A 55864-nucleotide genomic window follows, 5' to 3' on the forward strand; every position below is an offset into this window, starting at 1 on the left:
GTGGGATTCGAACCCACGGTACGGTTTCCCGCACACACGCTTTCCAAGCGTGCGCCTTAAGCCACTCGGCCATCTCTCCGGGAGGCCCTCTCTTGAAGGGCCGGGGCGGATTTTGCAAGGGAGCGCGAGGCTGGGGCGCGAAATTTCCCCAATGGATTGAAAATATTAGATAAATTAGCGGATAGCCCGGCGGCGCAGCATGCTGTTGCGGGCCGTCGCGCGCGATTCTGGCCGTCGGCTGGTCAGAGACCGGCGCAAATCAAGCAATGCAGCCGATTGATGCCTTCGTCATGGGCGCGCAAATCACCGGGGGTACCACAAACCCGCCGTCGTCCCCGCCGAGGACCGGGACGACACATTGGATGGGCGACATGACGCGCCCATCCCGCACGAGCTCTATGCTTGCTCAGTGATATCGCGCGGCAAGGTCCGCCGTGCGGCGCGGCCACAGGGCTGGTGGCTCCGGCAGCGCCGCACTCGCCGTATTGTGCGTGTCTTGCAGCGCCTCGATGAAGTCCGCGAACCATTGCTGGATGGTGCCGCCGTTGAGCCGCTCCATCATGGCTTCCCATCGCATCCGCCGCTCGGTCAGCGGCATCGCCAGCGCCGTTGCCAAAGTGCGCGCCATGCCGTCGATGTCGTGCGGGTTGACCAGCAGCGCGGCGTCGAGCTCGTTTGCCGCACCGGCGAATTTCGACAGCACCAGCACGCCGGGATCGGCCGGATTTTGTGCCGCGACATATTCCTTGGCGACGAGGTTCATGCCGTCCTGCAACGGCGTCACCACGCCGACCTGAGCGGTACGGTAGAGGCCCGCGAGCACGCCCTGGCCGAAGCCCTTGTTGAGATAGCGGATCGGCGTCCAGTCCACCTCGCCATGCTCGCCGTTGACATCGGTGACGAGCTTCGCCACCTCGCTGGCGAGATTGCCATAGGCCTCGATCGCGCCGCGCGACGGCGTTGCGATCTGCAACATCGACACCGAACGCTTCAGGTTCGGATACAGCGCCCACATCCGGTCGAACGCCTTGATGCGATTGACGAGGCCCTTGGAGTAGTCGAGCCGGTCGACGCCGATCGCGAGCTTCTCGCCGTTGAGGCTGCGCCGCAGCCGCGTCACGTCGGGATGCGTCATCGCCTTGGTGGCCTGCTGCGCGAATTTACCGGGATCGATGCCGATCGGGAATACCGCGGCGCGGGTGCGGCCGAACGACGAATTGACCACGCCGTCGCGCACCTCGAGCTCGAGCTCGTTCTGCACATAGCTCAGGAAATTCTCGCAATCCTCATCGGTCTGGAACCCGATCAGGTCATAGGACAGCATCGCCTCGATCAGCTCACGGTGATTGGGCACCCCCGCGATCACCGCGCGCACGGGCCACGGCGTGTGCAGGAAGAAGCCGACAGGCTGCGTCACCCCGAGATCGCGCAACTCGGCGCCGAGCGCGAGGAAGTGGTAATCCTGGATCCAGAACACGGAATCGGGCTTGCGGAAGCGCAACAGCGCACGCGCCATGAACGCATTCACCTCGCGATAACTCGCATAGTCCTCGTGCGAGGCGCGAATCAGATCGGCGCGCGAATGCATCGCGGGCCACAGCGCCGAATTGGCAAAGCCTTCGTAGTAGCCGCCGTAATGCGCGGCCGGCAGGTCGAGCATCGCCAGCGCGCCCGCGCCGAGTGCTTCGACCTCTGCGAAAGGTTCCTTGTGGTTCCCGTCACGGACCCGTCCGCTGGAACCAACCCATATAGCCCCTGTTTTTTCCACCACCGGCAACAATGCCGCAGCCAGCCCCCCCGTCATGGGTTCGTTAGGTTTTCCGCGCGAGACGCGGTTCGATACGACGACGAGGTTCACCAGGTCCCCTCCTGTTGGTCACTCGCGTATTAACAACCATTCATCAAGATGGTTCCTGACCAAGGAATCTCCCAAATGAAACCAAATTCTGGCGAAGGCCCACGGAACTCACGGGAACTCGCGAAAAGAAAATGACGCGTGAGGTGCACGCGACGACGCAAAAGCACCGCATTCGAATCGGCTGCGATGAAACCGACTCGATCAGGTCAGACTGATGTCCCGATCACCATCGAGCAGGTCCGCGAGAAATTGACGCACGTCGCGCGGCGCCTCGAAATGTCCGGCGACGCCGGTCGCGTGACGGCCGACGGAGAATGCGAGACCGTCGTAGTCGGGCATGATCGCGAACACGGTCTCGTCGGTCACATCGTCTCCGATGAAGAATGGACGGCGGCCCTTGAACGGCGCATGCGTCATCAGCTCGCGCACGCCGGTCGCCTTGGTGAAGCCGGAATGCTTGATCTCGCAGACGCTCTTGCCCGGCAGCACCTCGATCGGCGCGGTCGGCAGCTCGGCGCGGATCAACGACACCGCCTCATAGATCGCCTTCTCCGCCTGCGGCGCCAGCCGGTAATGCAGCGCCAGCGAATAGCCCTTGTCCTCGAGCAGAATGCCTGGGCTGAGCTTTGCGATCGCGGCAAGGCGACGCTTCAATTCCTTGTCGAGCGGCGGCGCGTGCGCGGCGACCGCCTCGCTGTCCGGCTGCAACCGCATCTCGGCGCCATGGCCGCCGATCGCGGGAAACACATCCGGGGCGAAGATCAGGTCGATGTCATTGAGCGAGCGGCCGGAGACCAGCGCCAACGCGCCGCCCGTACGCTCATGCAGCTGCTTCAACGTCGTCGCGAGCTCCGGCGGCACCCACACCTCGCGCGGCGTCGGCGCAAAGTCGAGCAGGGTACCATCGATATCGAGCAGCACGGCGGTCCGCGCCAACGGCGGAATCAGCGACGCGGGCGCCGGCACGCTGTCCGTCGCTCGATCAGGGCTGATGTCGTCATCCAGCGGCATTTCGGCCAATTCATGCTTCATCCTAGTCTACTCCACGAATGCCAGTGGTCGCGCGACAGATTCAAGCGATTTTCGCTCGGCCGCGACGGCATAGCGCCATGCGACGGCTGCGGCGACCAACATGAGTGCCGACCCCAGCAGGTAGCCGGCGAAGACGCTGTTGCGCGATCCGGTATCGATCAGCACGCCGAACAGCGCCGGTCCGATCACACCGCCGATGCCGGTGCCGATCGCGTAGAAAGCGGCGATCGCGAGCGCGCGGACCTCCAGCGGGAATGTCTCGCTGACGGTAAGATAGGCGGCGCTCGCGGCGGGCGAGGCGAAGAAGAAGATCACCATCCAGGCGATGATCTGGGTCTGCGCGCTGAACACGCCGATCGAGAACAGGTAGCCGGACAGCGCCAGCAGCACGCCCGACACGCCATAGGTCAGCGTGATCATGGTGCGGCGGCCGAGCGTGTCGAACAGGCGGCCGAGCAGCAGCGGCCCGAGGAAATTGCCGGCGGCGAACGGCAGGATGTACCAGCCGACATTGCTGGCGGCGATGCCGAAGAAATCGGTCAGGATCAGCGCGAAGGTGAAGAAGATCGCGTTGTAGAAGAACGCCTGCGCGGCCATCAGCGTCAGCCCGACCAGCGAGCGCTGCCGGTAGGTCGAGAACAGCGTCACCGCGACCTCGCGCAGCGGCGTATGATCGCGCATCCGGAGCTTGATCTTATCGAACCCCTCGCTCGGCTGTTTGTGGCCGAGCACGGAGGTCTCGATATCGGCGACGATCTTCTGGGCCTGATCGGGATAGCCATGGATCATCAGCCAGCGCGGGCTCTCCGGAATCCACATCCGCATCAGCAACACGACAAGGCCGAGCACCGCGCCGGTGAAGTAAGCGATCCGCCAGCCGTGGTCCGGCGCAAGGAAGGCGGGGTCGAGCAGCACGATGGCACTCAGCGCGCCGATCGCGGCACCGATCCAGAAGCTGCCGTTGATGACGAGATCGGTCCAGCCGCGATAGCGCGCCGGCACCAATTCCTGAATGGTCGAGTTGATCGCGGTGTATTCGCCGCCGATGCCGGCACCGGTGAGGAAACGAAACAGCGCGTAGCTCGCGACATTCCACGACAGCGCGGTGGCGGCCGTGGCCGAGAGATACAACGCGAGCGTGATGAAGAACAGCTTCTTGCGGCCGATCCGGTCGGTGAGCCAACCGAAGCCGAGCGCGCCGAGCACGGCGCCGGCGAGATAGGCGCTGCTGGCGAGCCCGACATCGGCGTTGGAGAAGCGCATCGTGGGGCTGTCCTTGAGCGCACCCGACAGCGCGCCCGCGAGCGTCACTTCGAGCCCGTCGAGAATCCAGGTGATGCCGAGCGCCAGCACGACGCGGGTGTGAAAGCCGCTCCAATGCAGATTGTCGAGACGCAGCGGGATCGACGTCTCGATGATGCGGTCGTCGCCCGGCCCGGCCGGCGACGATGTCGCGTCCGTCGTTGTTGCAGAACCCAATTGTGTCCGCTGCGAATTCATCAGAATGGACCAATGGGAAAAACCCCCGGAACGATACGTTCCAAGGTTCTCCCTTCCAGGATTGCGGCAAACGGAGTGCCCGCCACGGGACGTCAACGCCGCGGGGAAGCAAGGGTTCCGGCAACGCGGCATAGAGCAGGATTTGCGGCGCGCTATATTCTTTGTCGTCGTCCTGGCGAAAGCCAGGACCCATACGCCGCGGCGTATGAAAAGAGCACGCGGCGAGTTATCTCTGCACCAACGAACATCGGTGGTTATCGGTCCCGGCCTTCGCCGGGACGACGATCATTGATAGGCTTGACGTATTCGTTACGCCGCGCGGATGTTCGCCATGAAGCGATCGAGTTCCTCGCGCAGCCTTGCGCTCTCGACCGACAGCGAGCGGGCCGAATTCAGCACCTCTTCCGAGGCAGCACCGGTCTCGGTCGCGCCGCGATTGACCTGGGTGACGCTCGAAGCCGCTTCCTGGGTGCCCTGCGCGACGTTCTGCACGCTGCGGGCGATCTCCTGCGTTGCCGCGCTCTGCTGCTCCACCGAACTCGCGATGTTGGTCGCGATCCCGGAGATCTGCCCGATGGTGCCGCCGATCTCCTTGATCGCGGCGACCGATTCCTGGGTGGCGGCTTGCATGCCCGAGATGTGGGTGGAAATCTCGTCGGTGGCCCTGGCGGTCTGGCTCGCCAGCGACTTCACTTCGGAGGCGACCACCGCGAAGCCGCGGCCGGCGTCGCCGGCGCGCGCGGCCTCGATGGTGGCGTTCAGCGCCAACAGATTGGTCTGCTCGGCGATCGCCGTGATCAGCTTGACCACGTCGCCGATCTCCTGCGCAGCGCGCGAGAGCTTGCCGATCCGGGCATCGGTCTGTTCGGCCTGACGCACGGCGGAATCGGCGATCTGGCTGGATTCCTTGGCGCGGCGGCCGATCTCGTCGACCGACGCCGACAGCTCCTCGGTCGCGGACGCCACCGACTGCATGTTGCTGGACGCCTCCTCGGAGGCGCCGGCGACCTGGCTCGACAGGTTCTGGGTGACCTCCGCGGTCCGCGTCAGCGTGCCGGCTGCGGATTCGAGTTGCACGGCGGACGCCGACACGTTGGAGACGATCGAGCCGACCGCGGATTCGAATTCATCGGCGAAGCGAATCAATTCGTTGCGCCGCGCGGTCGCGCTCGCCTTGTTCTGCGCCTCCTGGGTCGCAGCGTCGCGCTCGGCCTTGGCGACCGCCTGGACCTTGAACTCCTCCACCGCGCCGGCCATCTCGCCCAATTCGTCGCGGCGGCCGAGGCCGGGCAGCACGACGTCGAAATTACCCGCCGCGAGCTCGCGCATCGCCGCGCACATCGCTGCGATCGGCTGCGAAATGCCCTTGCCGAGCAGGAATGCCCAGACCAACCCGAGCACGAAGCTGCCGGCGGCGAGCATCAGGATCAGTTGCTCGGTCTCGCCGATCATCGCGTGCGATTCGTTCTCGAGCCGCTTCTGGTCGGCGAGCAGATCGGATTTCATCGCCGCCGCGCCCTGGCTGATGGCGGCCGCCGATTCCGTCATCTCGACGGTCAATTCGTCGATCGACTTGGCGTTGGCGATCAGCTTGGCGAGCGCCTCGCGGTATTCCTCGAGCAGCGCGGTGATGTCCTTCACGCCCTGGGTGATCCGCTCGTTGTTCGAGGTGATCCCCTTCACCAGATTGTCGGCGAATTTCAGCCGTGCGAGCGCGCTGGAGGCAACCGTCTTGTCACCATTGACGACGAAGGTGTTGACCGCACCGGTGATCGACTGGAGCTGGTCGGACACCTTCTTGGCGCCGAACTGGATCGATTGCAGCTCGGAATCATCGGCATTGCTCGGGAGGTCGTCGAGCTTGTAGCGCATCGAGGTCGCGCTGCGGACAAGTTTGTTCTGCGCGGTCTGCGCGCTCTCGTCCTTGATGCGGACGATCTCGGCAAAGATCTTGGTGAAGGCGCGGAATTCGCGCTCCAGCTTGGTGACCTGCTCGAGCCGGGCTGGATTGGTGGTGCCCTTCATCGACGCCACGATGGCGTCCTTCAGGCTGGCCTCGGCGGCGAGTGCCGCCTTGGCATCGTCCTCCTTGCCGGTGGTGACGTAATAGCGCGCCAGCGAGCGGTAGGAGATCAATTCGCGGTCGATGTTGCGGGCCAGATCGGCTTCCGCGACGCTCTGGCGATAGGAGCCGACCCCGGCGGAGACCCGCTCGAAGCCCATATAGGCAAAGCCCATGGTGGCCGCCGACAGCGCCAGCGTCACGGCAAAGCCGAGCATGATCTTGGCGCGAAATCTGAGGGTCGGGAACCTGATCGACCGCGATCGCTTGAGCCCCGGCATTCCAACCCCCGTCTTCATTCTGAAAACCGCGCGCGGCATCCGGCAGCAGCCCGCCCCAGACCCCGGAGGCCAAAACTAAGGCAGAATCGATAAGGCCCGGTAAATGGGCAGCCGGATCGGGCCGGTACTACCTTGGTCGGGCGAAAAGGGCGGGCTTGGCGATTGACCTCCCGGTCCGGCCCGATAGTTTAGAACCGATCAAACCTGTCCCTGCCCGGGTCAGGACAACACATCGGGAGGTGTCCCATGTCATCGCGTCGAACGGCGCCGTTGGCGTTTGCGACGAGCGTTGCTGCCGGCGGACTGGCCCGGCCAATGACATTTCCCCTCACGACCTAGACGATACCGCCGGGCCCGACTGCAACCAATTTGCGGCATGGCCCGTATGCCCTAACGACCCGCGCGGGTTAGACCGGCCGCGCCAAGAAAAGCAAAAAATTCTGGTCAGGGAGAAAGCCTGTGGCGGAGCAGCACGGCAGCGCCACCGACAGCATTGTCGTGGTGCAGGCAAAGACCAACGGGCCGCGGCAAGCCGCGGACGAGATCGCGCGCCAATTGGCGTCGGCCGATCTCGCGATGCTCGTGGTGTTCGTGTCGCCGTTCTACGACCCCCAGACATTCATTGCCGAACTGTCCTCCCGGATGCCCGACGTGCCGATCTTCGGCTGCACCACGGCCGGTGAGCTGTCGCCCGGCGGCTGGGACGAGGACAGTGTCGTGGCGATGGGCTTCAACGCGGCCGACTTCGTCATCGCGGCACGGCCGCTGTTCGACCTCGCGACCTTCCGGGTCGATCATGGCCGCTCGATGTGCACCGAGTTGCAAAACGAATTCGCCCAACGAACCGAGCATTGCGATCACACCGACGAATCCTTCGGACTGCTCTTCATCGACGGCATGTGCCAGCGGGAAGAGACCATCATGTCGGCGATCTATGCGTCGCTCGGCGACATCCCGGTGGTCGGCGGTTCAGCCGGCGACGGCCTGCGCTTCGAGAAGTCCTGGGTGTTCTACGGCGGCGAGGCCTTTAGCGATGCAGCGGTCTTGATCCTGATCCGCACCCGGCTGCCGTTCCGCCTGTTCAAGTGTGACCATTTCGAACCGACCTCGACCAAGATGGTGGTGACCGAGGCCGACATCGAGCACCGCATCGTCAAGGAGTTGAATGCCGAGCCGGCCGCGCTGGAATATTCCCGCGCCGTCGGCCTCAGCGAAAGCAATCTCGAACTGTTCTCCTTTGCCGCGCACCCGGTGCTGGTCCGGGTCGGCGGCGCCTATTATGCGCGGTCGATCCAGCGCACCAACCCGGACGGATCGCTGCAATTCTTCTGCGCGATCGACGAGGGCATGGTGCTGACGGTGGCGCGCGAGCGCGATCCGATCGACGTCACGAGCCGCCTGCTCAAGGAATTGAGCGACGATCTCGGCGAGGTCTCGATGTTCATCGGCTTCGAATGCGTGCTGCGCCGGCTCGACGTCGAGCAACGCCAGCTGTCGCGGGAAATGTCGGAACTCTATCGCCGCAACAAAGTGATTGGCTTTCAGACCTATGGCGAGCAGTATCGCTCCATGCACGTCAACCAGACGCTGACCGGCATCGCCATCGGCAAGCGGGCTGTCGCGCCGCAATGACCGACAGCAAGACCAGCCGCATCGTGGCGCTCGAACGCGAGGCCGAGAAGCTGCGCAAGATCAACGCAGCGCTGATGTCGCGCGTCGAACGCTCGACCGATCAGCAGCTCAACGCCTTCTCGCTGTTCGAGACCGCGATCGCGCTCGATCAGCAGGTTCGCGACCGCACCAAGCAGCTCAAGCAGGCCCTGCAATCGCTGGAAAAGACCAACGGACGCCTGTTGCAGGCCAAGCAGCAGGCCGAAGCGGCGAGCTCGCTGAAATCGTCGGTGCTGGTGTCGGTGACCCACGATCTGTTGCAGCCGCTGAATGCGGCACGGCTGACGCTGTCCGCGCTGACCGAGATGGCCGCCGAGCCCAAGAGCGGCGCGCTGACCGACCAGATCGATCGATCGCTGGCGACGCTCGAGGACATGCTGCGCACGCTGCTCGACATCTCGAAGCTCGATGCGGGCGTGCTCAGGCCCGAGTTCGGGCCGGTCGCGATCGCCTCGCTGTTCGAGCCGCTGGAGCAGGAATTCGCCGCGACCGCCGCCAAGCGCAATCTCGACTTCCGGATCATGCCGTCGTCCGCGGTGGTTCGCTCGGACCCGCTGATGCTGCGCCGGATCCTGCAAAACCTGCTCGCCAACGCGCTGCGTTATACCCAGCGCGGCACCGTGCTGATGGGATGCCGGGCCAAGGGCGACGATATCTGCATCGAGGTGCATGATACCGGGCCGGGCATTCCGGAAACCCAGCGCGAGGCGATCTTCGTCGAGTTTCAGCGCGGCGATGCCGGCGCCGGCGACAAGGCCGGCATCGGCCTCGGCCTTTCGATCGTGCGCCGGTTCGCCGATCTGCTCGGCCACAACATCAAGCTCGGTTCACGCGCCGGCAAGGGCTCGGTGTTCTCGGTCACGGTGCCGCGGACCCTGGATCCGGTCGCGATCCCGGTACGCGAACAGGCCAGTGTCGACTATCGCTATGGCGGCATGGAAGGCGCCAAGATCCTGCTGATCGAGAACGACCTGTCGAGCGCCGAGGGCCTCGCCCATCTGCTGGAGAAATGGGGCTGCGACGTCGCGGTGACGATCTCCAAGACCGAGGCGCTCGAACGCATCCACGCGCTCGACGGCATTCCCGATGCCATCATCGCCGACCTGCATCTCGACAATGGCGAGACCGGCATCCAGGCCGTCGACGTGATCCGCGGCCAGATCAACGCCAAGGTTCCGGCGATCATCGTCACCGCCGACTACTCGGCCAAGGCGGCCTCCGACGTGTCGGCGTTCGGCCACGAATTGCTGAAGAAGCCGATCAAGCCCGCCGAGATGCGCTCGCTGCTGTCGTTCCTGCTCGCTGCCGAGCAGTCTGGCGTGGGACTATGATTCGATCCCGTGCGCCGATCGCGGCGCCGTCACCGGCGCGTGGTCGTGCTTGCCGAAATCGAGTTTCGACAGCGCGATGATGGCCTCGGTCCGGCTGCGCACGCCGAGTTTTCGCAGGATCTCCGAGACGTGCACCTTCACGGTGGTGACGGAGATCGCGAGTTGATAGGCGATGTGCTTGTTCTGCAATCCGTGGCAGATCATGTCGAGCACGCGAAGCTGTTGCGCGGTGAACTGGCCGAGTTGCTGCACCAGCTCCCGCGTCTCGGCCTGGCTCTTTCGCGCGGCAGCGGTGTCGCGGAAGCGCGTCGGCAGGCACACCGCGCCTTCGAGGATACCGCGCAGCAGCCGCGCCAGCTCGACCTTCGGCGTCGACTTCGGGATGTAGCCCGATATGCCGAGCGAGATCGCGCCGCCGACGATCCGGGGATCGTCATGCGCCGACACGATCACCAGCGCGCTGCGCGGCGCGGCGGCACGCACCCGGTAGGCACCGAGCAGGCCCGTGGTGCCGGGCATCGACAAATCGAGCAGGATCAGATCGAGGCCATCGCGGCTCGCGATCACGTCCAGCGCGCCGTCGATCGAGGTCGCCTGCAACACCTCGGCATCGGGAAACTCGGACCCGATCACGCCGATCAGGGCAGCGCGGAACAGCGGGTGATCCTCGACGATCAGCAGCCGAGGTACACCCACCTTGCCGAGCGGTGGATCGTCCACAAGGGGCACGGTCGTGGTCAATGCTGCGCCGTCCTCCCTCGGATCGCTGATGACAGCCATTGTGCGCACGACGTTATCTCAAAGCCGACCGGCAGCCTATAGGCGTGACATTCGCCTCGCAGTGCAACACGCCTAGGGCGCCTTCTCGGCCTTCGCGCCGGTGCAGGCTTCAGCGACCGGCAGCGGAATCTTGCCGAGCTCGATGATCGCCTTGTTGCGGCTGAACAGCTTGAGCTTGCGCAGAATCTCGGTGACATGCGCTTTCACCGTCGATTCGGCGAGCTTGAGTTCCGAAGCGATCTCGCGGTTCTGCAAGCCGCGAATGATCAGATGAAGCACCCGGATCTGCTGCGGCGTCAGCTTCTGGATCCGTTCGCGCAGCGTCCGCGCCGTCTCCGACTGATCCAGCGCACCGACCGCGACGAAGTCCCGCGGCGCCGAGACCGATCCGCTCAGCACGCGCGCGATCGCCTGCGAGAGCTCGCCGAGCGAGGTCGATTTCGGCAGGTAGCCGGCCGCCCCCATTTGCAGCGCCTCGCGGATCGTGTGCTTGTCTTCCTCGCTGGAGACGATCGCGATCGGCAGCCGCGGATAGCGATCCCGGATCTTCTGGAAGCCGGAGAATCCGACCACGTCGGGCAGCAGCAGGTCGAGCAGCGCCAGGTCGATATTCGGCTCGCTGGCGAGGATGCCGAGCGCGCCCTTGATCGAGGTCGCCTCATAGATCCGGGCATCGGGATGCGAGATGCGGATGGCGTTGCCAAGCGCCTCTCCGAACAGGGGATGATCGTCGATGATCAGGAACCCCATCATGAGGACCCTCGCATTGGTATTCGCCGATGTCCGCGGCTAGTTCGACCCGCCGGTATCCTGCACGCTTTGCAGATAAGCATATACGTTTCTGAGCTCGTCGTCGCTGAAGACGTCCTTCCAGGCCGGCATGCCCTTGGCCGGCCGCCCGTCATGGACCGTCTTCCAGAAGGTCGATTCCATGTCGTCAGCATAGCGCTTCTTCAGCAGCCGGAGGTCGATCTTTCGCTCGGCCTGCACCGCGTCCGGACCGTGGCAATGGGCGCAGGTGCCATTGAAGGTCTCCCGTCCGGCCTTGGCGTCTCCCCCCTTGGCATCCTCGGCAGCCGCGGGCGCCGCCGCGGTCTGAACCGGCTTCTCGGCCGCGGCCGCCTGCCCCACCGTGACGGGTTCGCCAGACCCGGTGGACGACGTCATCGCCCGATCTGCCTCGCCGAACTTGACCGGGGTGCCGTTCGGCACGCCGTATTTGGCGAACAGGGCGGCAATATCCGTCTGCAACGACGGCAGCACGCCGTCGACTTCATCGCGCAGCGCGCCGGATGCCTTGGCGAAGCCGATCGCGGTGGCCCAGAGCAGGCCGTCGCCCTCGGTCGACACGATCTGGTACTTGTCGCCATAGCTGGTCTTGTTGAGCCAGCCCGCCACCGGCGCCCAGATGAAGGCGATGTCGACCTTGCCCTGCTCGAGCGCCGTCATGCCCTCCTCCGGGCTGAGCACGGTGACCTTCTGGATGTCGTCACGCATCGCCAGCAGGTTCTGCGGCGTCGACTGATACTGCACCGCGACCCGCAATCCCTTGAGGTCGTCGATGCCGGCGAGCTTGCGATCCCTGGCGCCGACCAGCGCATAGCCTTCATGGGCGATCGGCTTCGAGAAGATCACCGCAGGGCCCATGAAGTCGTCGATCAGCGGCAGGCCGACCATGGCGTCGCACTGCTTGCTGAGCAGCGTCTCGCGCACGGTGCGTTTGCCGAAATAGGACTTGTACCAATTGGTGCTCAACGTGCGGCCGAGCTTTTGCGCCACCGCCTGGCCGATCTCGAGATAGAGGCCGGGCTTGCCCGGCTCGTCGCTCGAGAACGGCAGGTTGGTCGGGTCGGCGCAGAGCCGCAGCGGCGGCTTCGCCTCCTCCGCGCCGGCCGCGAGGGCCGGCGCCAACAATGCGGCGGAGAGCAGCACGGTCCGGATCGCCTTTCTCAACTGTACGCGACGCGTTGAACTCGGCACTTCATTCGACCTGGTGCAAGTCGCCTTGATGCAAGTCGCTTTGATACAGGACACGGACAATGCTGCCTCCATTGCGACGATCGTTACTGCAAGGCGAACACGAACAGCGCACCGCCTTCGGGCGCCGCGGCAACCATCTTCTTGCCGATGTCGCCGAGGAAGGCCGGCAGCGCCGCGGTGCGTCCGACCACGATCGCGACATACTGCTTGCCGTCGACCGAATAGGTCACCGGACCGGCGCCGATGCCGCTGCCGAGGTTCTTGCTCCACAGCACCTTGCCGTTCTTGGCATCGATGGCGCGGAAGTCGCCGTGCAGATTGCCCGAGAACACGAGGTTGCCGCCGGTGGTCAGCGTGCCGCCGTTGAAGGGCAGGTCTTCCTTGATGCCCCACACCTTCTTGTTGGCGATCGGATCCCAGGCCACCAGCTCGCCGAGGAAGCCGCCGGGACCCGGCTTGGTCGGGAACTCTGCGCCGAGATAGAACACGCCGCGCTTGTAGTTCACGTCAGAGACCGACCAGTCCATGCACACATTGTTGCTCGGGATGTAGACCAGGCCGGTCTGCGGATTGAACGACATCGGCTGCCAGTTCTTGCCGCCGATCAGGTTCGGGCAGATGTCCTTGGCGGGATGGCCGGGGCCCGGACGCTTGTCCGGATCCTCTTCCGCCCGCATCGTGCTGATGTCCCACTTCTTGGCCCAGTTGGCGAACACATACTTCTCGGCCGAGATCACCTTGCCGGTCTCGCGGTTGGCCACGAAGAAGAAGCCGTTGCGATCCGCCTTCATCAGGACCGGGGTCTCGGCGCCCTTGATCTTCAGGTCGGCGAGCAGCAGCTCGTTGACGCCGTCATAGTCCCAGGCGTCGGCCGGGGTGCCCTGGATGTGCCACTTGATCTTGCCGGTGTTGGGATCGATCGCCAGCGTCGAGGCCGTGTACAGGTTGGTCAGCTTGCCGAAATTGCCGTCACCGGTGGAGCGCACGGCGGTATTCCACGGCCCCGGATTGCTGGTGCCCCAGTAGACCGTATCGGTCTTGGCGTCATAGGAGCCGACCAGCCAGGGGGCGCCGCCACCATGCAGGCCCGTGTCACCCTTCCAGGTGTCGCTGCCGGGCTCGCCCGGCGCCGGCACCGTGAAGGTCTGCCACAGCAGCTTGCCGTCCTTGAGGTTGAACGCCTGCAACGAGCCGCGCACGCCATATTCGCCGCCGCCGAAGCCGGTGATCACCTTGTCGCGGACGATGAGCGGCGGCGACGTGATAACCGAACCCTGCTTGTAGTCGACCACCGTCGAGGTCCACAGCTCCTTGCCGGTCTCGGCATCGAGTGCGGTCAGCTTGCCGTCGAGCCGGCCGACGAAGATCTTGCCGTCGGCGTAGGACACGCCGCGGTTATTGACGTCGCAGCAGGCATATTGGAGCACGTCATCCGGAATGTCGGGCTGCCAGGTCCATTTGCGCGCGCCGGTCGCGGCGTCGATCGCATAGACGTATTTCGGGCCCCACGACGTCGACACATACAGCGTCTTGCCGATCACCACCGGCGACGATTCGTTGGAGCGCAGCGAGGCGAGCGACAGCGAGTACACGAGCTGAAGCTTGCCGGCATTCTCGGAATTGATCTGCTTCAGGGGGCTGTAGCGCGTATTGCCGTAGTCGTGGCCGGCGATCGCCCATCCGTTGGGATCGGACACCGCCTTCACGACGGAATCATTTGCTTTCGATGCACCAATGCCTGCCAGCACCATGGCGACCAGCGAAACGCCGGCAAAGAAAATCCCGCTCCTCAGCTTCATTGGCTTCCTCCAATATGGTTTCGTTGCCGCGATGGATGCATCGCGGGCGCGGATATCTACCCAATTCATGAATCAGCGATCTGCTGTCGCTGCATCGGCGATGAAAATGACAGCAACGCATTTGCGTCGTTATAGGCGGAAGGTAGTAGCAATCGCCGCGGCGATGTTCGGCACGCGGCGGGCGCTGTCGGCCGGCCGAAAATCGCTTGCACTGCCGCGCAGTTTCACTGCGCCGGAGCCCCCTCCCGGCGGCTTGCAAATTGCCCATCGAACGGCTGCCTGCTAGGATCGGAAGCACAGCCCGGCGCCTTCAAGACAGGGCCGCAACTACGACTTTGATCGCGGTTACGTCCCAAATGAAGCGTGGTCTACTGGGCCCATAATGAAACTATTGGGAGAAACGCGTGTCTACAGTCAAACTGACGGTAAACGGCAAGGCGGTTTCGGTCGACGTTGAGGACCGAACCCTCCTCGTGCACCTGTTGCGCGAAAACCTGAACCTGACCGGCACCCATGTCGGCTGCGATACCAGCCAGTGCGGCGCCTGCGTCGTCCATGTCGATGGGCGGGCGGTCAAGTCCTGCACCATGCTGGCCGGGCAGGCCGCCGGCTCCAACGTCACCACCATCGAAGGCCTCGCCAAGGGCGACGAACTGCACCCGATGCAGGCGGCGTTCCGCGACAATCACGGCCTGCAGTGCGGCTATTGCACCCCCGGCATGATCATGTCCGCGGTCGATATCGTGCACCGCCATGGTGGCAAGCTCGACGAGGAGACGGTTCGCCACGAGCTCGAAGGCAACATCTGCCGCTGCACCGGCTACCACAACATCGTCAAGGCGGTGCTCGACGCTGCCGGCCGCATGAAGGTTGCGCAGGCCGCCGAATAGCCGGCCACGCACAGAACGATCAAGCTCATCACCGCCGGTCTCGATGGAAACGGCGGCAAATCGAATCTCCGGTCGGGAGGACTAGACAATGGGTGTTGAAGGAATTGGCGCACGCGTCGTGCGCAAGGAAGATCGCCGGTTCATCACCGGACAAGGACGTTACGTCGACGACGTCAAAATGGTCGGCATGAGCTACGCTCACTTCATCCGCAGCCCGCACGCACATGCCAAGGTCAAGGGCATCGACTCCACCGAGGCGATGAAGATGCCCGGCGTGATCGCGGTGCTGACCGGACAGCAGATCGTCGACGACAAGGTCGGCAACCTGATCTGCGGCTGGGCCATCACCTCCAAGGACGGCACGCCGATGAAGATGGGCGCGTGGCCGGCGATGGCGCCGGAGACCGTGCGCTTCGTCGGACAGGCGGTCGCGGTCGTGATCGCCGAGACCAAGAACCAGGCCAAGGACGCTGCCGAAGCCGTCGTGGTCAACTATGAAGAGCTGCCCGCCGTGCCGGACATCAAGGCCGGGATCAAGCCGGGCGCGCCGCAGCTGCATCCGGAGGCTCCCGGCAACATCGTCTATGACTGGCATATCGGCGAGGAAGCCGCGGTCAACGATGCGTTCGGCAAGGCCGCCAACGTCGTGACGCTCGAACTCACCAACAACCGTCTGGTGCCGAATGCGATGGAGCCGCGCGCGGCGATCGCGCATTACGACCAGGCCGAGGAGCATTTCACGCTCTACACGACGTCGCAGAACCCGCACGTCGCCCGCCTCGTGCTGTCGGCATTCTACAACATCGCGCCCGAGCACAAGCTCCGGGTGATCGCGCCCGACGTCGGCGGCGGCTTCGGCTCCAAGATCTTCATCTATCCGGAAGAGATGGTGGCGCTGTGGGCCTCCAAGAAGGTCAACCGCCCGGTGAAGTGGACCGGCGACCGTTCGGAAGCCTTCCTCACCGACGCGCACGGCCGCGACCACATCTCCAAGGCCGAGATGGCGTTCGACAAGGACAACAAGATCCTCGGCCTGCGGGTCAAGACCCACGCCAATTTCGGCGCCTACATGTCGCTGTTCTCGTCGTCGGTCCCGACCTATCTCTATGCGACGCTGCTGTCGGGCCAATACGTGATCCCGGCGATCTATGCCGAGGTGATCGGCGTCTACACCAACACCACGCCGGTCGATGCCTATCGCGGCGCCGGCCGTCCCGAGGCGAGCTATCTGCTCGAACGGATGATGGAGACCGCCGCGCGGCAACTGAAGGTCGACCCGACCGAGCTGCGCAAGAAGAACTTCATCAACCAGTTCCCGTATCAGACGCCCGTCATCATGGCCTATGACATCGGCGACTTCCACGCCTCGCTCGACGCCGCGATGAAGGCGATCGACTATGCCGGCTTCCCCGCCCGCAAGGCCAAGGCGAAGGCCGACGGCAAGCTGCGCGGCATCGGCGTGTCCTGCTACATCGAGGCCTGCGGCATCGCGCCGTCGAAGGCGGTCGGCAGTCTCGGTGCCGGCGTCGGCCTGTGGGAATCGGCGGAGATCCGCGTCAACCCGGTCGGCACCATCGAAGTGCTGACCGGCTCGCACAGCCACGGCCAGGGCCACGAGACGACGTTCTGCCAGATCATCGCCGAGCGGCTCGGCGTGCCGATCAGCCAGGTCTCGATCGTCCATGGCGACACCGACAAGGTGCAGTTCGGCATGGGCACCTACGGCTCGCGCTCGATCGCGGTCGGCGGTGCGGCAATCGTGAAGGCGATGGAGAAGGTCGAGGCCAAGGCCAAGAAGATCGCGGCGCACGCGCTCGAAGCATCCGAGAGCGACATCGTGATCGAGAATGGCGAGTTCAAGGTCACCGGCACCGACAAGTCGATCGCGCTGCCGATGGTCGCGCTCGCGGCCTATACCGCGCACAACCTGCCTGATGGTATGGAGCCCGGCCTGAAGGAGACGGCGTTCTACGATCCGAGCAACTTCACCTTCCCGGCCGGCGCCTATATCTGCGAGCTCGAGGTCGATCCCGGCACCGGCAAGACCTCCTTCGTCGACTTCGTGGCAGCCGACGACTTTGGCCGGCTGATCAACCCGATGATCGTCGAGGGCCAGGTCCATGGCGGCCTTGCCCAGGGCATCGGCCAGGCGCTGCTCGAAGGTGTCGTCTATGACGGCACCGGTCAGCTCGTGACCGCATCCTTCATGGATTACACCATGCCGCGCGCCGACGACCTGCCGTCGTTCCAGCTCTCCCACACCACGACGCTGTGTCCGGGCAACCCGCTCGGCGTCAAGGGCTGCGGCGAGGCCGGCGCGATCGGCTCCTCGGCGGCCGTGATCAATGCGATCACGGATGCCATCGGCAACAACAAGCTGGAAATGCCGGCGACGCCCGATCGCGTCTGGCACGCCATTCAGGGTTGAGGGAGGATACGATGTACGAGACCAATTATCACCGCGCATCCTCGGTCGACGATGCCGTGGCGCAGTTCGCCAAGGGCACGGACTCCAAGTTCCTGGCCGGCGGACAGACCCTGCTGCCCGTGATGAAGCAGCGCCTTGCTGCGCCGTCCGATGTGGTCGACGTGTCCAAGATCAAGGACATGATCGGCATCGAGGTGTCGGGCGACACCGTCACCATCAAGGGCGCGACGACGCATTATGACGTGGCACAGAGCGACGCGGTGCAGAAGGCGATCCCTGCGCTCGCCCATCTCGCCTCGCTGATCGGCGATCCGGCCGTGCGTCATCGCGGCACGATCGGCGGCTCGCTCGCCAACAACGACCCGGCGGCGGATTATCCGGCGGTGGTGCTGGCGCTCGGCGCGACGGTCAAGACCAACAAGCGATCGATCGCGGCGGACGACTTCTTCAAGGGCCTGTTCACGACGGCGCTCGAGGATGGCGAGATGATCACCGCGGTGTCGTTCCCGATCCCGGCGAAAGCCGGCTACGCCAAGATGCGGCATCCGGCCTCGCGCTTCGCCCTGACCGGCGTGTTCGTCGCCAAGACCAAGTCGGGCGACGTCCGCGTCGCCGCGACCGGTGCGTCGCAAAGCGGCGTCATGCGGGTACCGCCGATCGAGCAGGCGCTGAAGGGTAATTGGGCGGCCTCGGCGCTCGACGGCGTCACGATATCGGCGAGCGGTCTGCTCGCCGACATCCATGGCTCGGCGGACTACCGCGCCAACCTGGTGAAGGTGATGGGACAACGGGCGGTGACCGCCGCCGGCTGATCGCTATCCTTCCGGAACCTATGCAGACGGCGCGCAGCGATGCGCGCCGTTCGCGTTTTACTGGCATTCCAGCCGAAAGGGCTTGCCACATCGCCCATTAGGCGAGAGAATTTAGCTAATCAGCTAATTAAAAATACCGTCAGACGGACGGCCGGGAGAGGACTCATGACGTTCGGCAGATCCGACGACCACCACTTGCCCCGGCTCCCCATGGCTAGCTCGTCCCTTTGATGGCATTGCGCGGAACGGAACGGCAGTCCGCCTGGCCGCCGCACGCACAACACCTCGATAACCTCCTCACAGCAACAACGGAACGATAACGTGCTCGACAAGCCCGCCTCCCAAACCGCCGCTCGCACCTCGGGCCCACTCGCCGGCTTCCGCATCGTCGAATTCGCCGGCATCGGCCCCGGCCCGTTCGCCTGCATGCTGCTCGCCGACATGGGCGCCGAGGTCATCACGCTCGACCGGGTCGGCGCGGGCAAGAACCTGAAGGCAGTGGCAACCCGCGGCCGCAAGGTGATCGAGCTCGACCTCAAGAACAAGGCCGCGATCGCGGAAGCGCTCGACCTGCTCAGCCATGCCGACGCGCTGATCGAAGGCTTTCGTCCCGGCGTGATGGAGCGCCTCGGCCTCGGTCCCGATGTCGTGCTCGGGCGCAATCCAAAGCTGGTCTATGGCCGCATGACCGGCTGGGGCCAGGAAGGCCCGCTGGCCAACGCCGCAGGCCACGACATCAACTACATCTCGATCACGGGGGCACTCGCCGCAATCGGCACCAAGGAGAAGCCGGTGCCGCCGCTCAATTTGGTCGGCGATTTCGGCGGTGGCGCGCTCTACCTCGTGGTCGGCGTGCTCGCGGCACTCTTGGAAGCGCAGAAGTCCGGCAAGGGCCAGGTGGTCGACACCGCGATGTGCGACGGCGCCGCCTCGCTGATGTCAATGTTCTACGATATGGCGGCGCAGGGCCGCTGGAGCGGCGGCCGCGACCAGAATTTCCTCGACGGCGGCGCACATTTTTATGGCGTCTACGAATGCTCCTGCGGCAACTTCATCTCGATCGGCTCGATCGAGCCGCAATTCTACGCGCTGCTGCGTAAACATGCCGACCTGACCGACGCCGACTTCGACGCCCAGATGGACCGCAAGGCCTGGCCGGCGCTGAAGGCGAAGCTGGAAAAGGTGTTCAAGAGCAAGTCGCGCGCCGACTGGTGCAAGATCATGGAAGGCACCGACATCTGCTTCGCGCCGATCCTGACCATGGAGGAAGCGCCCAAGCATCCGCACATGGCGGCGCGCCAGGTGTTCGTCGAGCGCCACGGCGTCACCCAGCCCGCCCCCGCGCCACGCTTCTCGCGCACGCCGTCGGCGATCCGCGAGCCGGAGTTGGCGAGCATCGGAGATGTGACGAGCGCGTGGAAGGCGGGGAGATAGATCTCGCTGTCGTCCCGGCGAAGGCCGGGACCCATGATCCCGGAACGTCGTTGTGGCGATCGTTCCGCGGGATTGCCACCCAGTAAACTCGATAGATTCCGCGGTATGGGTCCCGGCCTTCGCCGGGACGACAGCTGTTGGTTTTGCGCCAGCGTGGCTCTACGACGTTCTCACGCCGCGTGGTCGACCTTCAGCACGCCGCGGCGGATCTGGTCTTCCTCGATCGATTCGAACAGCGCCTTGAAGTTGCCTTCGCCGAAGCCATCGTCGCCCTTGCGCTGGATGAATTCGAAGAAGATCGGCCCGATCGCGTTCGCCGAGAAGATTTGCAGCAGCACCTTGGTCTGGCCGCCGTCGACCACGCCCTCGCCGTCGATCAGGATGCCGTTGCTCTGCAACCGCGCGACGTCCTCGCCATGCTTGGGCAGGCGGGCATCGATCCGCTCGAAATAGGTGTCGGGCGGCGACGGCATGAACGGCAGGCCGTCCGCGCGCAGCGTCTCGACGGTGCGGTAGATGTCGCGCGCACCGCAGGCGATGTGCTGGATGCCCTCGCCGTGATAGGTGTTGAGATATTCCTCGATCTGCCCGGAATCGCCGGCATCCTCGTTGATCGGAATCCGGATCTTGCCGTCCGGGCTGGTCAGCGCACGGGAGAACAGGCCGGAGGCGCGGCCCTCGATGTCGAAGAAGCGGATCTGGCGGAAGTTGAACAGCTTGGCATAGAAGCCGGTCCAGACATCCATGCGGCCGCGATGGACGTTGTGTGTGAGGTGATCGACGTAGTAGAGCCCCGAGCCTGCCGGACGCGGGTTGGCGACGCCTAGCCATTCGAACTCGGCATCATAGGCCGAGCCCTTTGCGCCGTAGCGGTCGACGAAATAGAGCAGGCTGCCGCCGATTCCCTTGATCGCAGGCACATCCAGCGTCTTCTGCGCGGACGATACATCCGCCGCCTCCGCGCCGAGCGCGATCGCGCGCTCATAAGCGCCCTTGGCGTCGACCACGCGGAACGCCATCGACGGCGCACAGGGGCCGTGCGCGGCGACGAAATTGAAACCGTGACTACCGGGCTCCTCATTGACGAGATAGTTGATGTCGCCCTGGCGATAGACCGTGATCGCCTTGGTCCGGTGCCGGGCGACCGCGACAAAGCCCATCAGCTTGAACAGCGCGTGCAACTCGGCCGGATGGGGATGGGCGTATTCGACGAACTCGAAGCCGTCGGTGCCCATCGGATTCTCGGCGCTGATTTCAGCGGCCGGCGCATCGTGCGGAAACGGTCCCATGGCGGTAACTCCCTGATTTGTCTGGGGATAGTTTCCGTCACTTGCTGCGCAACGTGCGTGCAAAATGGGACCCCCTTTGCTAGTATCGTGCACGATTCATGCATGAAATGGACATTTGACGCATGCCTGACGTCGACGCGTTCGACCTCAAAATGCTCGCCGCCCTGCAAGACGACGGCCGGCTGACCAACCAGCAACTGGCCGACCTGGTCGGGCTCTCCGCGTCACAATGCTCGCGGCGGCGGATGCGGCTGGAGGAGGAAAAGGTGATCGCGGGCTACCACGCCGACCTCGCCGGCGAGGCGCTCGGCTTCGGCCTGATCGCCTTCATCCACATCACGCTCGCGACCCATTCGCCCGACAACGCCAAGCGGTTTCGCGAACTGGTCAACCGGGTCGACGACATCCAGGAGGCCTATGCGCTGACCGGCGATGCCGATTACGTGCTCAAGGTGATGCTGCGCGACCTCAAGAGCCTCTCCGACATCGTCAACAACGTGCTGATGCCGCACCAGAGCGTGGCCCATGTCCGCTCCTCGATCGTGCTTGATCGCCTGAAGGAGAGCACGAGGTTGCCGTTGAATTCGCTACAGGCGTGATGGCTCAAATCGAGGGAATTCCGTCATTCGCTTCGATGACACGACCTGCGATCATCCGGCCAACATCCAGCAAGAGAGACGACCATGGCGCTGCAACTGCGACCGAACTGCGAATATTGCGACAAGGACCTGCCGCCGAGCGCCGTCGACGCCCGGATCTGCTCCTATGAATGCACGTTCTGCGTGGATTGCGCCGAGACCAAGCTCGGCAATGTCTGCCCGAATTGCGGCGGCGGCTTTGCGCCGCGGCCGATCCGCCCGGCCAAGCCGTGGCGGGCGGGTGTCTGCACCGTGAACCAGCCGCCATCGGACAAGCGGGTGCATCTGAAATACAGTCTCGAGGACTGCGCGGCGCATACGGCGCGGCTGCGGGATATCAGGCCGGAAGAGCGCTGAGGCGTTCCTTCGTCATTGCGAGCGGAGCGAAGCAACCCACGGTTCCGCGCAGGCGGAGCAATGGATTGCTTCGTCGCTTTGCTCCTCGCAATGACGAGACGTCACTCTGCCGCGACGATGGTGCCCTCGACCTCGCCGAAGCCGATGCGATAGCCGTCGCCCTGGCACCAGCCGCGCATGATGAGCGAGTCACCGTTTTCCAGGAACGAGCGCGTCACGCCGCCGGCGAGCTCGACCGGCTCGGTGCCGTTCCAGCTGATCTCCAGGAGACTGCCGCGCTGGTGCTTTTCCGGACCGGAGATCGTACCGCTGCCGAGGAGATCGCCGACATTCATCGCGCAGCCGCTGGACGCATGGTGCACGAGCTGCTGCACCGACGACCAGTACATGTATTTGAAGTTGGTGCTACAGATCGTCTTCGCCTCGTTCATCGCACCGGCACGCAGGCCGACATCGAGCGCGAGATCGTAGTTGTTCGCCCCCGCCTGCTTCAGATAGGCCAGCGGCTCCGGCTGCTGCGCCGGGCCCTGCATCCGGAACGGCTCCAGCGCCTCGCGCGTCACCACCCATGGCGAGATCGAGGTCGCGAACGCCTTGGCCTGGAACGGGCCGAGCGGCACGTATTCCCATTGCTGGATGTCGCGCGCGCTCCAGTCGTTGAGGATGACGAAGCCGAAGATCATCGCCTCGGCCTGCGCCTCGGTCAGCATCTCGCCCATCGCAGACGCCTGTCCGACCACGACGCCCATCTCGAGTTCGAAGTCGAGCCGCTTGCAGGGGCCGAAGCTCGGCACTTCAGCGGTCGGCGGCTTGAGCTGGCCGCGCGGCCGTTTCACCTTGGTGCCCGACACCACCACGGTCGAAGCGCGGCCATTATAGCCGATCGGCATATGCAGCCAGTTCGGCTGCAACGCATTGTCCTTGCCGCGGAACATGACGCCGACATTGGTGGCGTGCTCCTTCGACGAATAGAAATCGGTATAGCCCGAAACCGCGAACGGCATGTGCAGCTTGACGTCAGCCATCGGTACCAGCGCCCGCGCGCGCAATTCCCTGTTGTCGCGCAGCTCCGGATGATCCGAGCGCAACAACTCGCTGATCCGCGCCCGCGTCGCCGACCACACTTTCGGCCCAAGCGCCATGAAGGCATTGAGCGACGGCTGCGAGAACACGCCGAGCGGCCCGACATCGAGCCGCGAATCCTGCTCGAGCTCCCAGAGATCGAGCACATGGTCGCCGATCGCAACACCGACGCGCGGCGCGAGGCCGTCCTTCGACGAGAACACGCCGTAGGGAAGATTCTGGATCGGGAAGTCGGAGGTCGGAGCGACGTCGATGAAGGAGCGGAGTTTGGGGTCGTTGGGGTGGGGCATGGTTTCCTGCCGAATTTGATTGACACACTCTCGTCATTCCGGGATGCGCCGCGAGGCGCAGGCCCGGAATCCATCAGGTCACGTTTACCGCGGAGAAATGGATTCCGGGCTCGCGCTTCGCGCGCCCCGGAATGACAACCGGTTACGGCCTGGTCGGATCGAACTTCTTCTCCAATCCCTTCCAGCAGTCCGAATAATCATCCTGCAACGTCGACGACGTTGCCGCGTGCTTGGTCACGCGCTGCGGGAAACGGGTCTCGAACATGAAGGCCATCGTGCCGGTCAGCTTCACCGGCTTCAGCTCGCCATTGCTGGCATGCTCGAAGGCATCGCGGTCGGGGCCGTGCGGCAGCATGCAATTGTGGAGCGAGACGCCGCCGGGCACGAAGCCCTGCGGCTTGGCGTCGTAGACGCCGTAGATCAGGCCCATGAACTCGGACATGATGTTCATGTGGTACCACGGCGGACGGAAGGTGTTGTCAGCCACCATCCAGCGCTCCGGGAAGATCACGAAGTCGATATTCGCGGTGCCCGCGGTCTCCGACGGCGAGGTCAGCACCGTGAAGATCGATGGGTCGGGATGATCGAAGGCGATCGCGCCGACCGGCGAGAAGGTGCGCAGGTCGTATTTGTAGGGCGCGTAATTGCCGTGCCAAGCGACCACGTCGATCGGCGAATGCGGAAGCGTGGTCTTGAACAGCGCGCCGCCCCATTTCACGTAGAGTTCGGTCGGCGTGTCCTTGTCCTCGTAGGCGGCGACCGGCGTCAGGAAGTCGCGCGAATTGGCCAGGCAGTTGGCGCCGATCGGGCCGCGCTCCGGCAGCGTGAAGGCGCCGCCGTAATTCTCGCAGAGATAGCCGCGCGCCGGTCCATCTGGAATCTCGACGCGGAATTTGACGCCGCGCGGGATCACCACGATCTCGCCCGGCTCGGCATCGATACGACCGAATTCGGTAACCAGCCGCAGATTGCCCTGCTGCAACACGAACATCATCTCGCCGTCGGCATTGTAGAAATGCTGATCGACCATCGATCTGGTGATGAGATAGATGTGCGCCGCCATGCCGGCCTGGGTGTTGGCGTCACCGGCCGTGGTCATGGTCTGCACGCCCTGGAGGAAGGTCATGTCCTCCTTGGGGATCGGCGCCGGGTCCCAGCGCAGCTGTGCGATCGGCATGTCGTATTCGTGGCACGGCGCGGTGCGCCACAGCCCGGCATCGGCCTTGGCGAAGCGACCGGAGTGCCGCACCGACGGGCGGATGCGATAGAGCCAGGAGCGCTCATTGGTGCCACGCGGCGCGGTGAACGGCGAGCCGGACAATTGCTCGGCATAGAGCCCGTAGGCACAACGCTGCGGCGAGTTGCGCCCCATCGGCAGCGCGCCGGGGAGTGCCTCGGTCTCAAAACTGTTGCCGAAGCCGGACATGTAGCCCGGCGTCACCTGCGCGGTGCTGCGTGCGATCCGATCAGGCGAGGTATTGATGTTCATCACTATCCTCCTTGCAGGGCGGCCCACATTTCCTGGTCGCGCTTGTCGGTCCAGATCACGGGATCGTCGATCCCGGACGCTTCGTCATAGGCGCGTGACACGTTGAACGGCAGGCAGTGCTCATAGATCGCGAAGCTCGAAAACTTCGGGTCCATCACCTCGCGCGTCGCCGCCATCGATTCCTTCAAGGAGCGGCCCTTGGCGACCGACGATTCAGCGGCACCATAAAGCGTGGTGACGAAATCGCGGGTCATCGCGATCGCGTCGCGGCCGGTCTCGAGGCCCTTCAGCGCATCGCCGCGGCCCGGCGCGATCGCCTTCGGATTGAAGGCGCGGATCTCGTTCAAGGTCATCGGCCATTCGCGTAAGTGCGCATCGCCGCAATAACAGGCCGAGTGATATTCGATCAGGTCGCCGGAGAACATCACCTCGGCATCCGGCACCCAGGCGACGATATCGCCCGAGGTGTGGCCGGCGCCGAGCTGCATCAGCCGCACCTCGCGCTTGCCGAGATAGATCGACATCTCGCCCTCGAAGGTCAGCGTCGGCCAGGTCAGGCCGGGGATGCTCGCGGCATCCTGGAACAGGCGCGGGAAGCGCCCATATTCCGAATCCCAATCCTGCTGGCCGCGCTCCTCGATCAGGCGATAGGTCTCCTGCGAGGCCACGATGCCCTGCGCTTTGTAGGCGGAAGCACCGAGCACGCGCACCGCGTGGTAGTGCGACAGCACGACATATTTGATCGGCTTGTCGGTGACGGTCTTGACCCGCTCGATCACCTTGTTGGCCATCGCCGGCGTCGCCTGCGCGTCGAACACCAGGCAACCGTCCTCGCCGACGATCACGGCGGTGTTCGGATCGCCCTCGGCGGTGAAGGCGTAGAGATCGGTGCCGATCTCGGAGAAGGTGACCTTCTTCTCCGCGAGGTCGGTGGTGGAGGCAAAGCCCTTGGCCATCGGTTCAATCCTGTCTTTCGCTATTGTTGTTGCTGTTGTTGCTGCTGGCTCGGGTCCAGCATCCGCCGCTTCGCCAGCGCGATCGCCTCGCGCAGCACGTCGAGGTCGCCGATATGGTTGGCGAGCACCAGCACCAGCGCGGCATCGAGATCGGCGCTCTGCGCGTCGGTGAGGCCGCGATGCGCCTCGACGATGGCGCGGAAAGCGTCATCGGGCTTTGCGAAGTTCGAACTGGTCGACAGCGCCATGACGGATCCTCAGTTCGCGCCTGATGCGCGCGCCAGCGCCGCGTCCAGCACCGGCCGCGCCGCATTGCGGAACCGCGCCGCGACATAACCATCCGGCCGCAGCAGATAGGCGCTGCCGGGCTCGGCATCGTAGCGCTTGCCGGCATGACCCTGGGCATCGATCAGGCCATCGGTACCACCGACCCTGATCGTGCCGACGCCTTCGGGGACATCGATCGTGGCACCATTGGAAAACGCCAGAAGCGTGAAACGCGTTCCCTGCCTGATGAAGGCGTCGGTCAGATAGGTCGACGCACCGCCCTGCTCCGTCACCGGCGCATCCAGCATCGAGGTGCCGGGCCGCGGACCGCCACGCCACTCGTCGCGATCGCCACTCGATAGCGGCGTGTCATAGACCGACGGCACCGACAGCCGGCCGCCGTTCACCATGCGCTTGCCGAACTCGGTATCCTCCGCGAGCGACAGCACGGCTTGCCGCAGCCGCGCCTCCTGCTTCGTCACCGGCGCCATGAAATCGGTCGAGCGGGTGGACTCGCGGATGTTCTCGTCCGCCGCCGCGCTGCGCTCGATGTGATAGCTCTCCAGCAGGCTTTCCGGCGAGAGCCGGCGCAGCACGCGATCCAGCTTCCACGCCAGGTTCTCGGCATCCTCGAGCCCGGAATTGGCGCCGCGAGCGCCGAACGGCGAGACCTGATGCGCGGAATCGCCGGCGAAGATCACCCGGCCATGGATGAACCTGGCCATCCGGCGGCACTGGAATTTATAGAGCGAGATCCATTCGAATTCGAACTTATCGTGCCCGAGCATGCGCGCGATCCGCGGCCGGACATTCTCCGGCTGCTTCTCGGCCACCGGATCGGCATCCGGATTGAGTTGCAGATCGATCCGCCAGATATCGTCGGGCTGCTTGTGCAGCAGCGCCGAGCGTCCGGCATGGAACGGCGGATCGAACCAGAACCAGCGCTCGGTCGGGAACGCCGCCGTCATCTTGACGTCAGCGATCAGGAACTGGTCCTCGAACACCTGGCCTGCGAACTCCGCGCCGACCATCTGGCGCAACGAGGAGCGGGCGCCATCGCAGGCGACGACGAAGGCGGCGTGCACCTGGTACGAGCCTTCGGGCGTCGCGATGGTCAGCGCAACGCCGTCATTGCGGCTCTCCAGCGCGATCACCTTGTTGCGCCAGCGCAGGTCGATCTCCGGCAACTGCTCGACGCGATCGACCAGATAGGCCTCAGCATAGAATTGCTGCAGGTTGATGAAAGCAGGCCGCTTGTGGCCTTCCTCGGGAAGCAGGTTGAACTGGTAGAGCTGCGAGGCGCCGTGAAAAATCTTACCGACGCTCCAGACCACGCCCTTCTCGACCATGCGGTCGCCGACGCCGAGCCGATCCCAGAACTCCAGCGAGCGCTTCGAGAAGCAGATTGCGCGCGAGCCTTCGCCGATCCGGTCGGCATCGTCGAGCAGCACCACGCGCTGGCCGCGCTGCGCCAGATCGATCGCGAGCGACAAACCCACCGGCCCGGCGCCGACCACGACGACCGGATATTCTGCGACGTTGGCGCCCGACCGCTCCTGGTCGGGGTGACGGCGATAGCCGAACTGGGTTTTGGCCTGTGCCGTATTGGCTGATGCCATTGCGTGACCCTGGATGTTCCCGTGAGCCGGCTTGTCGCTGCGGCTTGTGTGACCGGCTTACGACCAGCATCTTGCGAGCCGGCCGCGACCTTGCTAAATTAGTCTCACTTGCAACTATCTTAAACCCCCAGTCGGGGCCGCCGTCAACTCAAATTGGAGGGATTTTTGGCCAGGACTTCTGCAAGCCAGCCTCCAGCACGGCCGCGCAGCACCGTGGAAGCGGACGCGCGCGACGATTCCATGACGACCAAGAAGCGTCTCGACCTCTTCCACTTCATGCCGTTCCGCCTCAACCGGCTGGCGGCCGAAGTGTCCTCGGCGCTGTCGAGCGAATATCAGGCGCGCTACGGCCTCGATATTCCGGAATGGCGCGTGCTCGCCACGCTGGGCTTCCGCAGCGATCCTTGCAGCGCGCAATACATCGCCCATTGCACCCGCACGCACAAATCCACCATCAGCCGCGCGGTGTCGGCGCTGATGGAGCGCGAGATCGTCGAGCGCGTCGAGAACGCCGACGATCGCCGCGAATTCCGCCTGCGACTGACCCGGAAGGGCCAGGCGCTGTACGAAGAGCTGATCCCAAGGCTTCTACGCAAGGAGCAGGAGATCCTGTCCTGCCTGTCCGCGCAGGAACGCCGCGATCTCGGACGCCTGCTCGGCAAGGTCGAGACCAGCCTCGAACTGGTGCAGACCAGCGAAGAGGCCGACGCGAAGGACGTGTATTAGACACGAACTCCGCTTGCGCCACGCGCTCCGCTGTCGCCCTGGCGAAAGCCAGGACACATACGCTGCGGCCGGCGTCGTGAACGGGACTCGTCGTTGCAGCAAAGCGCAACAAGCGACATTTGTGATCATGGGTTCTGGCTTTCGCCAGGACGACGCCGGGTTGGCTTGGCGCACCCGCCTTAAGCAACTCCATCTCCTCGTCATTCCGGGGCGTGCGAAGCACGAGCCCGGAATCCATTCATCGGCGGAACATGCGGCTCAATGGATTCCGGGCTCTCGCTGCGCGAGCCCCGGAATGACGACGGTGCGAGACCTACGCCCCCTCGATATGCTTGGCGATCACAGGGAAATAATTGTCCTTCGATCCCTTCTCGATCGCCTCTTGCAGAACCGTGCCGATCAGTTCGGCGCCGCGAATCTTGATGCCGGCGTCAGCCGCGAGCTCCAGTGCGTAGGACAAATCCTTCAGCGCATATTCGGTCGAGAACGCGCGCTCCGGAAACACGCCGGGCACGATCGCCTTCATGCCGTGGTTGCGCAGCGCGAAGCTGTCGGCGGAGCCCTTCGACAGGGTATCCAGCAGCAGCTTCGGATCGACGCCATTGTGCTTCGCCACCGCGACGGCTTCAGCCAGCGCATTCACGGTCTCGAACAGCACCATGTTGTTGAGGATCTTGGTCACCTGCCCGGCGCCGACGTCACCGCAATTGGTGACATCGGTGGCGAAGCAGCGGATCAAGGGCTCGATCGCGGCATACAGCGCAGGCTCCGCGCCGACCATCACGCTGAGCGTACCGTCCTGCGCCGCCTGCCGCGTGCGCGCGATCGGCGCGTCGGCCCAGGCCGCGCCCTTGGCCTTGAGCTGCGCGGCAAAGTCGCGGGTCTGGCTGACCGAGGACGTGCCGAGATCGACCACGACCTGGCCGGCTCTCGCATTCTTCAAGATACCATCGCCTTCGAACACCGCGCGCACATGCCTGGCGCTCGGCAGGCACAGGAACAGCACGTCGCTCTGTTTGATCACATCGGCGACCGATGAGGCCACCTCGGCACCGTCGGCACGCAAGCGCTGCAAGGGTTCAGCCGCGAGGTCGAACACGACGACGCGCTTGCCGCTCTTCTTGACCAAGTTGCGGCAGATCGGCTCACCCATCACGCCGAGGCCGATGAATCCGAGAGTCTTGGTGTCAGTCATATCGCTTCTTCTTTTGACGTTTCTTCACGTGTTGCAGATGCGCCCCGCCCGATCGGCGAGGCTATTTCGCGAATGATCGCGACGGTGCCAGATGCAGCGCGAACGCATCGACCTTGTCGCTGGCGCGCGGGTAGATCTCGCTGACGATCGGATCGTGGCCGGGGATGAAGCGGTCGGGATGACCGGCAAGCCGCTCGACGGTCTCCCAGCCCTGCGCCATGTCGCCGACATTGTAGACGATCGGGAACGGGCTCTTCCTGTGCAGGTTCGCGTAGTAATGCGCGGCGTCCGACGCCAGCACGACCGGGCCGCGCGCGGTCTCGACCCGCACCACCTGCAAGCCATCGGAATGGCCGCCGACCCGATGCACGGTGACGCCCGGCGCGATCTCGCCGTCGCCGGAATGGAAGGTGACGCGTTCGCCGTAGACGTGGCGCACCATCTGCGTGACGTGCTCGATCGAGAACGGATGACGCAGCATGCCGTTGCACATGCAGCGGCCGGTCGCGTAGCTCATCTCGCGTTCCTGCAGATGGAATTTGGCGTTCGGGAAGCGGTCCAGATTGCCGGCATGGTCATAATGCAGATGGGTGACGATGACGTCGCGGATCGCGTCGGCGCTGACGCCAAAATTGGCCAGCGCGTCGACCGGGTTGAGCGTCAGCTTGCGGGCGCGGGCCTTGGCCTCCTCGGCGTTGAAGCCGGTATCGACCAGGATGTCGCGGCCGTGGCCACGCACCAGCCAGACGAAGTAATCCAGATCCTGCGCAGTGGTGTCGTGCGGATCGGGGACCAGGAAATTGAGGTGGGGCGTGCGCGGCGACATCGTCGCATAGCGCAGGGCGTAGATCTCGTAGGCGTTTCCCATCGGTTCGCTCTTGTTTGCGGTCGTCTTTTGAATGGCTTGCCGTCCCGCACACAAAGCCATCGCCTTGCGCAAAGGTCAAACCGCGCGCAGTGCGACGAGCGCATGACAGGGCGGAGCGGCCACTGTGAGAGCAGTCACATTATCGGCTCGCCGGAACCGGCACCATGCCACGATGGCGATAGCCGCCATGACCGCATGCTGTTGCACTGCGGCCTCGCCGCGGTCACCGCGATCGGCGAGGCTGTCGCAGGCCGTTGACGGGGGTTTGGCCGTGGTTTGATAATGGATTTTCGCTAGAGTAGGGTTTCCCGAGGCGCAGGCTCGTAGCGGCGCCATTTCCATTGGAATGCCGCGATCTGGATTTGCCGCGATTATGAAAATCCGCCTTGCCTTGCTCGCCACGCTGATCTTTTCAATCGCGTCGCCGACCTTGTCCTTCGCCGCCGGCGATCGCTTCGCGCTGGTCATCGGCAACGCCAAATATCCCGACGCCGACGCGCCGCTGAAGGAGCCGGTCAACGACGCGCGTGACGTCGCCGACGAGCTGAAGCGCGACGGCTTCACCGTCGAGGTCGGCGAGAACCTGACCGGCGACGGCATGCGCCGCGCCTTCGACCGGCTGTACGGCAAGATCAAGCCCGGCTCGGCCGCGCTGATCTTCTTTTCCGGCTACGGCATCCAGTCGAACCGGCAGAGCTACATGATCCCGGTCGACGCCCAGATCTGGGCCGAGGCCGACGTGCGCCGCGACGGCTTCAGCCTCGAGACCGTGCTCGGCGAGATCAACAGCCGCGGTGCCGGGGTGAAGATCGCGCTGATCGATGCCTCCAGGCGCAACCCATTCGAGCGCCGCTTCCGCAGCTTTTCGGCAGGCCTTGCCCCGGTGATCGCACCCAACGGTACGCTGGTGATGTATTCGGCCGCATTGTCGTCCGTCGTCTCGGACAATGGCAGCGACCGCAGCCTGTTCGTGCGGGAACTCCTGAAGGAGATCCGCACCCCGGACCTGATGGCGGAGGAAACGTTGAACCGCACCCGGGTCGGCGTCACCCGCGCCTCGCGGCAGGAACAGGTGCCGTGGATTTCGTCGTCACTGGCCGAGGACTTCTCGTTCATTCCGGGCGGAGCGCCGGGAACTCCGAGCGGAGCACCGGGAACTCCAAGCGCCGCGCCCGCACCTGCTGCAAGTCCGTCAACCGAGGTCGCAACGGCACCGCCCGCTCCGCCTCCACCCGCGCCGCCCGCGGCAACCCCGGCACCTCCGGCGGCAGCAGCGCCGACGCCACCACCGGCGCCGTCGAAGCCGTCGGTCGCGACAGCCCCCACCACGTCGCCGCCGCCACCAGCGCCGAAGACGCCCGAGGTCGCGCTACCGCCACCCGCGCCCCCGCCGCCGGTAGTAACCCAGCCGACGCCAGGACCGAGCAACCCGCCCTCGCTGGCCGATGATCCGACCATCAAGAGCCTGAGCGACCGGCTGGACAAGAATCCCGATGATGCCGCCGCGCTGTATCGCCGCGGCCAGGTCTATGCCAGCAAGGGCGCCTACGACCTCGCGGTGAAGGACTTCACCAACTCGCTGCGGCTGAACCCGAAGGACGTCGAGGCCTACAACAACCGCTGCTGGGTCCGCACCGTGCTCGGCGACCTGCCGGCGGCGCTCAAGGACTGCAACGAGGCGCTGCGGCTGCGCCCGAATTTCGTCGACGCGCTCGACAGCCGCGGACTGATGAACCTGAAGGGCGGGCAGAACAAGAACGCGATCGCCGATTTCGACGCCGCGCTGAAGATCAACCCGCGGCTGACTTCGTCCTTGTATGGACGCGGCCTTGCCAAGAAGCGCAACGGCGCGATCTCGGAAGGCGATCTCGACATCGCCAACGCCAAGGCGATGGACCCGAACATCGTCAAGGAGTTCGCCGACTACGGCGTGCACTGACAAACCGGCCGGGACTGCCCGCGGCTCGAACCGCCGATGGAATGGTGCGACTAATCAGAGGGTGTGCGCCGGTCGCCATTGCCGGCGATTGATCCGACAAGTCATTGGAACCGCGCGAGGCCGCGCAGGAGGGACCAAAATGCTCAAGCCGTCGGCAAAGGCCGCGATCCTCTCAATCGTGACCATCGGCGCCGCGCTGTCGTTCGGCATGGCCGCCGCCCGCGCCGGTGACGACGTCACCGAGGATCAGATCGTCAGGGCGCTCACGCCCGAGAAGAAGCCGCTCACCCGCGGCCTTTCGGCCGGCCCGCAGACCTCGTCGCCCGGGCTGAACGCCGACCAGGCCAAGTTCGTGCAAAGCATGCGCGGTCGCGCCACCCGCTCGCTGTCCTCGGCCGAGCGCGAGGAAATCGCGACCATCGTGCAGGACAAGCCGAAGATCGATCTCGAGATCAACTTCGACTACAACTCCGCCGATATCAGCACGAAGTCGATGCCCTCGGTGCAGGCCCTCGGGCGTGCCCTGACCAACCCCGATCTGAAGGGCTCGACCTTCGTGGTCGCCGGTCACACCGACGCCGCCGGCGGCGAGGAGTACAATCAGGGCCTTTCCGAGCGTCGCGCCGACGCCATCAAGCGCTATCTGGTCGACAAATATGGCATCAACGGCACCGACCTCGTCACCGTCGGCTACGGCAAGAGCAGGCTGAAGGACCCGAGCCAGCCATTGTCCGAGGTGAACCGCCGCGTGCAGGTGGTGAACATGGAAAACAAGGCCACCGCCGCCAAATGACCCCGAATTGATGGCGTGGCGTGCCGTGTTTTTGCCGTTACAATGCGCCCCGCACCCCGGCGGGGCGCATTTGCTTTTGGCGACGCCCGGACGCCGCGCATATAGTGACCCGCCTCACATGACGTCAGAGCGCGATCGGGAACAATGGTGAGCCTGTGTCCGCATGCTCAAGCAACAAGGTGACGAGCGGGATGAGACTGCGAGTGCCCAAAGCGCGACAAGTTCTGACGCGCCAAGTTCTGGATTGATCCGGCGATGAATTTTTCCCAGTACCTCAAGCCCGCGCTCGGCACCGTGGTCTTCGTCGCCCTCGCTGCTGCCTATTACGCGTTCGACCACCGCTCCCATCCCGAGGAGAAGGAGACCCCGGGGCAGGCGCTGGTGGTGGTGACGAAATCGACCAATGCCTGCTTCTCCGACATGGTCCGCGTCACCGGCTTCATCGTGCCGCGCCGCGAGGCGCAGGTGAATGTCGACCAGGACGGCTCCAGGGTCACCGACGTGCTGGTCCGCGAGGGCGATACCGTGACCGAGAACCAGGAACTGGCGCGGCTGACCCCGCCGCCGCAGCAGGCCGCCCAGGGTAACGCCAAGCCGATCGTGCTGCGCGCGCCGGCGGCCGGGCTCGTCACCGAGGTGCGCACCGCGGCCGGCGCGCCGGCCTCGCCGCAGGCCCCGCCGATGTTCAGGATCTCGATCAACAACGAGATCGAGCTCGACGCCGAGGTGCCGGGTTTCCAGCTCCTGAAGCTCAATCCCGGCGCCAATGTGCGGATCAGCCGCGACGATGCGCCCGACATGGTCGGCAAGGTCCGCCAGATCTCGCCGCAGATCGACCGTACCACCCAGCTCGGCCACGTCCGCATCACCATCAACAACAATCCGACGCTGAAGGTCGGCATGTTCGCCCGCGCCAATATCGACGCCAAGCGCTCCTGCGGCGTCGCCGTGCCGCGCACCGCGATCGACCGTCTCACCTTGCAGGTCGTGAAGGACAACACGGTCGAGACCCGCAGGGTGCGGGTCGGGCTGACCTCCGACACCTCGACCGAAATCCTTGAAGGCCTCGACGTCGGCGAAATCGTCGTGGCCGACGCTGGCACCTCGCTGCATGACGGCGACCAGATCAAGACCATGTTCGCCGACGAACTCGATCGCACGCGATCACGGTAAATCGGGCACGCTAATGGCTTTGAACATCTCGGCTTGGTCGATCCGGAACCCGCTTCCCTCGATCGTCTTCTCGATCATCCTGCTCGTGCTGGGCTGGGTCTCCTTCACCAAGCTCGCCGTGACGCGGCTGCCGAGCGCCGACATTCCGGTGATCTCGGTCGCGGTCTCGCAATTCGGCGCCGCGCCCTCCGAGCTCGAATCGCAGGTCACCAAGACGATCGAGGACGGCGTCTCCGGCGTCGAGGGTGTGCGCCACATCTCGTCCTCGATCACCGACGGCCTGTCGGTGACCACGATCCAGTTCGCGCTCGAGACCAACACCGACCGCGCGCTCAACGACGTCAAGGACGCGGTGACGCGGGTGCGCGCCAACCTGCCGCAGAACGTCACCGAGCCGCTGATCCAGCGCGTCGACGTGATCGGGCTGCCGATCGTGACCTATGCCGCGATCTCGCCCGGCAAGACGCCGGAGCAGCTGTCCTATTTCGTCGACGACGTGGTCAAGCGCGCGCTGCAAGGCGTGCGCGGCGTCGCCCAGGTCGAGCGCATCGGCGGTGTCGAGCGCGAGATCCTGGTTTCGCTCGATCCCGACAAGTTACAGGCGGTGGGGCTCACCGCGGTCAATGTCAGCCAGATACTGCGCGGCACCAATGTCGACGTCGCCGGCGGCCGCGCCGAGATCGGCAAGAACGACCAGGCGATCCGCACGCTGGCCGGCGCCAAGACGCTGAACGAGCTCGCCGGCACCATGATCCCGCTGTTCGGCGGCGGCGAGATCCGGCTCGACGATCTCGGCACCGTCACCGACACCATCGCCGACCGCCGCACCTTCGCCCGCTTCAACGGCGAGCCGGTGGTAGCGCTCGGCATCAAGCGCTCCAAGGGCGCCAGCGACGTGGTGGTCGCGGCGGCGGTGCAGAAGCGGATCGACGCGCTCAAGGCGTCCTATCCCGACGTCGACCTCAAGCTGATCGACACCTCGGTCGAGTTCACCAAGGGCAATTACGAAGCCGCGATCTCGACACTGTTCGAAGGCGCGATCCTCGCCGTCATCATCGTGCTGCTGTTCCTGCGCGACATCAGGGCCACCATCATCGCGGCGGTCTCGCTGCCGCTGTCGATCTTCCCGGCATTCTGGGCGATGGACCTGCTCGGCTTCTCGCTCAATCTGGTGTCCTTCCTCGCCATCACGCTGTCGACCGGCATCCTGGTCGACGACGCCATCGTCGAGATCGAGAACATCGTCCGCCATATGCGGATGGGCAAGACGCCTTACCGTGCGGCACTGGAAGCCGCCGACGAGATTGGCCTCGCGGTGATCGCGATCTCGCTCACCATCATCGCGATCTTCGCGCCGGCGAGCTTCATGTCCGGGATCGCCGGACAGTTCTTCAAGCAGTTCGGCATCACCGTGTCGGTGCAGGTATTCTTCTCGCTGCTCGCGGCGCGCTTCGTGACGCCGATGCTGGCCGCCTATTTCCTCAAGCATCACGACCACGACGACCCGCCGCCCGGCCGCATCCTGCGCAGCTATCACGGCCTCGTCGCCTGGTCGGTGAAGCATCACTACATCACCGTGCTGGTCGGCTTCGGAATCTTCGCGGCGTCGATCTGGAGCATCACGCTGCTGCCGCAGGGCTTCCTGCCGGCGCAGGACACCGCGCGCTCGTTGCTGGCGATGGAGCTGCCGCCCGGCTCGCAGCTCGCCTACACCGAGAAGGTCACCGAGGAGATCGTGGCGCGCCTGCGCAAGCGGCCGGAGGTGAGGAGCGTGTTCGTCGACGGCGGCCGCGTGCCGCCGGGTATCCAGGAGGTGCGCCGCGCCGCCCTGATCATCAACTACACGCCGAAGGCTGACCGCAAGATCACCCAGCGCGAGCTCGAGCTCGCGATCGGCAAGGAGCTCGACAACGTCCCCGACATCAGGTTCTGGTTCCTCGACGAGAACGGCCTGCGCGCCATCTCGCTGGTCGTCACCGGCACCGACAGCAACATCGTCAACAACGTCGCCAGCGAGCTGGCGACGCAGATGAAGCGGATCCCGATCATCGCCAATGTGATCTCGGAGACCGCGCTCGACCGGCCCGAGCTGCGCATCCGCCCGCGCGCCGAGCTCGCGGCGCGGCTCGGCGTCTCGACCGAGAGCCTGTCGCAGACCATCCGCGTCGCCACCATCGGCGATGTCGGTCCGGCGCTGGCGAAGTTCGACGCCGGCGACCGCCAGGTGCCGATCCGGGTCCAGCTCGAGGACAACGCGCGCAGCGATCTGCAAATGCTGGAACAGCTGCGCGTGCCGCTTGGCCAGCGCGGCGAACGCGGCGGCGTGCCGCTCTCGGTCGTCGCCGACATCCAGCTCGACCAGGGCCCGACCAGCATCAACCGCTACGACCGCGAGCGGCAGGCCACCGTCGCGGCCGACCTCGTCGGCAATGCCGCGCTCGGCGACGCCACCAAGCTGATCTACGACCTGCCGGTCATGAAGAGCCTGCCGAAGGGCGTCAAAGTCAGCCCGTCCGGCGACGCGGAGAGCCTGGCCGAACTGTCCGACGGCTTCGCCACCGCGATCACCGCCGGCCTGATGATGGTCTATGCGGTGCTGGTGCTGCTGTTCGGCACCTTCCTGCAACCGATCACCATCCTGTTCTCGCTGCCGCTCTCGATCGGCGGCGCGATCGCGGCGCTGCTGCTCACCGGCAAGCAGCTCACCACGCCGGTCTGGATCGGCATCCTGATGCTGATGGGCATCGTCACCAAGAACGCCATCATGCTGGTGGAGTTCGCGGTCGAGGCGATCCGCGACGGCAAGCCGCGCGAGGAGGCGATGATCGACGCCGGCATGAAGCGCGCCCGGCCGATCGTGATGACCACGATCGCGATGGCCGCCGGCATGATGCCGTCAGCGCTGGCGTTCGGCGCCGGCGGCGAGTTCCGCTCGCCGATGGCGCTTGCGGTGATCGGCGGCCTGATCTTCTCGACCGTGCTGTCGCTGGTGTTCGTGCCGGCGATGTTCATGGTGATGGACGACATCGGCGCCCTGATCTGGCGCTTCGGCAAGCGACTGATCGTCTCGCATGCCGACCACGAGCTGACCCCGGTCGATCATCAGGAAGACCAGAGCAAGCGGCCAGGCGGCCCGCCGAACATGATCTCGCCGGCGGCGGAGTAAGCCGGGGTCGCGCGGCGTCAGCGGCGCGATCCGTAAAGGATGACTTCCTTCAAAATATCGAAAACAACCCCATGCAAAGCAGCTGAGGGCGGCCGGCGTTAGACGAGGCAACTTGACACGCCGGGCAAATCAAGGTTATATTTCTAATATTCCGAAATCATGCGTCGAAAGTTCACCTCTCCCTTGGGAGAGGTCGATTTGCGCAGCAAATCGGGTGAGGGGTTACAGTCTATCGAGAGGGCTAGAGCCCTCACCCGGCGCTTCGCGCCGACCTCTCCCCGACGGGGAGAGGTGGACGGAGACCGCGCCAAGTCGACTCAACCAAAACTCATCCCGCTTTAGGTTCTTATCTTGACGCGTTTTCTTCACGCGAACCGGTATCCACTTCGCTCGAAAACGCTCTAGTACAGCCGCGTCCGATACGCCTCTTCCATCGCCTTCTCGGCGGTCTCGACCTCAACGGCAGCGGTCTGCTCGGCGATGATGCGGCCGAGCGTCGGGAAGCTGTGGCGCTCGACCTGTGCCGCCGGGTTCCAGAGTTTCGAGCGCATCAGCGCCTTGCCGCAATGGAAGTAGGTTTCGTCGACATGCACCTTGAGGCCGATGACCGGGGTCACGTTCTGCACCGTCAGCGGGGTCAGGAGATCCGGCTCCTGCGAGATCTCGGCGCGCCCGTTGATGCGCAGCGTCTCGTTGATGCCGGGCACCAGGAAGATCAACCCGATCCCGGGTGATGCGATGATGTTGCCGAACGTATCGACCCGGTTGTTGCCGCGCCGGTCCGGGATCAACAGCGTCTTGTCGTCGATCACCGAGACGAAGCCCGGCGCATCGCCCCGCGGGCTGGCATCGGCATGGCCGTTGCCGTCGCTGGAAGCGATCACCAGGAACGGCGACAGCGCGATGAAGTCGCGGCAGAACTTGTCGATATGGTTGAGCACCTTCTTCTCGGCAAGCGGGCTCAATTGCCCGAAATGCGCGCGAAGATCCTCCTGCGACTTGACCGGCGGCTTGCCGCCTGCGCCCTGCTGATCCATAGCGAACCTCCCTTTGTTGTTAGTCTATACCGCGTCGGCGCCCGAGGCGATCCTCGATGCACCGCGCGCATCCGCCGCGAAGCCGGGCTGGTCGAAGAAGTCGCGGCCCGGGATCGCCTCGAGCAGGTCGCGGGTATAGGCCTGACGCGGCGCACTGAACACCTCGGCGGTAGCGCCTTCCTCGACGATCTGTCCCTTCTGCAACACGATGACGCGGTCGGCGATCTCGGCGGCGATCCGCAGATCATGGGTGATGAAGATCATCGCCAGCCGCATCTCCCGCCGCAGTTCGGCGAGCAGTGCCAGCACCTGGGCTTGCACCGAGACATCGAGCGCCGACACCGCCTCGTCGGCGATCAGGACCCGCGGCTTGAGCGCCAGCGCCCGCGCGATGCAGATGCGCTGGCGCTGGCCGCCAGAGAATTCGTGCGGGTAGCGATCCGCCGCGGCCTCCGACAGGCCGACCCGCAGCAGCAGTTTCTTGGCCTGCTCCGTCGCCGCGCCGCGCGCGGTGCCATAGGCCATCGGGCCGCGCGCGATCGCATCACCGATCTTCTGCCGCGGGTCGAGACTGGCAAATGGGTCCTGGAACACGATCTGGAGCTGGCGCCGTGCCTGGCGCAGCGCCTCGCCACGCAACTGCCGCAGATCTGCCCCGCCAAAGCGGATCGCGCCGGCATCCGGTTCGGTCAGCCGCATGATCATGCGCCCGAGCGTCGATTTTCCGGAACCGGATTCGCCGACCACCGCCAGCGTCTCGCCCTCATGCAGGGTCAACGAGATGCCGTCCGCGGCGACCACCTCGCGCGGCGGCTGCAACCAGCCGCGCTTGACCCGGAAGGTCTTTTGCAGGCCGACGACTTCCAGCAGCGGCTCGGGACGAGCGATGGTGGCCGCCTGGATATCGGCGAGCCGCGCCTTCGGCACCGCGTCGATCAATTCGCGCGTGTAGGCCGCCTGCGGATTGCGCAGCACCTCATTGACGGTGCCTTGCTCGACCACCTTGCCGTGACGCAGCACCACGACACGGTCGGCGACGTCCGCCACGACGCCGAAATCATGGGTGATCAGCAGCACGCCCATGCCACGCTCGCGCCGGAGATCGTCGATCAGGCGCAGGATCTGGCGCTGGGTCGTGACGTCGAGCGCCGTGGTCGGCTCGTCCGCGATCAACAGCGCAGGCCGGTTGGCCATCGCCATCGCGATCATCACGCGCTGGCGCTGCCCGCCGGAGAGCTCGAAGGGGTAGCTCTTCTCCAGCAGAAGCGGGTTCGGCAGCCCGACCTGGGTCAGCAGCGTCTGTACGCGCTCATGCAACTCGGCCGGCGCTGGCGCGGGCCGCTGGTGAGCCAGGATCATCTCCTCGATCTGCTTGCCGACGCGCTTCAGCGGATTGAGCGAGGACAGCGGCTCCTGGAAGATCATCGCGGCATTGCCGCCGCGCAGGCTGCGCAAAGCACGGTTATCGAGCTTGGACGGGTCCTGCCCCGCGACCGTCACGGCACCGGACGCGACGTCGACGCCGCGCGGCAACAGCTGCAACACCGCGTGCGCAATCATCGACTTGCCGGAGCCGGATTCGCCGACCAGGCAGACGACCTCGTTCGGCTTGATCTCGAACGACACGTTCTCGACCGCGAACGGCCGGTCGCCGCCCTCGGGAAGCGCGATCGAGAGATTTGCGACCGCAAGCACCGGCGCGTTGCTCTGCACGGCTTCGCTCATGAGCGGCGCCTCGAGACGCGCGGGTTGAGGACGTCGGACAGCCCCTCGCCGAACAGATTGATCGCCAGCACGGTGAGGAGGATGGCAAGGCCGGGAAACACGCTCATCCACCACGCATTGCGGATCACGGTGCGGCCCGCGCCGATCATGAAGCCCCATGACATCAGATTGGGATCGCCGAGCCCCATGAAGGACAGCGCGCTCTCCAACAGGATCGCGGTCGCGACCGTCAGCGAGGTCACGACCAGGATCGGCGAGATCGCGTTGGGCAGGATGTGGCCGAGCACGATGCGCCAGGTGCGCTCGCCCTGGCAGATCGCCGCCTCGACGAACTCGCGATGCCGAAGCCGCAGGAATTCGGCACGCGTCAGCCGCGCCAGCGGCGGCCAGCTCACCGCCCCGATGGTCAGGATGATGGTGAGCAGCGACGGATTGAAGGTCGCGACCAACAGGATGGCCAGCACGAAGGCCGGAATGGTCTGGAACAATTCCGTCATCCGCATCAGCGCCAGATCGACCTTGCCGCCGAAATAACCCGAGATCGCGCCGACCACGACGCCGATCGCCATCGCCGCGAGCGCCGACGCGATCCCGATCAGCAGCGATACGCGCGCGCCATAGGCCACGCCTGCCGCGACGTCGCGGCCGAGCGTATCGCCGCCGAGCCACAGCCCGTCCTCACCCGGCGGCGTGAACGGTGCGCCGACCATCTCCCAGGGCGAGACCGGAAACACGATCGGCGCGATGATCGCCACCACGACGACGACCAGCAGCAGGACGAGGCCGATCATGCCGCTGGGATGACGCAGGAAGGCGCGCACGGTCTCCATCACGCCGCCCCCGTGGTCATGCGCGGATCGATCAACCGGTAGACCAGGTCGGTCAGGAGGTTGAGTGCGATCACCACGATCGAAAGGATCAAGAAGATCCCGAGCAGCACCGGATAGTCGCGTTGCAGCAACGCCTCGAAGGTCAGGCGGCCGAGACCGGGCCAGGCGAACACCGTCTCGATCACCACGGCGCCACCGACCAGCGCGCCGGCCTGCATCCCGGCGACGGTGACGACCGGCACCAGCGCGTTGCGCAGCATGTGACCGACCACGATGCGCGTGCCGGACAGGCCCTTGGCGCGCGCCGTCTTGATGAAGTCCTGCTGCGCGACCTCGATGATCGAGGAGCGCATCAGCCGCGCATAGATCGCCAGATAGATCGCCGCCAGCGAGATGACCGGCATGATCATGTGCTTCATGATGTCGAGCGCGTGCTCGATCGGCGAGAGCTGGACGTTGATGGTCTCGTAGCCGAACGGCGGCAGCCAGCCGAGCGTCACCGAGAACACCAGCACCAGCATCAGGCCGAGCCAGAACACCGGCGTCGCATAGAGCACGAGCGAGAGCACCGTGAACACCGTGTCGAGCACGCTGCCCGCCGCGAGCCCCGCCAGTGCGCCGAGCGCGGTGCCGATCAGGAGCGCAAGGCAGAACGCGGTGACCGTCAGCAGCAGCGTCGCCGGCAGCCGCTCGAGGATCAGGTCGACCACCGGACGGCGCTGGCGGTAGGAATAGCCGAGGTCGAGCCTGACGACGCGGCCGAGATGGCTGACGAGCTGCACGAAATACGGCTTGTCGAGCCCGTATTCCTTGCGCAGATCGTCGAGCAGCTTCGGGTCGGAGGCGCCGGATTGCCCGGCCATCACCTGGGCCGGATCGCCGGGGGCGGCCCGCACCAGCACGAAGTTGAACGTCGCGATGACGAGGATCACGGCGACGAGCTGCGCGATACGGCTGATCGCCTGAAGCCCGATCGCCGCTGCGCTCCCGAGCCGGGTCACGACTTGTAGACCGACCCGAAGGTTTCGTGCGAGCCGATGCCCGTCGTCACGATGTTCTTGAACGCCTTGTCGTAGATGATCGGATACTCGATCTCGAGCGTCCAGGCCACCGGCACGTCCTCGACCAGGATCTGCTGCACCTTGGTGTAGAGCTCCTGGCGCTTGGCTTCGTCGAGCGTCACTGCGGCTTCGTCGAACAATTTGTCGACCTCGGGATTCGAATAGCCCTGGGTGTTCGAGAACAGGATGCCCTTCTTGATATTCGACGAGACATAGGTGCGGGCGACGCCGAGCGCGGGGTCGCCGAGCTGGTAGAGCAGGTTCTGGGTCATCTCGTAGTCCCAGTTGCCGACCTTCTCGGCCCAGCCGGCCATGTCGGTGCCGACCAGCACGAGATCGATGCCGACCCGCGCGAAGCTCTGGCGGAAGAACTCGCCGGCGCGCTGATAGGATTCGCCATAGGGCGGCACGATGTACTTGATCTCGGCGCGCTTGCCGTTGGCGCCGGGCTTCAAGCCCATCTCGTCGAGCAGCGCCTTGGCCTTGTCGACCGAGAACTCGTAGCGTTTCACGTTCGGATCGTAGAACCGCGTCTTCGACGAGATCGGGCCGGTCGCGACCTTGGCATTGCCGAAATAGACCCGCTTGCTGAACGCCTCGCGGTCGATCAGGTGCATCACCGCCTGCCGGAACCGCTTGTCGTTCATCGGCGCGATGCGGTTGTTCATCTCCAGCCACTGATGCGGCGCGAAATACTCGTAACCCTTGGTGGTGAATTCGAGGTTCTTCTGCGCCTTGAAGCGCTGCACGTCGTAGAACTCGACGTCCGACCATTGCACCAGTTGCACCGTGCCGTTCTCGAGCGCGAGCGCCCGCGATGCCGCATCCGGGATCACCCGGTAGACGATCTCGTCCAGATAAGGCTCGTCCTTTCGATAATAGCCGTCGTGGCGGACGAGGTGCACATGCGAGCCGCGCACCCATTCCTTCAGCTTGAACGGGCCGGTGCCGATCGCCTTGTCGTTGTCCGGATTCTTGCGATAGTCGGTGCCGTCGTAGATGTGCTTGGGCACGATCGGCGCGGAGGTGCAATCGAAGCAGCCGATGAACGGCGCAAACGGCTGCTTCAGCTTGAACACGACGGTGAGCGGATCGGGGGCTTCGGCCGACGCCACGCGGGAAAAATTCTGCCGGGCGCGCGGGTGCGTTTCCACCAGCAGCTTCATGCAGCTGAAGACGACGTCCTCGGAGGTCATCGGCTTGCCGTCGTGGAAGGTGATGCCCGGAAACAGCTTGAACGTATAGGTCAGGCCGTCGGGCGAAATCTCCCAGGACTGTGCCATGCCGGGCATCGGCTTGAGGTCGGCGCCGTATTTCAGCAGGCCTTCATAGATCTTGCCGCCGAGCGTCAGGGTCGGCTGCTGCTGGTTCAACGCGGTCACCAGGACCGGCGGTTCGGGCTGGATGATGGTATTGAGCGTCCCGCCGCGGGTCTGCCCCGTCGCCCGCGTGATGCCGAACGGGATGGCGGCACCGCAGGCCAGCATCGCCTTGGTGAATTCGCGTCTGTTCATCGGACCTCTCCGTCGCCGCGCCTCTCACATTCGATTTCGGCGAATGTCGCGGGGTGAGGCATTGTTGCCAAACGCGGTCACCCGCGCTACCTGAATGGGGACAACAATCATCGCGATCGGGCCAACTGGCCCGGAAGATGCATGAGCACCCTGCGAAAACGACGATCGATCAGGAGCTCACGACAGTTGAAAGTCGCAGCGCGACGAAATGACACGACCAGCCTGCGCGTTTGCCGCAAGCAGTCCGGCCCGGTAGCTGCCGCGCATTATGCCGGACAGCTGCAACAGGTCGAACGGCCGCTCGCGGCGATGGCGGCTTCCTATCCAAATGAAAGCACCAGCGCGCGACACGCGCATCGACGCGACCAGTTCATCCTACAGACTGCGGGCGTGACCTCGATGATGACCGAGCGCGGTCATTTCGTCGTGCCGCCCGGCCATGGCCTGTGGATTCCAGCCGGCGTTGCACATCAATCGCGGGCATGGGGCGAGGTCGAGATCCAGACCATCTACGTCACGCCCGATCGGGTGCGGAATGCACCGGCAACCTGCCGCCTGATCAGGGTCTCCGCGCTGGTCGAGGCGCTGATGGAAGAAGCCGTTCACATGCCGACCCGTTACGACCCGGACGGGCGCGACGGCCGGCTGGTCGATTTCCTGCTCGACGAGATCGGCAGGATGCCCGAAGTGTCGCTGCATGTGCAGGTGCCGCCCGATCCGCGGCTTGCCGCGATCTGCGAGGCAGTGCTGGTCGATCCGAGCTCCGATCTCACGCTCGACGAGTGGGCCGATCGCTGCCAGCTCAGCCGGCGGACCTTGACGCGGCTGTTCCGCCGCGAGACCGGGCAGAGCTTCGCGGCCTGGCGGCAGCGGGTGCGGTTGCTCGAAGCGCTGGCCCGGCTTGGCGCCGGCGAGGCCGTCACCTGCGTCGCGCTCGACGTCGGCTATGAGAGCCCGAGCGCCTTCGCCGCGATGTTCAAGCGCGAGCTCGGTGCCGCGCCGCGCCAGTATCTGCGCTGGGCCGATCCCGAAGTGGTGTTGAGATAGGCGCGTCCGCATCAGCGCACCGGCACAACGCAAAACCCCTGCGGTCAACGGGAATGGCCGCAGGGGTTTGCAGGTGGATGGCGTGAGGCCAGCAAGGCTGGGTGTCACCCCAAGGACCGGCGCCATGATCAAAGCGATCCCGCGCTGTTCCCGCAAGCAAGTCTTTTAGGCAGCGCGACAACCGTGTCCGCAAGCAAAGCGCGCGAGACGATACGATCCTCGCGCGCGCGTTGCAGGCGGCCTGTTCAGTCGTTGCGCGCAACCGCAGTCAGCTTGGTCATGTTGTGCAACATGATCCGCCCGCGTTGCAGATCGACGATGCCGTCCCTGCGCCAGGTCTGGAGTTGCCGGTTGACGCTTTCGCGCGCCGCGCCGACGAAGATGCCGAGCTGTTCCTGCGAAATATGCACCTCGGAACCGAAATCCTCGGCCAGCGCGCAGAGCCGGCGCGCGAGGCGGACCGGCAAGGGTTGCAGCACGGATTCTTCCATCCGCTCGCTCTGCCAGCGGATGCGCTGGCACAACAATTCGATCAGGCGGACCGCGACCTTGGGCTCGCGCTCCAGGAAGCCGAGGAAGTCGTCCCGTCGCAGCACGAACAATTCGCTGGCTTCGCCGGCGGTCGCATCCGCGGTGCGATCCTGACCGTCGAGGACGGCGACTTCGCCGAACAGATCGCCGGATCCCATGAAGTTCAGCGTGAGCCGGCTGCCGTCGGAGGCACCGGTCTCGATCCGGACCTGGCCGCGGCGGACCCCGAACAGGGCATCGCCGGGATCGCCTTTCTGGAACAGCACCTCGCCGGCCGCGAGCTGCTGGGTGTGGCAGAGGCCCGAAAGCCGCTGCAACTCGTCCGCACCAAGATCGGCGAACATCGGGTTCATCTTCAGAATGACCGCAAATTCGGCCTGTTTGTTCATTGTACTGCCTTCCAAATCGATCCGAGCAGTCCCCGACGCCCGGTTAGCAAAAATCACCCTCATGGGAGTGTGTCTGAGGTCACATAAGTTCATGCTGGTAACGGATTATTTTTCCGATCATTGGAGCGAGGTTCCGTTTGCGGGATAATCTCGTGCGATCGGCCGGGATTTTCCGCGGCCGGAGCGATCTGACGCGGACTGCCCGGCCGGGAACGACGACATGAGAGCACTCAAATTCGCCGGGGCCGCCATCGCTGCCGTGGTCGCGATCCTCGCCCTGGTGGCCGCGATCGGGATCCCGTCCTCCTTCCTCACCTCTGCCATCAGCGATCGGGTCGAGCGCGAGACCGGCTACCAGCTCACCATCGATGGCGGCGCCAAGGTCGCCCTCTGGCCGACGGTCACCCTCACGCTGAACGATGTCGTGTTGCAGGACCCGCGGGAGCGCGAGGCCAACAACCGGTTCGCGGCCGGCCGGGTCGAGGCCGAGATGACGCTGTCGAGCCTGTGGTCGGGCCGGCCCGACATCACCGACCTCGCCATCGTCAGGCCCGTGATCAACCTGCCGTTGCAGCGCGAGCGCACCCGCGACCACAATCCGCCGGCGAAAGCGTCCGGGTCCGACAACAGCGGCATCACGATCCGGCATGTCAGCGTCACCAGCGGCACCGTCGTGTTCTCCAATGTACGCGACCGGGTCGAGAACCGGATCGAGACGCTCAACGCCGATGCAACCATTGGCGACGACCGCAGGATCGTCCTCACCGGCAACGCGCGCACCGGCGACAAGCCGCTGAAATTCGAGATCCGCGCGACCGCGCCGCAAGCGCCGCTGGAGCGCCAGAGCGTACCCGCCGAATTCAACATCGATGCACCCGGCCTGTTGCCCGCGGCGATCAAGGCGAATGCCGAAGTGCGCCTGAACGGCACGGTTGTGATGTTCAACGGCGTTTCCGGCACGCTCGGCGACGGCGGCTTCACCGGCTGGGCCTCGGTCGATTTCGCCAGCAACAAGCCGCTGGTGAAGCTCGATCTCGACTTCCAGCGCATTTCACTGGCGTTGACGCCGGGCCAGTCCGGCGCGACGCAGCCATTGGGCACCAACACCTGGAGCAATGCCTCGATCGATCTCAGCGGGCTCAACTATGTCGACGCGCAGGCGCGCATCTCGACCGCCGAGCTCGTGATCGGCGACGGCCGCTTCGCGCAGGCGGCGATCGACGCCTCGATCGACAGCGGCGTGCTGAACGGCAAGCTCGGCAATCTCGGCGCCTATGAGGGCACCGCCAATGGCGACGTCAGCATCGACGTGCGCAGCGCGACCCCGAGCTACGCACTGCGGCTCGATCTCGCCGGCGTGCGCGCGCTGCCGGTGCTGAAGAGCATCGCCGAGTTCGACAAGCTCGACGGCAGGATGCAGGCCAGGATCGCGCTGACCTCGCAAGGCAACAGCGAGCGCGCCATCGTCGGCAATCTCGCCGGCACCGCCGTCGTCGTATTCCAGGACGGCAAGATCATCGGCCTCAACGTCGCGCAGATGATCCGCAACCTCACCACCGGCACCTTGTCGGGTTGGCAGCAGGGCCAGGAGCTCTCGACCGATCTCAGCCAGCTCGCCGCCTCGTTCAAGGTCGACAAGGGCCAGGCCGTCACCACCGACCTCAATCTGGTCGGCCCGCTGGTGAAGATGACCGGGGTCGGCACCGTCGATCTCAACACCCGCCAGATCGGGTTCCGGGTCGAACCGCAGCTCGTCATGACCACCGAGGGCCAGGGCCGCGCCGGCAACCCGGTCGGCCTCGGCATCCCCGTGATGGTCGAGGGGCCGTGGGTGAGCCCGCGGATCTATCCGGAGATGCAGGGCATCCTCGACAACCCCCAGGCCGCCTATGCCAAGCTCAAGGAGATGGGCAAGGGCCTGTTCGGAGCCAGCGGCCAGGGTCTCAGCCAACAGGGCTTGAGTCAGGGCCTCAACGGGCTGAGCAACCTGCTCAACGGCGCGCAGGGCGGTGGAACCGCGGCGCAGCCCGGTGGCAGCGGCCAGGGCTCTGGCGGCCAGGGCAATCCGCTCGGCGGGCAGCTTGGCGACACCATCGGGAACCTGCTGCAACAGGGCCTCTCCACCCTCAACCAGGGCAATGCCTCCCGTCCGAGCCGCAGCCTGAGCCAGGAGGCGCCACCCGCCGCCGACCAGGCCCCGCCGCCCAATCCCCCGCAAGGCGACACCGACCGTCCCGCGATGAACGACGTGCTGCGTCAGCTGCTCAATCGCTGATAGTCCCGCATACTCGCCGCCGCTTGCGCTGACGGTTCGCCCTAAAACCTCCCATCCCGGGCTAACCATGCGGGCCGCGGGACCAGCCTGCCCTGCCGATCCGTGCTAAACAGCGGCGGAGGATGCGGCGCGCCCGACTGTTGCAACGGGGCGGACGAGGCTGGATGAACGCGGCGACCGACAAGGGCAGGATCTGGTTTTTGCGCGGCGGCCTGTTCGCCAAATACGTGCTCGCGCTGGTCGGTCTCGTCGTGTTCGTGCTGGCGGTCAACGGCGCGCTGGAGACCTGGATCAGCTACCGCGGCATCAAGAGCACGCTGACCGATGCGATGAGCGAGAAGGCGGACGCCACCGCCAAGCACATCGAGCAGTCGATCGCCGATCTCGAGCGCCAGATCTCCTGGGTGACCCGCGCCTCCTCCAACACCATCGAGCTGCGCCGCGCCGATTATGCCCAGTTGCTCGGCCAGGTGCCGGCGGTGAGCCAGCTCACCCTGATCAACGGCCAGGGCCGTGAGCTGCTGCGGCTGTCGCGCCAGACCGTCACCGTGAACTCCAACACCGATCTGTCCCGCGACGTCAGGTTCATCGAGACGGTGAGCCGCGGCACCGCCTACGCGCCGGCGTATTTCCGCGACGAGCGGCCCTTCATGTCGATCGGCGAGCAGCATTCCGGCTTCAACGCCGGCGTCACCGTGGCCGAGATCGACCTGCGCTTCCTCGCCGACTATTTCGGCGATTCCCAGGTCGGCCGCACCGCCACCGCCTATGTGGTCGACGCCAAGGGCCGCGTGCTGGCGAGTTCGTCGAAGGGCCCCGAGGTCGGCAAGGACCTCGCCGCGCTGCCGCAGGTCGCCGCGGTGCTGGGGGGCGGCAAGCCGATCGCCTTCGGCACCGACATCGACGGCAACGCAGTGCTGACGACCACGACATCGGCGCCGAACCTCGGCTGGCATGTGTTCGTCGAGCAGCCGCGGACGCAGGCACTGTCGCCGATCCGCGACCAGCTGGTGCGCATCGCGCTCTTGATCGCGCTCGGCCTCGTGGTCGCGACCATCGCCGGCACCATCCTCGCCCGCCGCATGCTGGTGCCGATCACCGCGCTGCGCACCGGCGCGCGGCGGCTTGGCGCCGGCGATTTCGGCCATCGCATCGAGGTGAAGACATCGGACGAGCTGGAGGAGCTCGCCGGCCAGTTCAACAGCATGGCCTCGCAGCTCGCCGAGACCTACTCGGACCTCGAGGCCAAGGTGAAGGAGCGCACCCGCGACCTCGCGCAATCGATCAACGAGCTGAAGGTGCTGGAGGAGGTCGGCCGCGCGGTGGCGTCCTCGCTCGACCTCAACGCCGTGCTGCCGACGGTCGCCGCGCGCGCGCTCGAGATCACCCATGCCGATGCCGTGCTGATCTATGGCTATGACGCTGCACAGCGCAGCTTCAACCTGACGCAATCGATCGGCATCGATAGCGCAGCCGAGGGCGGCCATCGCGCGATCGATGCCGATCACAGCCCGCTCGGCGAGGCCGCCGCGAACGGCGAGCCGCTGGCATTTCCGGATCTCACCCACCAGGCTGAACATCCGCTGCGCGATGTCGTGGTCGGCGCCGGCTTCCATTCGGTGCTGATCGTGCCGCTGGTCGACCAGCAGGGCGTGCTCGGCGCGCTGGTGGTGCTGCGCAAGGCGGCCGGCGATTTCCCCGCCAACATGATCGGCTTGATGAAGACGTTCGCGCACCAGGCCGTGCTGGCGATGCGCAATGCGCGGCTGTTCACCGAGGTGGACCAGAAGAGCCACGCGCTGGAAGCGGCCAACAGCACGGTGCGCGAGCAGGCCGACAAGCTCCAGCAGCAGACCGATCAGCTCACCGACTGGAACAGATCGTTGGAGGCGCGGGTCGAGACCCAGCTCGGCGAGATCGAGCGCATCCGCAAGCTCGAGCGTTTCCTGGCGCCGCAGGTGGCGCAGCTGATCGCCTCCTCCGACAATCCCGAGGGCCTGCTCGACAGCCACCGGCGCGAGGTCACCGTGGTGTTCTGCGACCTGCGCGGCTTCACCGCCTTCACCGAGGCGACTGAGCCGGAGGAGGCGATGAACGTGCTGCGCGAATATCACGCCGCGCTCGGGCAGCTGATCTTCAAGTATGAGGGCACGCTCGACAAATATGCCGGCGACGGCGTGATGATCCTGTTCAACGCGCCGATCCTGCTCGCCGACCACACCGCGCGCGCCGTGAAGATGGCGGTCGAGATGCGCGACACCATCGGCCCCCTCACCGAGAAGTGGCGCAACCGCGGGCATAGCCTGGGCTTCGGCATGGGGATCGCGGTCGGCTATGCCACGCTCGGCCAGGTCGGCTTCGAGCAGCGGCTGGAATATGCAGCGATCGGCAGCGTCACCAACCTTGCCTCCCGCCTGTGCGGCGAGGCCCGGCCCAACCAGATCGTGGTCAGCCGCCGCGTCTACGGCATCGTCGAACCCTACGTCGAAGGCCGCGCCATCGACGACCTCGTGGTGAAGGGTTTCAACCACCCGATCCTGGCCGCGGAGATCCTGAGCTGGAAGGGCGAGCCGTCGGCGGAAGCGGCGGCTGAGTGAGGCACGTCACGGAACCCGCCGGTTCTTGCCTTGTTTTCGCGCCAAACGAGCATATACTACCGCTATTCGATTAGCCGTTGCGCCTTGTTGAATGGTCCCATCGGCCTTCTTCCAAAGACATCGCCAGTTGAATTGGTGACGCGTCCATCACGCGAAATATCTGCTTTGGAGAAGAGACATGGCAACAGGTACTGTGAAGTGGTTCAACGGCCAGAAGGGCTTTGGTTTCATTCAGCCGGATGACGGCAGCAAGGATGTGTTCGTTCACATCAGCGCCGTCGAGCGCGCCGGTCTGTCCGGCCTGGCCGAAGGCCAGAAGGTGTCGTTCGAGCTGAAGACCGACAAGATGCGCGGCAAGACCAGCGCCGAGAATCTGCAGCTGGCCTGAGTTCGCATTGACGCATGATGGTCGCGGCGGCGCTTCGCGCCGGTCGCGGCATTCATGCCGCAACGTCATTCCACGGATGTACTGGAGTGACGGTGAGGCCCGCTTGATCTGCAACGGTTGAGCGGGCTTTTCTGTATCCGACACAAGGATGACCATGGCCGCCCGAACGCCTGCCGCGCCCACCCCCGACAGCCTCGCGCGCGCCGAACGCCAGCGGCTTGCGGCCGAAGAGGGCGCCCGCGCGATGGCCGACGTCGCACGCGACGCGATCGCCGTGCGCCAGAACATGGAACGGCTGCGCGCGCTACGCCAAGCCCGCGACGCCGATGCCGATGCCGCCCAGGCGGAAGCCGTAGCCAAGCCCAAGACCGCGCGCCGCGTGAAGCGCATCGTGCGCTGATAGGCACCGCGCGCGGCGGCGGCAGAACAAGCGACATTTCCACCCCACGTCGTCCTGGCTTTCGCCAGGACGACTGCGGATATGCAGCCCCTACCTCCGCGCGGGCTGTCGCCCTATGTGACGCAGCGCATGGTCTCGAAGCTCGCATCGCTGATTGATGGCGCCGGGCTGCCGCATCTGGTATTCAGGAGCGGCTTCAATTGACGCGTTTGTTCACGCGAACCGGTGTCCATCTCGCTCGAAACGCGCTGCAATTTGGGAATAGTTCGCCGATGATTTCGTCCCTCATGCGCGCCTCAGCCCTTGCCGCCACCGCGCTGCTCGTGCTCGCGGCTTGTCCCGCATTCGCCGCGAGCGAGACCGACGCGGTGCCGAAGGGCGCGGCGGTGACGGTGCTGAAGGCGTCGAAATTCTGCTTCGGCAACATCGTCGAGGTCTCGGGCATCGTGCTGCCGCGCGACGAGCAGCAGATCCGGCCCGACCGGTTTGGCTTGAAGGTCGCGGAGGTGATGGCCGATCCCGGCGACACCGTCACCGCGGGCCAGGTGCTGGCGAAGCTGACCGACGGCAGCAATGCGATCAACGTCACGGCGCCGGTGGCGGGCACGATCTCGGCGTCGTCGGCGATCGTCGGTGCCCCGGCGTCCGGCAAGGACGCCCTGTTCTCGATCATCGCCCGAAACGAATACGACCTGGTCGGCATGGTGCCGACCCGCGACATCGCCAAGCTGAAGACCGAGCAGACCGCGAAGCTGAAGGTGCTCGGCGCCGGCGACCTCGACGGCAAGGTGCGGCGGATCGCGCCGACCGTCGAGCCGAACAGCCAGCTCGGCCAGGTGTTCGTGGCGATCGGCGCCAACAAGCGGCTGCTGGTGAATTCGAGCGGGCGGGCGCAGATCAAGACCGGGCAGAGCTGCGGCGTCGCGGTGCCGCTAACCGCGATCCTCTATTCCACCGCCGGCACCGTGGTGCAGGTGGTGCGTGGCGGCCGCGTCGAGACGCGGCGGGTGGAGACCGGGTTGATGTCGGCCGGCCAGGTCGAGATCCGCGACGGCATCCAGGAAGGCGACATCGTCGTCGCCCGCGCCGGCGCGCTGCTGCGCGAAGGCGATCCGGTGCGGCCGGTCGGCGCGAGCGCGGATGCGAAGTAGGGCGACGCTGCATCCACACCGTCGTCCTGGCGAAGGCCAGGACCCATAACCATCGGCAGAAATTTTGCGAAGACTAGCAGTGAAGGACTTGCATTGGACGCGCGCCGCGGTACGCGCAGCGCGCTTTCACCGATAGATCACGCGGTATGGGTCCCGGCTTTCGCCGGGACGACGTGGGGATAGAGTCGAGAAGGCCTCAGCCGCCGAGCTTGATGTCTTCCAGCAGCGAGGACGACACGCTCGGCACCTGCTCGCCTTCACTGGCGCGCGAGATCGCGACGCGGGTCTTGTTGAAGGCGGTTTCGGCGCCGACCTGGGCGTTGAGGTTGTTGAGCAGCTCGGAGACCAGCACGCTGTTGGTGCCCTTGCCGTCGTCGGCGACCTTGCCCGGCGTCGCCGAAGACAGCACGATGGTGTTCTCCGGCGGGCTGATCGGGGCGAGGCCGTGCGAGAAGGCGCGGAAGCGGCGCTCATAGGGATTGCGGCGCGAGGCGTCGAGCACGACGAGCTTGGCCTTGGCGCCGCGCTCCTTCATCGCATCGAGCACGGACTCGACGCTGACGCCGGTGCGCTTGACGTCGGCTTCCTTCCAGATCGTGGCGTCGACCGGGATCATGTAGCTCTCGCGGCCGACCTGCACGCCATAGCCGCCGAAGAACAGCATCACCACGGTGTCGGGGCGGATCTTGGCCTTCATGCGCTCGACGGCGCGGAACATGTCGTCCTTGGTGGCGTCCTCGACCACGTCGACGTCGAAGCCCTCGCGGCGCAGCGCCGACGACAGCGTGCGGGCGTCGTTGATCGGCTGCGCCAGCGGCGCCGATGCGTCCGGGTAATGGCCGTTACCGATGATCAGCGCGAGGCGGGAGGTGCCGGTCGGGATGCTGCCGGTGGCGCCCGCAACGACGGTGCCCTTGGGGGTATCGAACATGCGCTTGTTGAGCGCGGCATGGGCGCCGATCGCCAGCGACACCGTGCCGGCCACAGCCACCGCGAAGGCGATGGTGCGGCGGGAAATATGAGGCTGCCTAAGGTCCATAGCGTTCCTGGTCCCAATCCTTATCCCGATGGCGCTCAAGCGAATTCGCGCCAGTTAGTCGCGTCTCAGACGATCAGGTTTAATGGGGTTGTGCCGTGTGTGCCGTTGAATTGAACTCAATTTGCGGCGCCGCAACAAACAGACCCTTAACCCGGCCGGGCGGCCGGGGCAACCCGGTTTGGCGCATGCTGCCGCCGGGCAAAGACTATTGACGCCGTTAAAATCCCGTTACGTGATCTCGGTCACATTTGTGTTTTGTACGGATTCATGTAGCTTTCCAATAGCTTGCGGGAATTGGGGAGGAGCGCGGGAAACACCGCCGGGCGGCGGCGTTAACCGGTTCCAGCAGAAAGAGATTCTCCTTGGGTTTCTTGGGCCTTCACGAGATCGCCGGGGCGGTGTGCCGGTCATTGACCGCGAGCAAGGACGGACCGTCGCTGTACGAGGTCTGCGACCCGGTGCTGCAATCCTATCGCGGCGGCGATGCCCATCTCGGAAAATTCTACCGGACCGCGCTCGGCAATCCGCCGCTGCGTGCCCTGCTCCGCCGCACCGGCCTGCCCGACCTGAAGAACCTTGATCGCCTCGCCAGCCTGCGCGCCGCGCTGACCCAGGCGCGCGACGCCGAGGCGCCGGACTGGACCGCGATCGGCGCGCCCGTCGCCGACCTGATGGACGGCCTCGCCGTGCGCCATCCGGCGCCGCCGGCCGTCATCGTGCCGGCGCGGCCGCCCGCACCGGCCGAGATCGACCGCGTGATCCGCAAGACGGCCGCGCATCTGCTGCGCTCGTTCGGCAAGAATGGCTTCATCCCGACCTACGCCGCGTTCAACCTGATCGGCGATCCCGACATCGGCGGCCGCGAGATGCTGATGGCGCTGACCGGGCTGAATGCGCGCGGCTACAAGAACTCGACACTGCTGTTCAACCTGGCTCGCATCTTCATCGCGCATTCACCGGCGCGCGCGCTGATCAACCCGCCATGGCGCGGCATCGCCGAGCCGATGTGGGAGCCGGTGCAGATCCGGCATCGCTCGGCCTATTACGACGCATTCTTCACCGAGGCGCTGCTCGGCTTCGTCGAGAGCGGGCTGGCGTCAGCGGATGAGACCGCGGCTGCGCGACGCGCGATCGCGGACATGGTGGCGTTCTGCGTCAGGACCAGCGCCGAGGAGGTGCCGTCGCATGACGGCTCCAACGTGAAAGTCATCACCGCGCTGGCACCGGGGCGGCATCCGCGGTTCTCGCGCTTCTTCGCCCAGATCAAGCAGGATCTGGGCTTCGGCATCTATGTGCCCGACTGCGATACCACGGCGTGCGCGTTCTCCGCCGCGACCCAGGCCGGCTCCGACGATCCGATCCTGGCGCAGCCGCTGCTGGATTTCTATCGCGGCTACCAGGTGCGATCAGGCGCCAACGAGCCACGGGTCACCGTGCCGCTCAACGACAACATCGACTATGAGGGCGGCGTCGTCACCTGGATCGACAATCTCCGCGGCGAGCGGCCTTACGGCAACGACCTCGATCCGACCCTGAACCTCGACATCCTCGAGGTCTCGTTCCGCAACCTCGCGCGCTGGCGGATCATCGAGACGCCGCAGCGGCTGGAGACGTTGCATCGCATCATCGCTTTCCAGAAGAACCTGGTCGAAAGCGGCGCGTTCAGCAATCCGCGCTCGCACATCTATTACCTGCCCGAGCTCTATTCGGCCTATTTCGGCCGCTGCTATGCCGCCTTCATCGCGCTGCCGCTGGCGGCGCAGCGCGTCATCGACCCCGGCAACGTGTTCGCGCTGATCCGCTCCCGCGTGCTCGGCTATGTCATCGGCGAGCTGATCGCCCATGAGATGAACCCGTTCGACGCCGCGCTGGCGCTGATGGCGCTGGCGCATCTCGGCGCCGAGGTCTCGACCTTCACGCCGGCGCTGCATTGCATCGTGCAAAACCTCGGCGAGGGCGGACGCAGGGGACCCTACAAGGCCTATGAGTGGAACAAGATGAAGACACCGACCCGGATCCTGGTCGGCGGGCCCGAGGTGACGTCGGCGTTCGTGCTGATGGCGCTGGCGCTGGCGCGGAAGCGGATGGCGGCGGTGTAGGATGGGTGGAGCGCAGCGATACCCATCATCTGTCCCCGAGCGTCGATGGGTATCGCTTCGCTCCACCCATCCTAC

General features: G+C 65.3%; 44 protein-coding genes. 21 read left to right on the top strand and 23 right to left on the bottom strand.

Annotation, left to right across the window (positions count from 1 at the left end; genetic code table 11):
• Positions 1–406: 406 nt before the first annotated feature.
• The 4 genes from B2W55_RS30000 to B2W55_RS30015 form a co-directional block, all read right to left on the bottom strand.
• Positions 407–1858: a trehalose-6-phosphate synthase gene (locus B2W55_RS30000; RefSeq protein ID WP_024583636.1), complete on the bottom strand. Its 1452-nt coding sequence runs from the start codon at positions 1856–1858 to the stop codon at positions 407–409.
• A gap of 201 nt (positions 1859–2059) precedes the next feature.
• Positions 2060–2890 carry a trehalose-phosphatase gene (gene otsB, locus B2W55_RS30005; RefSeq protein WP_024583637.1) on the bottom strand — a complete coding sequence of 277 codons (831 nt, stop codon included), beginning with the start codon at positions 2888–2890 and terminating at the stop codon, positions 2060–2062.
• A gap of 6 nt (positions 2891–2896) precedes the next feature.
• Positions 2897–4369, bottom strand: a complete 1473-nt coding sequence (locus B2W55_RS30010) for an MFS transporter (protein ID WP_024583638.1) — start codon at positions 4367–4369, stop codon at positions 2897–2899.
• Between the two features lie 330 nt (positions 4370–4699).
• Positions 4700–6733: a methyl-accepting chemotaxis protein gene (locus tag B2W55_RS30015; protein WP_024583639.1), complete on the bottom strand. Its 2034-nt coding sequence runs from the start codon at positions 6731–6733 to the stop codon at positions 4700–4702.
• 459 nt (positions 6734–7192) lie between these two features.
• Between B2W55_RS30015 and B2W55_RS30020 the strand changes: the two genes are divergently transcribed.
• On the top strand, positions 7193–8365 hold the full coding sequence (locus B2W55_RS30020) for an FIST N-terminal domain-containing protein (RefSeq protein WP_024583640.1): 1173 nt from the start codon (positions 7193–7195) through the stop codon (positions 8363–8365).
• Positions 8362–9735: a hybrid sensor histidine kinase/response regulator gene (locus B2W55_RS30025; protein WP_024583641.1), complete on the top strand. Its 1374-nt coding sequence runs from the start codon at positions 8362–8364 to the stop codon at positions 9733–9735. The genes B2W55_RS30020 and B2W55_RS30025 overlap by 4 nt, the downstream gene beginning before the upstream one ends.
• Here B2W55_RS30025 and B2W55_RS30030 read toward each other — a convergent pair.
• The 4 genes from B2W55_RS30030 to B2W55_RS30045 form a co-directional block, all read right to left on the bottom strand.
• The gene (locus tag B2W55_RS30030; RefSeq protein ID WP_024583642.1) at positions 9730–10515 is read right to left on the bottom strand and encodes a LuxR C-terminal-related transcriptional regulator; all 786 of its coding nucleotides are present in this window, start codon (positions 10513–10515) and stop codon (positions 9730–9732) included. The genes B2W55_RS30025 and B2W55_RS30030 overlap by 6 nt on opposite strands.
• 72 nt (positions 10516–10587) lie before the next feature.
• Positions 10588–11268, bottom strand: a complete 681-nt coding sequence (locus B2W55_RS30035) for a response regulator (protein WP_024583643.1) — start codon at positions 11266–11268, stop codon at positions 10588–10590.
• Positions 11269–11304: 36 nt separating this feature from the next.
• The gene (locus tag B2W55_RS30040; RefSeq protein WP_024583644.1) at positions 11305–12468 is read right to left on the bottom strand and encodes a c-type cytochrome; all 1164 of its coding nucleotides are present in this window, start codon (positions 12466–12468) and stop codon (positions 11305–11307) included.
• A 110-nt stretch (positions 12469–12578) separates the two neighbouring features.
• Positions 12579–14294: a PQQ-dependent methanol/ethanol family dehydrogenase gene (locus B2W55_RS30045; protein ID WP_024583645.1), complete on the bottom strand. Its 1716-nt coding sequence runs from the start codon at positions 14292–14294 to the stop codon at positions 12579–12581.
• 404 nt (positions 14295–14698) lie between these two features.
• Between B2W55_RS30045 and B2W55_RS30050 the strand changes: the two genes are divergently transcribed.
• The 4 genes from B2W55_RS30050 (at position 14699) to B2W55_RS30065 (ending at position 19858) form a co-directional block, all read left to right on the top strand.
• Positions 14699–15184: a (2Fe-2S)-binding protein gene (locus tag B2W55_RS30050; RefSeq protein WP_024583646.1), complete on the top strand. Its 486-nt coding sequence runs from the start codon at positions 14699–14701 to the stop codon at positions 15182–15184.
• Positions 15185–15272: 88 nt separating this feature from the next.
• Positions 15273–17612 (top strand): xanthine dehydrogenase family protein molybdopterin-binding subunit, encoded by a 2340-nt coding sequence (locus B2W55_RS30055; protein WP_024583647.1) that lies wholly within the window; start codon positions 15273–15275, stop codon positions 17610–17612.
• Between the two features lie 11 nt (positions 17613–17623).
• Positions 17624–18424: an FAD binding domain-containing protein gene (locus B2W55_RS30060; protein ID WP_024583648.1), complete on the top strand. Its 801-nt coding sequence runs from the start codon at positions 17624–17626 to the stop codon at positions 18422–18424.
• A 321-nt stretch (positions 18425–18745) separates the two neighbouring features.
• The gene (locus B2W55_RS30065; RefSeq protein ID WP_024583649.1) at positions 18746–19858 is read left to right on the top strand and encodes a CaiB/BaiF CoA transferase family protein; all 1113 of its coding nucleotides are present in this window, start codon (positions 18746–18748) and stop codon (positions 19856–19858) included.
• A 170-nt stretch (positions 19859–20028) separates the two neighbouring features.
• Here the strand turns inward: B2W55_RS30065 and hppD are convergent, their stop codons facing one another.
• Positions 20029–21147, bottom strand: a complete 1119-nt coding sequence (gene hppD, locus B2W55_RS30070) for a 4-hydroxyphenylpyruvate dioxygenase (RefSeq protein ID WP_024583650.1) — start codon at positions 21145–21147, stop codon at positions 20029–20031.
• Positions 21148–21269: 122 nt separating this feature from the next.
• On the opposite strand from hppD, the gene B2W55_RS30075 reads away from it, so the two are divergent.
• Both B2W55_RS30075 and B2W55_RS30080 read left to right on the top strand, forming a co-directional pair.
• A complete protein-coding gene (locus B2W55_RS30075; RefSeq protein ID WP_024583651.1) occupies positions 21270–21746 on the top strand; it encodes an Lrp/AsnC family transcriptional regulator in 477 nt (158 codons plus the stop codon).
• Positions 21747–21830: 84 nt separating this feature from the next.
• The gene (locus B2W55_RS30080) at positions 21831–22142 is read left to right on the top strand and encodes a DUF1272 domain-containing protein (protein ID WP_024583652.1); all 312 of its coding nucleotides are present in this window, start codon (positions 21831–21833) and stop codon (positions 22140–22142) included.
• A 101-nt stretch (positions 22143–22243) separates the two neighbouring features.
• Here B2W55_RS30080 and fahA read toward each other — a convergent pair whose 3' ends face one another.
• The 5 genes from fahA to B2W55_RS30105 all read right to left on the bottom strand — a co-directional run bounded on the left by fahA (position 22244) and on the right by B2W55_RS30105 (position 27846).
• A complete protein-coding gene (gene fahA, locus B2W55_RS30085) occupies positions 22244–23515 on the bottom strand; it encodes a fumarylacetoacetase (RefSeq protein WP_024583653.1) in 1272 nt (423 codons plus the stop codon).
• Between the two features lie 142 nt (positions 23516–23657).
• Positions 23658–25004 carry a homogentisate 1,2-dioxygenase gene (gene hmgA, locus B2W55_RS30090; protein ID WP_024583654.1) on the bottom strand — a complete coding sequence of 449 codons (1347 nt, stop codon included), beginning with the start codon at positions 25002–25004 and terminating at the stop codon, positions 23658–23660.
• A 2-nt stretch (positions 25005–25006) separates the two neighbouring features.
• Positions 25007–25960 (bottom strand): MBL fold metallo-hydrolase, encoded by a 954-nt coding sequence (locus B2W55_RS30095; protein ID WP_024583655.1) that lies wholly within the window; start codon positions 25958–25960, stop codon positions 25007–25009.
• 20 nt (positions 25961–25980) lie between these two features.
• Positions 25981–26208: a DUF2783 domain-containing protein gene (locus tag B2W55_RS30100; protein WP_024583656.1), complete on the bottom strand. Its 228-nt coding sequence runs from the start codon at positions 26206–26208 to the stop codon at positions 25981–25983.
• Positions 26209–26217: 9 nt separating this feature from the next.
• Positions 26218–27846, bottom strand: a complete 1629-nt coding sequence (locus B2W55_RS30105; RefSeq protein WP_024583657.1) for an FAD-dependent oxidoreductase — start codon at positions 27844–27846, stop codon at positions 26218–26220.
• 240 nt (positions 27847–28086) lie between these two features.
• On the opposite strand from B2W55_RS30105, the gene B2W55_RS30110 reads away from it, so the two are divergent.
• Complete coding sequence (locus B2W55_RS30110; RefSeq protein ID WP_043855134.1) at positions 28087–28572, top strand: MarR family winged helix-turn-helix transcriptional regulator; 486 nt, start codon at positions 28087–28089, stop codon at positions 28570–28572.
• A 313-nt stretch (positions 28573–28885) separates the two neighbouring features.
• On the opposite strand, the gene B2W55_RS30115 is transcribed toward B2W55_RS30110, so the two are convergent.
• Both B2W55_RS30115 and B2W55_RS30120 read right to left on the bottom strand, forming a co-directional pair.
• Positions 28886–29767 (bottom strand): NAD(P)-dependent oxidoreductase, encoded by an 882-nt coding sequence (locus B2W55_RS30115; RefSeq protein WP_024583659.1) that lies wholly within the window; start codon positions 29765–29767, stop codon positions 28886–28888.
• 61 nt (positions 29768–29828) lie between these two features.
• Complete coding sequence (locus tag B2W55_RS30120; protein WP_024583660.1) at positions 29829–30635, bottom strand: N-acyl homoserine lactonase family protein; 807 nt, start codon at positions 30633–30635, stop codon at positions 29829–29831.
• A 373-nt stretch (positions 30636–31008) separates the two neighbouring features.
• On the opposite strand from B2W55_RS30120, the gene B2W55_RS30125 reads away from it, so the two are divergent.
• From B2W55_RS30125 to B2W55_RS30140, 4 genes are all read left to right on the top strand, one after another.
• On the top strand, positions 31009–32574 hold the full coding sequence (locus tag B2W55_RS30125) for a caspase family protein (RefSeq protein WP_024583661.1): 1566 nt from the start codon (positions 31009–31011) through the stop codon (positions 32572–32574).
• Positions 32575–32713: 139 nt separating this feature from the next.
• Positions 32714–33367 carry an OmpA family protein gene (locus tag B2W55_RS30130; RefSeq protein ID WP_024583662.1) on the top strand — a complete coding sequence of 218 codons (654 nt, stop codon included), beginning with the start codon at positions 32714–32716 and terminating at the stop codon, positions 33365–33367.
• Between the two features lie 255 nt (positions 33368–33622).
• The gene (locus B2W55_RS30135; protein ID WP_024583663.1) at positions 33623–34540 is read left to right on the top strand and encodes an efflux RND transporter periplasmic adaptor subunit; all 918 of its coding nucleotides are present in this window, start codon (positions 33623–33625) and stop codon (positions 34538–34540) included.
• 13 nt (positions 34541–34553) lie between these two features.
• Positions 34554–37706: an efflux RND transporter permease subunit gene (locus tag B2W55_RS30140; RefSeq protein WP_024583664.1), complete on the top strand. Its 3153-nt coding sequence runs from the start codon at positions 34554–34556 to the stop codon at positions 37704–37706.
• Positions 37707–38107: 401 nt separating this feature from the next.
• On the opposite strand, the gene B2W55_RS30145 is transcribed toward B2W55_RS30140, so the two are convergent.
• Genes B2W55_RS30145 through B2W55_RS30165 form a run of 5 tightly spaced genes read right to left on the bottom strand, consistent with a single transcriptional unit; the run spans position 38108 to position 43873 of the window.
• Entirely contained in the window at positions 38108–38743 is a 636-nt protein-coding gene (locus tag B2W55_RS30145; protein ID WP_024583665.1) for a pyridoxamine 5'-phosphate oxidase family protein, read from the bottom strand.
• 24 nt (positions 38744–38767) lie between these two features.
• Entirely contained in the window at positions 38768–40468 is a 1701-nt protein-coding gene (locus B2W55_RS30150; protein WP_024583666.1) for a dipeptide ABC transporter ATP-binding protein, read from the bottom strand.
• Positions 40465–41298, bottom strand: coding sequence for an ABC transporter permease (locus B2W55_RS30155; protein ID WP_024583667.1), 834 nt, complete (start codon positions 41296–41298; stop codon positions 40465–40467). The genes B2W55_RS30150 and B2W55_RS30155 overlap by 4 nt, the downstream gene beginning before the upstream one ends.
• Positions 41298–42299: an ABC transporter permease gene (locus B2W55_RS30160; protein WP_024583668.1), complete on the bottom strand. Its 1002-nt coding sequence runs from the start codon at positions 42297–42299 to the stop codon at positions 41298–41300. Before B2W55_RS30160 ends, B2W55_RS30155 begins: the two co-directional genes overlap by 1 nt.
• Entirely contained in the window at positions 42296–43873 is a 1578-nt protein-coding gene (locus tag B2W55_RS30165; RefSeq protein ID WP_024583669.1) for an ABC transporter substrate-binding protein, read from the bottom strand. Before B2W55_RS30165 ends, B2W55_RS30160 begins: the two co-directional genes overlap by 4 nt.
• 186 nt (positions 43874–44059) lie before the next feature.
• Here B2W55_RS30165 and B2W55_RS30170 point away from each other — a divergent pair, with 186 nt between their 5' ends.
• Entirely contained in the window at positions 44060–44920 is an 861-nt protein-coding gene (locus tag B2W55_RS30170; protein ID WP_024583670.1) for an AraC family transcriptional regulator, read from the top strand.
• Between the two features lie 245 nt (positions 44921–45165).
• Here the strand turns inward: B2W55_RS30170 and B2W55_RS30175 are convergent, their stop codons facing one another.
• Complete coding sequence (locus B2W55_RS30175) at positions 45166–45840, bottom strand: Crp/Fnr family transcriptional regulator (RefSeq protein WP_024583671.1); 675 nt, start codon at positions 45838–45840, stop codon at positions 45166–45168.
• A 220-nt stretch (positions 45841–46060) separates the two neighbouring features.
• Here B2W55_RS30175 and B2W55_RS30180 point away from each other — a divergent pair, with 220 nt between their 5' ends.
• From B2W55_RS30180 to B2W55_RS30205, 6 genes are all read left to right on the top strand, one after another.
• The gene (locus B2W55_RS30180) at positions 46061–48115 is read left to right on the top strand and encodes an AsmA family protein (protein ID WP_024583672.1); all 2055 of its coding nucleotides are present in this window, start codon (positions 46061–46063) and stop codon (positions 48113–48115) included.
• Positions 48116–48279: 164 nt separating this feature from the next.
• Complete coding sequence (locus B2W55_RS30185) at positions 48280–50712, top strand: adenylate/guanylate cyclase domain-containing protein (RefSeq protein ID WP_024583673.1); 2433 nt, start codon at positions 48280–48282, stop codon at positions 50710–50712.
• 178 nt (positions 50713–50890) lie between these two features.
• Positions 50891–51100, top strand: a complete 210-nt coding sequence (locus tag B2W55_RS30190; protein ID WP_021078030.1) for a cold-shock protein — start codon at positions 50891–50893, stop codon at positions 51098–51100.
• Between the two features lie 148 nt (positions 51101–51248).
• Positions 51249–51500 carry a hypothetical protein gene (locus B2W55_RS30195; protein WP_343206188.1) on the top strand — a complete coding sequence of 84 codons (252 nt, stop codon included), beginning with the start codon at positions 51249–51251 and terminating at the stop codon, positions 51498–51500.
• 81 nt (positions 51501–51581) lie between these two features.
• Positions 51582–51704: a hypothetical protein gene (locus B2W55_RS30200; protein WP_256372056.1), complete on the top strand. Its 123-nt coding sequence runs from the start codon at positions 51582–51584 to the stop codon at positions 51702–51704.
• Between the two features lie 68 nt (positions 51705–51772).
• The gene (locus B2W55_RS30205) at positions 51773–52651 is read left to right on the top strand and encodes an efflux RND transporter periplasmic adaptor subunit (protein WP_029879806.1); all 879 of its coding nucleotides are present in this window, start codon (positions 51773–51775) and stop codon (positions 52649–52651) included.
• 196 nt (positions 52652–52847) lie between these two features.
• Here the strand turns inward: B2W55_RS30205 and B2W55_RS30210 are convergent, their stop codons facing one another.
• Positions 52848–53690, bottom strand: coding sequence for a caspase family protein (locus B2W55_RS30210; RefSeq protein ID WP_024583676.1), 843 nt, complete (start codon positions 53688–53690; stop codon positions 52848–52850).
• 371 nt (positions 53691–54061) lie between these two features.
• On the opposite strand from B2W55_RS30210, the gene B2W55_RS30215 reads away from it, so the two are divergent.
• On the top strand, positions 54062–55789 hold the full coding sequence (locus B2W55_RS30215) for a hypothetical protein (RefSeq protein ID WP_024583677.1): 1728 nt from the start codon (positions 54062–54064) through the stop codon (positions 55787–55789).
• Positions 55790–55864: the final 75 nt, after the last annotated feature.

This window comes from Bradyrhizobium sp. UBA2491, from assembly GCF_002341725.1.
GTDB lineage: Bacteria > Pseudomonadota > Alphaproteobacteria > Rhizobiales > Xanthobacteraceae > Bradyrhizobium.

What these genes read in the sequence shown, in the direction of transcription:
- B2W55_RS30180 (WP_024583672.1), top strand. Translation starts at nt 46,061, where the DNA reads ATGAGAGCACTCAAATTCGCCGGGGCCGCCATCGCTGCCGTGGTCGCG.
- B2W55_RS30075 (WP_024583651.1), top strand. Translation starts at nt 21,270, where the DNA reads ATGCCTGACGTCGACGCGTTCGACCTCAAAATGCTCGCCGCCCTGCAA.
- B2W55_RS30030 (WP_024583642.1), bottom strand. Translation starts at nt 10,515, where the DNA reads ATGGCTGTCATCAGCGATCCGAGGGAGGACGGCGCAGCATTGACCACG.
- B2W55_RS30060 (WP_024583648.1), top strand. Translation starts at nt 17,624, where the DNA reads ATGTACGAGACCAATTATCACCGCGCATCCTCGGTCGACGATGCCGTG.
- fahA (WP_024583653.1), bottom strand. Translation starts at nt 23,515, where the DNA reads ATGCCCCACCCCAACGACCCCAAACTCCGCTCCTTCATCGACGTCGCT.
- B2W55_RS30210 (WP_024583676.1), bottom strand. Translation starts at nt 53,690, where the DNA reads ATGGACCTTAGGCAGCCTCATATTTCCCGCCGCACCATCGCCTTCGCG.
- B2W55_RS30145 (WP_024583665.1), bottom strand. Translation starts at nt 38,743, where the DNA reads ATGGATCAGCAGGGCGCAGGCGGCAAGCCGCCGGTCAAGTCGCAGGAG.
- B2W55_RS30110 (WP_043855134.1), top strand. Translation starts at nt 28,087, where the DNA reads ATGACGACCAAGAAGCGTCTCGACCTCTTCCACTTCATGCCGTTCCGC.
- B2W55_RS30115 (WP_024583659.1), bottom strand. Translation starts at nt 29,767, where the DNA reads ATGACTGACACCAAGACTCTCGGATTCATCGGCCTCGGCGTGATGGGT.
- B2W55_RS30095 (WP_024583655.1), bottom strand. Translation starts at nt 25,960, where the DNA reads ATGGCCAAGGGCTTTGCCTCCACCACCGACCTCGCGGAGAAGAAGGTC.
- B2W55_RS30175 (WP_024583671.1), bottom strand. Translation starts at nt 45,840, where the DNA reads ATGAACAAACAGGCCGAATTTGCGGTCATTCTGAAGATGAACCCGATG.
- B2W55_RS30155 (WP_024583667.1), bottom strand. Translation starts at nt 41,298, where the DNA reads ATGGAGACCGTGCGCGCCTTCCTGCGTCATCCCAGCGGCATGATCGGC.
- B2W55_RS30120 (WP_024583660.1), bottom strand. Translation starts at nt 30,635, where the DNA reads ATGGGAAACGCCTACGAGATCTACGCCCTGCGCTATGCGACGATGTCG.
- hmgA (WP_024583654.1), bottom strand. Translation starts at nt 25,004, where the DNA reads ATGAACATCAATACCTCGCCTGATCGGATCGCACGCAGCACCGCGCAG.
- B2W55_RS30125 (WP_024583661.1), top strand. Translation starts at nt 31,009, where the DNA reads ATGAAAATCCGCCTTGCCTTGCTCGCCACGCTGATCTTTTCAATCGCG.
- B2W55_RS30130 (WP_024583662.1), top strand. Translation starts at nt 32,714, where the DNA reads ATGCTCAAGCCGTCGGCAAAGGCCGCGATCCTCTCAATCGTGACCATC.
- B2W55_RS30025 (WP_024583641.1), top strand. Translation starts at nt 8,362, where the DNA reads ATGACCGACAGCAAGACCAGCCGCATCGTGGCGCTCGAACGCGAGGCC.
- B2W55_RS30185 (WP_024583673.1), top strand. Translation starts at nt 48,280, where the DNA reads ATGAACGCGGCGACCGACAAGGGCAGGATCTGGTTTTTGCGCGGCGGC.
- B2W55_RS30080 (WP_024583652.1), top strand. Translation starts at nt 21,831, where the DNA reads ATGGCGCTGCAACTGCGACCGAACTGCGAATATTGCGACAAGGACCTG.
- B2W55_RS30100 (WP_024583656.1), bottom strand. Translation starts at nt 26,208, where the DNA reads ATGGCGCTGTCGACCAGTTCGAACTTCGCAAAGCCCGATGACGCTTTC.
- B2W55_RS30165 (WP_024583669.1), bottom strand. Translation starts at nt 43,873, where the DNA reads ATGAACAGACGCGAATTCACCAAGGCGATGCTGGCCTGCGGTGCCGCC.
- B2W55_RS30035 (WP_024583643.1), bottom strand. Translation starts at nt 11,268, where the DNA reads ATGATGGGGTTCCTGATCATCGACGATCATCCCCTGTTCGGAGAGGCG.
- B2W55_RS30140 (WP_024583664.1), top strand. Translation starts at nt 34,554, where the DNA reads ATGGCTTTGAACATCTCGGCTTGGTCGATCCGGAACCCGCTTCCCTCG.
- B2W55_RS30190 (WP_021078030.1), top strand. Translation starts at nt 50,891, where the DNA reads ATGGCAACAGGTACTGTGAAGTGGTTCAACGGCCAGAAGGGCTTTGGT.
- B2W55_RS30195 (WP_343206188.1), top strand. Translation starts at nt 51,249, where the DNA reads ATGACCATGGCCGCCCGAACGCCTGCCGCGCCCACCCCCGACAGCCTC.
- B2W55_RS30045 (WP_024583645.1), bottom strand. Translation starts at nt 14,294, where the DNA reads ATGAAGCTGAGGAGCGGGATTTTCTTTGCCGGCGTTTCGCTGGTCGCC.
- otsB (WP_024583637.1), bottom strand. Translation starts at nt 2,890, where the DNA reads ATGAAGCATGAATTGGCCGAAATGCCGCTGGATGACGACATCAGCCCT.
- B2W55_RS30200 (WP_256372056.1), top strand. Translation starts at nt 51,582, where the DNA reads ATGCAGCCCCTACCTCCGCGCGGGCTGTCGCCCTATGTGACGCAGCGC.
- B2W55_RS30205 (WP_029879806.1), top strand. Translation starts at nt 51,773, where the DNA reads ATGATTTCGTCCCTCATGCGCGCCTCAGCCCTTGCCGCCACCGCGCTG.
- B2W55_RS30105 (WP_024583657.1), bottom strand. Translation starts at nt 27,846, where the DNA reads ATGGCATCAGCCAATACGGCACAGGCCAAAACCCAGTTCGGCTATCGC.
- B2W55_RS30150 (WP_024583666.1), bottom strand. Translation starts at nt 40,468, where the DNA reads ATGAGCGAAGCCGTGCAGAGCAACGCGCCGGTGCTTGCGGTCGCAAAT.
- B2W55_RS30015 (WP_024583639.1), bottom strand. Translation starts at nt 6,733, where the DNA reads ATGCCGGGGCTCAAGCGATCGCGGTCGATCAGGTTCCCGACCCTCAGA.
- B2W55_RS30055 (WP_024583647.1), top strand. Translation starts at nt 15,273, where the DNA reads ATGGGTGTTGAAGGAATTGGCGCACGCGTCGTGCGCAAGGAAGATCGC.
- B2W55_RS30135 (WP_024583663.1), top strand. Translation starts at nt 33,623, where the DNA reads ATGAATTTTTCCCAGTACCTCAAGCCCGCGCTCGGCACCGTGGTCTTC.
- hppD (WP_024583650.1), bottom strand. Translation starts at nt 21,147, where the DNA reads ATGGGACCGTTTCCGCACGATGCGCCGGCCGCTGAAATCAGCGCCGAG.